We start from the raw sequence: 57,208 nt of genomic DNA, 5'->3' as shown, positions 1-57,208 counted from the left end.
CATCCTTCCATGCGGTATGCATGGAAGGATGACCCATTTAGTTAAATTTTATTCATTTTCTTAACTTGATGGCTATGGTCATACTAATTTCTTTTATTGAAATATCTGGTGTTACAACGATACAAATAGCTAAAATCCCAATAATAATACCTACCGGAATGAATAATAGTTTCATAAAATAGCTGCGTGATACTCCGCCCGTATGCTCATACACTTGCACCGAGTTTTTTAAGTTTAAAAAGTTAATCCCTATTATCCCGCACATAAATATCATTAATAAATCCGAAACACTTTCATATCCTGCATCTTGCAAAACGTAGCGATAAAAAACAATACCTAGTATGAAAATATTTTGTAAGATGAAAACTAATCTAATATGTTTTAACCCCTCAATCATTAAACGTTCATCTTTCACAATTTTCATCCGATCACTCCTTTTCCTCCCAAAACAAATCATTCAAAGTTTTATCTACTGCATAACAAATTTTCAAACATAAATCTAAAGACGGATTATATTTGCCCTTCTCAATTAAACTAATCGTTTGCCTTGTAACGCCTACTTTTTCTGCTAATTGTTGCTGTGTTAAATCTAACTGAACACGCGCGACTTTTATTTTACTTACAGCCATTCATGTTCCCCCTCCATCCATATTGTAACATATATATATTCCATTAAGTAATTTATATTTTGCGTGACTGATTATAGTTTCACTTTATTATACACAAAAAAGGGGCCTCTCATAAGAAGCCCCCTCTCCTATTTCTATATTATAAGAATAAATGACATCCAAATAAAATTGTAAATAAGTATAGTAATGGATGTACTTCCATCCCTTTCCCTTTCACAATTTTTAAGACTGGATACACTAAAAACCCAATTGCAATTCCATTCGCAATACTAGACGTTAACGGAATACCAACGAAAATTAAAAATGCTGGTAATGCATCTTCAAATTCATTCCAATTAATATCACGAATACTTTGTGCCATTAAACTACCTACAATAATTAATGAAGGAGCTGTAATAGCGGCTACACTTGATAAAGAAGCAATAACAGGGCTAAAGAATGCTGTTATAATCGTTAGGCCGACTACTACAATACCTGTTAATCCTGTTTTACCACCTGCAGCAATACCAGCTGACGATTCAATCGTCGCTGCTGTTGGGCTTGTCCCAAAGATAGAGCCTGTAGTACCGCCAATTGCATCCGCAATAAATGCTTTACCAAAACGTTTCTCTGTATTATCTGTAATTAAACCTGCTTGTTTAATTAAACCGAGTAATGCTCCTGTTGTATCAAATAACAGTACAAGTAAAAATGAAAATACAACGCCATATAATCCGTATTCAATTACATCTGAAAAGGCGTTGATTGGATTTGAAACGATAATCCCCTCTGGTAAATGAGGCATCGCAACAATTTTATCCGTAAACTTCAGCTGCCCTGTAAAGAAGGCGATAATTCCTGTCACAATCATACTAATAAATAATGCACCGCTCACACGCAATGTCATTAATACCGCCGCTAAAATCAAACCAATTAAAGTTAAAATAACGGCTGGAGAATGGAAATCACCAATCGTAACTAAATTAGATGGATGATCAACGATAATTCCAGATAGACGTAATCCAATAAAAGCAATAAATAACCCAATTCCACCTGCAATTGCATGTTTTAAACTGTCAGGAATTGCGACAATTAGCTTTTGCCTAAATGAAGTGAAAGATAATAAAAGAAAAATGATACCTGTTACAAATACTGCTGAAAACGCAATGACATATGTAATCCCCTCTGCCTGTTGAACAACAGAATAAGCAAAATACGCATTCATTCCCATAGCTGGAGCAATAACAATTGGATAGTTAGCTAAAAACGACATACATAACGTCCCTACAACAGTCGCAATAATAGTTGCCGTAAAAGCTTGATCAAATGGTACACCTGCATCAGATAATATTTTCGGATTGATGACAAGAATATACGCAAATGTAAAAAAAGTTGTGATGCCAGCTAAAAGCTCTTGCTTCACAGAAGTGTTATATTTTTGTAATTGAAACATGGTTATGTACCCTTCCTACATCTGAATTATTATCACATATTCTTTTCTTACTAGTATGTGAGAAAATATAATACTTAATCTTAACAATCAATAAAAAGAAGAGTCAATATATTCAATAATAGTTCGAATTTTAAGTTTAAGTCTGACAAGCACAGATGTAGTACAGTTAATAATGATTATTTTTGTAGCATAACAGATAGAAATGTTTTATAATTTGAAATAGTTAAATATTTAGTAAACGCATTCAAATATCGTTCACTCTACAAGGGGGATTCTTCTTATGCAGCACACAAACAAATCTGGAACTTTAAACCGAGGTTTAAAAGAAAGACATATTACTTTAATGTCACTCGGTTCAGCTATTGGCGTTGGACTATTTTTAGGATCTGCTTCTGCTATTAAACTAGCTGGTCCTTCTATTTTACTAGGCTATATGATTGCTGGACTCGTTATTTTTTTCATTATGCGAGCACTCGGAGAAATGGCAATTGAACAACCTGTTGCTGGCTCTTTTAGTAAATATGCATATGATTATCTTGGACCACTAGCTGGCTATATTACCGGTTGGAACTACTGGTTCTTATGGGTTGTTACTTGCATGGCTGAAATTACGGCTGCTGGCATTTACATGCAATACTGGTTCCCAGATATTCCGCGCTGGACTTGGGCTTTACTCGCTCTATTATTAATGAGTGCTTTCAACTTTTTATCTGTAAAAGTATTTGGAGAACTTGAATTTTGGTTTGCTCTCATTAAAATTGTCACAATTATCTGTATGATAGTAGTTGGGGCTGGTATTATTTTATTCGGATTCGGAAACGGTGGTATCGCTACTGGCATTTCAAACCTTTGGTCACATGGTGGCTGGTTTCCAAATGGATTTTCTGGGTTACTACTCTCCATGCAAATGGTATTATTCGCTTATTTAGGCGTTGAATTAATCGGTGTTACAGCTGGTGAAGCGCAAAACCCGAAAAAAACACTCGCAAAAGCAATCGATAACGTATTTTGGAGAATCTTACTGTTCTACGTTGGGGCTCTATTCGTTATGATGGCAATTTATCCATGGAACGAACTTGGTGAGAAAGGAAGTCCATTTGTATTAACATTCCAGCAAATCGGTATCGCAAAAGCAGCAGGAATTATTAACTTTGTCGTATTAACAGCAGCTCTTTCTTCTTGTAATGGTGGTTTATTTAGTACAGGCCGTATGCTGTATACATTAGCTCAACAGAAAAAAGCTCCGGAAAGATTCGGTCGTTTAAATAAAAATGGCATTCCAAGTCAAGGAATTGTAGCAACAGCAATCGTTTTACTCGTTGGTGTTATATTAAACTATCTTGTGCCCGCAAAAGTATTTACATGGCTCACTAGTATTTCAACTTTCGGGGCAATTTGGACTTGGGGTATTATATTAGTCGCTCAAATTAAGTTCCGTAAAAGTTTGCCGACGCAAAACAAACAAAAGTTATCGTATAAAATGCCTTTATACCCATTAAGTTCATATTTCTCACTTGCTTTCCTTGCACTCGTATTATGTATAATGGCGTATTCAGAAGATACACGGATTGCATTAATTGTTGGACCAATTTGGCTTATCGGTTTAGCTGTCGTGTATTACATGAAAGGTTTTCATAAAATTGATGAAACACCTAATTCAAAAATTAGTTAAGCAAAACATCCCTTCCTTATTACTTGGAAGGGATATTTTTATGCCTATATAAATATTTCTCAACAAATTTCACGGTATTTTTACAAATTTTTAATATTTTTTATGTTTTCCGTCTTTATTTTTACAGAAAAATAAATTACATTATTAAAGCACATATATTTATTATTAGGGGGATTCTTCTATGAAGAATAAAAAGTGGATTACATTTTCTTTAGCAACAGCAATTACACTAAGTATGGGAGCTTCGTTCATACCGTCTACTTATGCCGAAAGCTCTGTAGACCCAGCTCCTGAAATTGCTGCAAAAGTTGTAAATCAAAACAATGGGAAAAAAGTATTATTCGATAATACACACGGTCAAACTGCCGGGACTGCTGACTGGGTTATCGATGGTGGCTTTTCTGATTTCGGAAACGGCATTGCCCAAAACGGCTATCATGTAAAAGAACTACGTAAATCAACACCGCTTACATACGAAGATTTAAAAGACTACAATGTATTTATCGTTCCAGAAGCAAATATTCCTTACAAAAAATCTGAACAAGATGCTATGTTACAATACGTGAAAAATGGCGGTAGTATCTTCTTCATTGCCGATCATTATAATGCAGATCGTAATAAAAATCGTTGGGACTCTTCTGAAGTATTTAACGGATATAGACGCGGTGCTTGGGATAATCCAGCAAAAGGAATGTCTAACGAAGAAGCCAATTCACAAGCTATGCAAGGAGTAGAAAGCTCTGATTGGCTATCTGACAACTTCGGTATTCGCTTCCGCTATAATGCAATCGGTGATGTTTCCGCTAAAAATATTGTATCACCTGAACAATCATTCGGAATTACAGAAGGGGTTTCATCTGTAGCAATGCATGCTGGTTCTACTTTAGCAATTACAAATCCAAAACTAGCAAAAGGACTTGTTTATCTTCCAGAAAACCCAGCAAAATGGAATAACGCTGTTGATAGCGGTGTGTATAACGGCGGTTGTGTTGCAGAAGGTCCTTATGCTGCTATCGCAAAAGTAGGACTTGGAAAAGCTGCCTTTATTGGAGACTCTTCTCCTGTTGAAGATGCTACGCCAAAATACGTTCGTGAAGACTCTGGCCAAACAAAGAAAACTTACGATGGATATAAAGAAGAAAGCGATGCGATTTTACTAGAAAATATCGTAAATTGGCTATCGAATAAAGAAACATTTACAAGTTTAGACCAAGTAAATGGTTTACAACTTGATTTACCTACCACTTTACAAACATTTGAACAACCAAGCTTATCAACTGAGCCACAACCTGAACCTTGGAGTGCGCCAAATGCAGGTTATCAATGGTTTAATACAAATACTTTTAAACCTGGTTCATATGGCTATAACGGTGCAGTAACAGCAAATGACTACGTAGTTACACACCCTAGCACTCTACCAAACAATGAAGTGTTCCAAATCAAAATTCAAGTAAATAACTTATTACCAAACACAACATACAATAATTATTCTTTAGGTATCTTCACTACTGGCGGTACACAAGTAGCAAAAGTTCAAAATACAAACGGCACTTGGCTATCTACTTTCGGATATAGCAGTGCTTTTTCTTTCACAACAAACAGCTTAGGTTCTGCTGAAAAAATTGTGAACGTACAAATCGATCCAAATACGACTGGACAAGCAACACTTCGTCTACGTCAAAATACAACAGCGAAATATAGTGAGACTGTAATGATTAATAAGAAATGAGAAGAAGGCAATCCGGATATGGATTGCCTTCTTCTCATTTCTCTTCTTTTGAGAAAAACATTCTTGAAATAACGATGCCTATACTTCCTACGATTAAGAATAAAACCGCCCTAATCATCATTGAAACTTCTGGTAAGTCTAGAAGGAATAGCTTTCCTATCGTTACGACTAACACGACTAAGCCGGCATATAATATTTCATTCATATTTTTATTCCGGCCAAGCCAAACTGCAAATAATGCATACACCATCCATAATAACGATACAGATATGCTTATTATGCTTCCATCTGTGGACAAAACTTCACCGATTCTAGTAATTGTAATAAATACAATCACCATAAACCAATAGAGTGCTATAGAATACACATACTTGCCAAAGCTCGCTAATACATCTTTCGCTTGTCTCATGCAATAATAGAGCGTGCCAATTAAAATAAGATGAGCAACAAAGCCTGCCGAAATAAATTGATCAAACGGGCTAAAAATAGTCTGTATCATTCCAATTGCGTAAACCGTCGCACTAACATACAATTTTATCTGTTGTTTTACTTTAATAGAAGTCACCATACCGAGGAAGCCTTGTAATAATAGTACAATCGCTGCATTCACTAAACTATACTCATATAAAATCGCTAAACTAAAGGCCCCCATTGCGAAACCAAATAAAAGGTTTGTAAATGTAGAATGTCTATTCTTCCTATATTCAAACACGAACATAATAGCGTGCACGAGTGCACTTATCATTAATCCCCATGTTGTAAATTCATGTATTTTTGAAATGGCTAATATAAAGAAGACTGCATTCGCACTAAATATCGCCAAGCGTGGCTCTACTATAAAACTTCTCTCCGTAAACATATGCCAAAATAATAGTAAGTGAATTAAACCATAAACTACTGTTAACTGGACTTGCAAATCCTCTACTAACATTGACATAACAGCAAAGAAGACAAAAAGAACAATAGCTACAACAACATAAGAAATCATATATAAATACTGATAATGATTTTTCAACGCATACCATAATAAGCTGAGCGTTAGTATCGTCTCATATCCAAAGAAAATATACGGATTAGGAGTCGTACTATTTAATAAGAACGGCACGAAGAAAGCTCCTACCGCTACAAAGATAGTAAGATATTCCGATTGATACCTCTTCGCTATATAAATACCTAAAATGACCCATGCGATATTACATAGAAACGCGACACTCGCTGGAATAAATCCATATAAATAATGTGCCGCAAATGTCGTTAAAACTATACCCGTAATACTTCCTCCTGCTAATACTAACCCTAACGCTTGCCGCTCGCGTTTAATTTGAATATCCCCTATATAATAAAAACCGATTGATAGGACAATACCAAACACAATTCGTATTGCTGGTGTTAATAATCCCGCATCTACCCCTGCTTTAAATAACCAAATTACTCCAAGCAACATAATACCGACAAATATGCGCGGTAACCACGTTTGGCAAAACTTAATAATATTAAATGGTTCTCGTTTAAACGCAGCTATATCTACTTGTTTTACCCCACGTTCTTGCACAGGCTCTTTTATTGTAACTACTTCTTCTTTTTGTTTTTCCTCCATCACCGTTTCAATATATTCTTTCTTTTCCGTCCTAACATGTTGCTTAGCATTTTCTGCTTCTATTTCTCTTTGTTTGGCTTTCAATTCAAAAAGTGCTTCTTGAATCGTTTCAATTGCCGTTTCGAGTGCTTCTATTTTCTTATTCAAATCCTCCTTCATACGCTCCCCCCTTATCCGTTCAAAACCTATATATTACCAATTACCTTTATCATACTCTTAGTCTATTCATTTTCAATACTATTTTTCCAAAAAAGAAAGGTGTTTTCCGAAATCGGAAAACACCTTTTACTTATTTATTCTTATTTATAACAATACTCACGATAACACCAATACAAGCACCTATAATAGCTGGAACAATCCACCCAACACCTTCCATATAAAACGGAATGTATTTCAATACTGATGTCCACTGATTCATCATCACATTTTTATTGAAAATATCAACTGCACTAAACACCGCTACAATTCCAACAGTTACTGTATATACGTATGCATACTTCTCAATATACTTATGGAATAGCCCTAAAATAATAAGCGTTAATGCAACTGGATAAATAAATCCAAGAATCGGTACTGATACTTTTAAAATTTGTGTTAATCCTAAATTAGCTAAAATCATACTAACCAAACTTAACATAAATGCCCAAACTTTATAAGCTACTTTCGGAAATGCACTTGCGAAAAATTGACTACAAGATGTAACAAGTCCGATTGACACACATAAACACGCGATCGTAAAAATAAGACCTAATAAAACGACCCCGCCTTGCCCAAATAATGTAGTCATCACTTGCGCTAACACTTGCGCGCCATTATCAAATGTCCCCAATGAACCACTCATTGAACCGACATATCCAAGTATGACATAAATAATAGATAATAATAGTCCTGCACCAATTCCAGCAATACTCATATATTTCGCTAAACCTTTATCATCTTCAATACCTTTTGCACGAAGAGCATTTGCAATCACAATCCCAAAAATTAAAGCTGCTAATGCATCCATCGTTAAATATCCATCTAAAAACCCTTGGAACATAGGCGCTTGTCCATAATTTCCAGCAGCCTCTTTCACACTACCTACTGATGTAAACATGCTTTTTATAAAGATAAGAGCAATCATACCTAATAATAACGGTGTTAAAACTTTTCCGAACAACCCCATTAATTTAGACGGTGATAAACTTAACCAGTACACAATACTAAAGAAAATAACTGTGTAACATAATAAGACTACGCTACCCGCTTCCGGAAATAGCTGACCCGGTCCCATTTCAAAAGCTAGACTTCCTGCACGCGGAATACCAAGGCCTGGTCCAATAAATACATACACGATACACGGAAAAATAATGGCGAATGAAGAATGAACTCTACCCGCTAGCGTTTGAAAACTTCCTGCTTTTGCAATCGCAATAACTCCCAATATCGGAAGACCTGTTGCTGATATAATAAACCCTACTAATGAAATCCACACATGTTCTCCTGCTTCATACCCAAGAAAAGGTGGAAATATAAGATTCCCCGCTCCAAAGAACATCGAGAATAACATAAGACTAATAAGTAAAATTTCTTTTTTCTGTAACAATTTCATTTCTTTCTCCTTCTTTAATTTCATCTTTTATGAAATCAATTTCACATATAAAAAAGTGCAATAAACCGCTTCTTTACAAAGAAAACATAGTCCATAGTCTAACATAAAAGAAACACTCATTCTATAGCTATATCCCTTTTCCAATTTCTTCTGAAAAATCAACCTTTATTGACTTATAATAGTTAATAAAGTAAAATATTAAATGTACAAAATTATTAACTTTGTTTTTGTTTGTGTCAGGAGGAAAATAACATGGAATCAGCGATACAACTAGAAAGAGAACAACAAAGAAAAAAGAAACATCCTCCAGGTTTATACTTACTCTTCTTTACAGAAATGTGGGAAAGATTTAGTTACTATGGATTACGAGGATTATTAACATTATATTTAACGACAGCTTTAGTAAGCGGTGGTCTTGGGTTTAGTCCTGGATGGGCACTCTCTATTTACGGATTTTACACTGGAGCCTGTTATTTCACACCGATGATTGGTGGATACTTAACAGACCGTTTTCTAGGTAGACGAAAAGCGATCACAATTGGTGGTATAACAATGGCAATCGGTAACCTTACACTATTTGCCTTACAAAACCAAGTCGGCCTATACCTCGGATTAGCGCTTATTATTATCGGTAATGGATTCTTCAAACCGAACATCTCTACACTGGTTGGGGAATTATACGAAGAGAACGATCCAAAACGTGATAGTGCATTTACCATTTTCTATATGGGTATTAATGTCGGATCATTTTTAGCTCCACTCGTTTGCGGATTTTTATCAGAAAATTTATTCAAAACAACGGTTGATGGCGTTGTACATTACGGATTCCGTTACGGATTCTTAGCCGCTTCAATCGGAATGATCATTGGACAAATTTTATTTACAACACTATCCAATCGCTTCCTTGGTGATATCGGTAAAAAACCAACTCGCGATTTACAAACAACAGATGGACAACCATCAGTAGGAGATACACCTTTAACAAAAAAAGAAAAACAACGTACTGCAGTTATCGTCATTTTAACATGCTTCGTTGTCTTCTTCTGGGCTGGCTTTGAACAAGCTGGTAGTTCATTAACATTATATACAAACAAATTTGTAGACCGCTCTATGTTCGGATGGGAAGTTCCAACATCTTGGTTCCAATCGGTCAATCCATTATTTATTATTTTACTTGCTCCAGTTATTTCGGCATTATGGGCAAAACTTGCAACTCGCAAGCGTGGAGATTTAAAAATCCCAACTAAAATGGGACTTGGTATGATCTTGCTCGGTATCGGTTATATCATTCTCGTTATTGCTACATTAAAAACAGGTAGTGATGAACATAACATTACAGAAAAAGCAAACTTACTATTTATCGTCTTTACGTATCTTTTCCATACGTTAGGTGAGCTATTCTTATCACCTGTTGGACTATCAATGGTTAGTGCGCTTGCCCCAGTAAAACTTGCTTCTTTATTAATGGGAGTATGGTTAGCAAGCTCAGGAATCGCTAACATTTTAGGTGGACAACTCGCAAGCTTCACAACTTCACTTGGATATGCTGAAGTATTTACAGTAATTGGCGCTGTAGCAATTGTATTAGGCTGCGTTTTATTACTAATTTCTAAGAAGTTAGTGAAATGGATGGATTAAAAAAGATGAGGGGAAATCCCTCATCTTTTTTATGCATTCTTACCTTTTTCTATCGCTTGTTCGTACAGATTTTTATGTTCTTTATATTCACTTGGCACAAAATTCTTATAGAAGAATGCAAGCCAACTGTCTCCTTTTTTATATCCTTCTTCTCTAATTTCTGCTGCTTTTTTATTTGATTTAAATCCTTCAATAAACCATTTCTTTAACGATTCATTTTTTTCATATTTAGCAGGAACTTTCAAATCATAGTTTTCAAATGCATACTTATAGCCAGCCTTTTCTACTGCTTTTTTTGTAGATTTATAACCCTTTTCATAAGCTGTTTCATACGCCTTCACGTACACATCTTTCTCTCTATTTCCGGGGTTCTTTCCGGCTAATTCCTTACCTGCCTTTTCCCCTAGTTCAGCTTGCTCTTTTTCAATTTTTTCTGTTCTTTCTTTATTCCCTACTTGGAAACCTTCTGCAAAATTCGGCTTAAACTCTGGAGCAATTTGACTATCTTCCATCGTCTCTTGTGCTAAACCTTGCTCTTTTCCTTTTTCAAAATGCGTTTTCTTCTGCTCTTCTAAAGACCAAGATGCAGCATAAGCAGTTTTGAATGCTTCTTTATATGTATCTGATTTTCCAGCTAAATGTGATTCTGCATCATTTTTCCCTGCTTTAAAATCAATCTCTCCATTTTTTTGTCCCTCAAGCTGTCCTTTTTCCATATCAGCTTGACGTTGTGCTTCCTCTCGCTTACGTGCTTCTTCCGCTTTTCTTTGTTCTTCAGCTACACGTTGTCTCTCTGCCTCTGCTTTTCTTTGTTCCTCCGCTACACGTTGTCTCTCTTCTTCAGCTTTACGCTGCGCCTCTGCGGCACGTTGTTTTTCAGCCTCAGCATTGCGCTGTGCTTCTGCTTGTCTTTCAGCTTCTACAGCACCATTATTATTTTGACTAGGAGCTGGACTTGTTGCACCACTACTAGAAGCTGGCTTATTGTGATAATGATATTCCCCGTACTGCAATCCCCATTTTTCACAATTTGTACGACACGTATGTCCCCCATTAGCATCTGTACGTCCTGGATGCGCATAGGCTGAAATTGGAGCTACCAATAACGCTACACTTGTTGTTAAAAGAAGTTTCTTCACCTGTTGTTTCACTCTTGTTCCTCCCAAAATCTTGAATTCTAACTTTATTATACATAAATAGAAAAATACTTAAATACCAACTAAAATATTCTATTATTTCTCAACATTAGTAAAAAAGAAGGTCAACTCTTTAGAGAGTTGACCTTCTTTTTTATTTCTTCGCCTTCGTTCCTACTAAATCACCAGCAACAACATAACGTTTAGAATTATCTTTTACAGATACACATGTAATAAGTGTTATCTCATCTTTCCCATGATCTTCAACAACCTCCCATTTATCAGGAGTTACTTCAGATACACCAGTAACCGCATATTCATATTCGTTTTCATTATCATACAAATAAATTTTATCGCCTTTTTTTAGAGACGCTATATCACTAAATAAAACACCTTTTTTAGACATGTTATGTCCTGCTAATGCATAATTCCCTTTTCCCATTACTTGATTTTCTTTTACTGTTGCTGCACCTGATAATAGGTTTTTCTCAGTAGAAGACTTTAAAACAGGAAGTTCTAATGAAACACTCGGAATCGAAATACGACCAATTACTTGTTTCTTATCTAAAGATGCGTTCGCTACTTCTGCCAAGTCTGGTTGATTAATTTTCGAAGCATCTACAAATTCTGTCTCATGTTTTTCATAATCCATTTTTTGAACAGCCTGTACATTTTCAGTCTGTTTCTTTTCAGCTTGATATCCATCATAAAATGGTTTGCCGATTAATACACCACCTACAACAAATAGGAGGATTGCTACTATACTATAAATTCTTTGCTTATTCATATACAATTCCTTTCCGTTACAAAATCTTACTCTATTTAAAATGATAAGATAATATTGCTATATGTACAAGTGTAAGCTGAAAAGAAACCTTCTTGCTGATGCAAGAAGGTTTCTTTTTAAGCGATTTTATTTCGATATAAAGATACGTGGAAAATTGTCATTTGAATAAAGAAAATACTAAATGCAATATATATTGGATATGCAGGAACATATAGATTAGCAATTGGAGAAAGCGTTAAAAAACCAACCGCACAAGGCAACACGTACCATAGTGACATAAATGTAGTACGACAAGCCTTTTCTGTAATCGCCTTTTCCCGCTCGTCTTCTTGAGGAAATAACAGTGGAAACATCCAATATGATAGCTCTTTATATTTTTTCTTTTGAATTTTATAAAGAACAGTCGATACAATACCAAATATTAAAAGCAATCCTATTGGCATTAAACTCACCGAAACTTCAAATGGTACCCTCTTCGTTTGAATAAAATTAGCAACTTCGATAGTAAAATAATACAACTCAATAAATGCCCAACCTGCTAATACCATTAAAAGTACATTCAACATATAGGAAAATACAAGTCTATTCATCCTCTTCCCCCTCCTTATTTAAAACAAACACATCTTCCATCTTGAGCTCGAACACATCGCAAATCGTAAGCGCTAATAACAATGACGGAACATAATCCCCTTTTTCAATTGCCGCGATTGTTTGTCTCGTCACTCCAACCTTTTCTGCTAATACACTTTGCGAAAAATTAAACCGAGCTCTTAATTCCTTCACTCTATTTAAAATGGTCAAATTTACCACCTCTCACCACCATTGTATGCTATCCTTAACAAAATGTAAACTCAACTTAACATTATTTTTACAAAAAAATCCAACATTACATATTGTAAAGTTGGATTACGTGTTAGTTTAAAATTGTAACTTTAACGATTTTTCTTCCCCATTGACTAGAAGACCCTTTATCAGGCATTAACACATCAATTCTGTTACCTTTAATCGCTCCACCAGTATCTGCTGCAATTGCGACTCCATAACCTTCAACATTTACAGTTTTACCTAATGGAATAACATTTGGATCTACAGCAATTAATTTCATTCCTGGGTTTGCAGTTAGATTATAACCTTTACCACCTGGTCCCCATGCAGAGAATACTTGTTGACCTGGTGCATAACCATTTTCCCCTGGATCAGCTGTATAAGCTGTAGCTTCTACATAAATTTCTTTCCCACCAGCAGTTGGCTTAGGAGATGGTTCAGGTTGTGGAGGTTCTACCTTCGAATTATTATTAGTAACTGGTTCAGCTGGTTTACTAGCTTTTGCTTGCTTTTGCTTTTCAGCAATTTCCGCTTGCGCTTTCGCTAAAGCTTCTTGCTCAGCCTTTGCAGCTGCCTCCGCTTTTGCACGCTCTTCTGCTGCAATTCTTGCTGCTTCTTGCTCACGAGCAATCGTTTCTTGTACTGCCTTCATGTTTGATTCGATTTTAGCCTTTTCTTCTGCAGCTAAATTAAGTTGGCTTGCAACCTGATTATATTTAGCTTGAACTGTTTGTAAGTTAGCTTGACGCTTTTTCAAGTTATCTTGCAAATCAGCTTGTGCTTTTGCTAATTTTTGTTTGTCTACCACTAAAGATGCTTCTTTTTCGTCAATTGTTTTCTTGTCTGCTTCAATTTGACGAAGATCTTGTTCCTGTAGACGTAAAATTTCTTTATCAGCTTCTAAAATAGTAGAAACTGCGTTCATACGTTGTAAGAAATCTGCAAAGTTTTTTGACTCTACTACAACTTCTACTACTAAACTTGTATTTGAACTGTTTTGAACAGAAACCATACGTTTTCTCATAATATCTTTACGAGCAAGGACTTTATCCTCTAAAACGACAATTTCTTCCTTTTTTTGCTCAATCTGCTTATGTGTTTCATCAATTTTACGTTGAATAGCAGCTTGATCCTCTTTATTTTTTGCAATTGTATTATTTAAATTATGTAGTTCGTTTTCGATACCTTGAATTTCTTTACTAACAGCTTGCTTCTCTTGCTCTTTCTTTTGCATTTCTGCATCGTTTTGCTGCAATTGCTGTTGCATGTTGTTAAGTTTCTCGTCGTTTGACTCTGCTTTAACAGCGACTGTACTAGAAAGACTTATAATTCCTGCTAATACTAGACTACTGATTCGCTTAAAATAGTTCATAATCCGACTCCCTTCTTATACAGTTATACATGATTTATTTTACAGTTTGTTTACAATACCATTAAATACAGTTTATTTTTCATGACGAAAAAAAGGGAATTATGCATAAAATGTAATAGATTCTTAAATATTTAACAATTCCTATATTTAAAAATTATAAAAGATGCTAAAATCCAAATATAGAGAAAATATAACTTCTAAAGGCGGTTGAAATAAATATATGTTTACTCAAAAGAAATCACTCCAACATAAAATTGATCAATTAGAAAGTCGTATACAAGAACTAGAAGCAGAATTAAAACAAAAGGATATCGAACAACAAGAGACTATTTCTTCTATCCACGATCGTGTACAAAGCGTTGTTCAAGAGCATCAACTTGTAAATAACCAGCACAATACACTTCAAAATTTAGTTCAACAATTAAGCTCATGTTTCGAAAATGTTTCAACACGCACTACACATTCCAATGAATTAAATAATGAAATGTTACAAAAAGAACAAAGCTTAATTCAATCTATTGAAGAAATCATTGACTGCTCTAATGAAGGAAAAGAATCTGTTCACCGTTTACTTATTGTAATTAACAAATTAGGCGAACAATCTCAACGTACGTCTAATAGTATGAATCATTTAAGTGAACGCTCAAAAGAAATCGAGCAAATTGTAGAAGTCATTCAAAACATTGCAGCACAAACAAATTTACTTGCTTTAAATGCAAGCATTGAAGCTGCACGTGCTGGTGAACACGGTAAAGGATTCGCTGTCGTTGCCAATGAAGTAAGAAAATTAGCTGAAAGTACAGCTGAAAGTACAAAAAACATTGGCAACTTAACGAAAAAAATTCAAGAAGAAATTGAAAAAGCATACGATAATACAAAAGATAATTTGCATTTAGTCGATGAAGGTGTAGAAATGAGTGCCGATACAAACGCTAGAATTGAAAATATTTTAATTATGATTCAAACGTTACAAAACGGTGCTACTAATGTTATTAAAGCTATTGAAAACCAAAAGTCTTGTAATGATGATATATTACGAGAATTCGCTACTACACAACAAATGTTCCAAAAGTTAAATACTACTATTATGAATCACATTCATGATGCTGAGAAAGTCGATGTTCAATTAACGAAAAGTCTTGAAGAAACAGCAGTTTCTCATTAATAATAAAAATCCCTTATACTGCTATAAGGGATTTTTATTATATTTCGAATATTTATTTCTTCTCAATATTCATCCGTATCTTTGTTATAATGGACAAGTTGTTTCTTTCGACTATTAAACAAGGAGGTTATTATGGAACAATTTTACTACATTTTAAAATATTTAATTCTTGGTCTGTTCCAAGGACTAACAGAACCGATTCCGATTTCTTCAAGTGGTCACCTCGTTTTAGCACAGCATTTGCTAGGACTAAAAATCGAAGGGTTTAGCTTTGAACTACTTGTTAATTCAGCTTCATTATTAGCTGTATTACTTATTTATAGAAATGATTTAATTCGTCTAACAAAGAATGGTCTATCTTATATATTTACAAGAGCAGAAGATGCAAAATCAGATTTCTTCTTTATTATTTACCTTGTTATTGCGACCATTCCAGCAGGTGTTATTGGTGTTTTATTTAAAGATTACATCGATCAGTACTTAAAAGGTGTGAAAATGGTTGGGATTTCCCTTCTTATTACCGCTGTCGGACTTTGGATTATTAGAAACTTGCGTGGACGTAAAAATGATGGCGATCTTTCTATGAAAGACGCAATTATCGTCGGATTAGCACAAGCTTGCGCACTAATTCCTGGAATAAGCCGATCAGGTGCAACAATCGTAGCAGCGATGTTACTTGGTATGAAGCAAGAAACGGCTCTTCGTTTCTCATTCTTACTATATATCCCTGTTAGCTTAGGTGGTTTATTACTAAGTATTACAGACATTGCAAAAGATCCAAATCTAGATACACTATTCGTACCATATATCGTTGCATTTATCGCAACATTTATCATGACGTATATTTCATTAAAATGGTTTATGAACATTATGGCAAAAGGAAATTTAAAATATTTCTCTTTCTATTGCATTATCGTAGGTGTACTTACTCTTATTTTCTTATAAGGTAAAACTTACAAATCAAAAAGCGAGTCATTCTATTACACTAGAACGACTCGTTTTTTTATGCATATACTTTCTTTTCTTGACAATACAAACGAATAACATGTTTATTTTGTTGAAATACATCATGCGTTAGGCGGATAATAATAAAATTTCGTTTTATTTGATCATCATGAACAAAAATCTGTTCTCCCTCTTGAAAACGCCACGCACTTTCAAAAGTTGTAATATGATCCCCACTTACAGAAAAAAGCTCATATCGCATATTTTGTACCCTCTCTCAACTTATAATAATCATAATATCATTATATTAAATTTAGTATAACTTAATTCCGTTGAAATTTGTAATTTTTTCTATTTCGAAATATTTTAATTTTGTTTTACGCTTCTTTTAACGTTATAATGATAAACGAATTTTCATTGAAAGGAGCTTCATTTTGACTGCATATATATTTCCAATAAAAACAGCATTTATTTTATTTCCTATTTTAGCAATGTTCCTCTTAATACCTTTTTTAATATTTAACTACCGAAAGTACGGTTATTTAAATAAATGGCGTTCATTTATTTTGTACTCATTATTACTTTACTTATTAAATGCCTATTTTCTTGTGATTTTGCCGTTACCACAAACATATGATACTTGTAGCCTACAACCGGCTAATACACAACACATGCAACTATCACCATTTTATTTCATACAAGAAATTAGTAATCATACTTCGGCAATTTTAACGAAACCAGCTACTTATTTCTACCTATTAAAAGAATCTGCGTTTTTACAAGTAGCATTTAACGTTCTATTAACCGTTCCATTCGGTATTTACTTACGGTATTATTTCCGACGTAGTTTCTTACAAACAATTTGTATTTCTTTTTGTCTTTCACTCTTTTTCGAGCTGACACAAGTGACTGGACTATACGGTATATACAATTGTGCGTACCGCTTATTTGATATAGATGATCTGTTTTTAAATACATTAGGCGGCGTAATCGGCTTTATCATTGCACCAATTTTTACGTACTTCCTTCCGAAAGCAAGCGAATTAGATAGTCATATTGATTTGGAAACGAAACCAGTCGGATTCGTTCGTCGCTTTATCGCGATGCAAATTGATTGGATTTTCTTATCCATCGTTGTACCTGTCATTAAAAACAAAGGAAATTCTTTCTTTGTTTCTAATATTCAATCTTACACGAACATATACGAACTCATTTTCATAACGTGTTCGATCTTTATTTACTTTATTATCATTCCATACTTTACGAATGGAAAGACAATCGGTAAAGCATTGCTTCGTATTTACGTGAAAGGACAATCAGATCGTATTACGTTGAAGGAACTATTCATCCGTTATGGTATATTCTATTTCGTTTTAGGTGGAATCAATTATATTCTTTCTAGTAGCTCTATCTTAAATCTTAAAGAGCCTTTAGTATTAGTAGTTATATTATTATTCCAACTCGTAATTAACGGTCTATTTATTATTCATGTTTTATTACATGTATTTAGTCGTGATAAGTTACTATTTTACGAGCGAATTAGTCAAACAAGAAATGCGATTGTACTAAAAAAAGCTGACAAGTAATACTTTGTCAGCTTTTTTTCATAATCGTAAATAACTTTTCTGTGTAAGGATTTGAAAACATTTCTGCTTCATCTAATAATTTCCTCACCTTTAGAAACGAATGCAATTCTGGATATATATTTTGTAATTTTTCGTACGTTAACGTATGCATTTTTCCCCAATGCGGGCGTCCTTCATACTTTAGAAAAATTTTCTCCACCTCACCAAAATAAGCAGCATACTTCATACCTTTATACATATGAACAGCTATATACGCAGAATCTCTTCCATACGCTGGACTGAGCCATATATCATCCCTTTTCACATAACGGCATTCAATTGGGAAGTGCACTTTATACTTTTTCTTTTCAATAAGGTTTGAAATTTCTTCTACAACGGCCTGCATATAATTTGAAGGAACACTATACTCCATTTCATAAAATGGAACCGCACGCGATGTAGCAAATACTTCATAACTCGGACCAATTATTTTTGTATTCGGTACAGCTTTAGCTGATAATCGACTTACTCCTTTACTTATAGAAGGAAACCATTTACATCCTTTAGATAACAAAGAGAACATCTTATTTTCAAGTAACTCTACCTTTAGTTTATGCCATTTCAAATCACTTTTTTTCCCCGTTGTTTCGTTTGTAATTTTCACTTGCACTTCATCTGAATAAGGAAAAACAAAAAATTCAAAATGGCGATTCTTCTTATATTCTTCTAGCTTGTTCATTACAGTAGATAATGACTGTTTTTCACTTTTATAAACGAGTGAATAGGCTGGAATAACCTTCAGTTTTATTTTTACAATGATACCTAACATTCCAAGCGACAACTGAAAAGCTCTCCAATATTGTACATTCTCCGTTTCCGAACAAACTATACTCTCACCTGTAGATAAAACTGCGGTAATCTCTATAACTTGTGTTGATAAACTTCCAAAGGTAATACCCGTTCCGTGCGTCCCCGTACTAATTGCTCCTGCGATAGATTGCGAATCAATATCCCCTAAATTTTCTTGCGCATAACCTTTTTCCTCAAGTAACTTCCCTAGCTCATGTAACTTTGTTCCTGCCCATACTTCGGCAACCATTTCTTCCGTATCAATATTCACAATTCCCTTCAATTCATCTAAAGAAACTAAAATTTCTTCCGTTTGCACAAGAGGTGTAAACGAGTGTCCTGAACCGACAACACGAATTTTCTTCCCTTTCTTTCGTGCAAGCTCTACAACTTCTACTACATCTTGTATACTTTCTGGATACATCGTATAATGCGGTGTTCCTTCTACATTCCCTGTCCAATTTCTCCATTTTTGTCCCTTTATAGAAAGCATTGGCCATCCCCCCGATATGTTGAATACTTCCCAATAATCTCTCCTTCTTTCACACGATATAAAAACGGAAACCGCTCACATAACTCTCCAGCTTTACTATGGCGAAACAAGATACAATCTCCTATTTCTACTCGTTCCTCACCGTTATAGAAAATCGGTGTTTGCACTTCACCAGCACCTTCTAAAGCTAATAGTTTGGCACCATCTGGCCTCCAAATCTCAGGTTCTTTATCTTTTCCGATTGCTCCTGAGGCCATATATCCACCACCTAAACAAGTGTAAATTGTTGGTGCTGGTTTACGCACAACTGGTAAAGCAAATCCGACAGCTGGATGAAATTGCACCTCTTTATAATAATCAAACAGCTTCGGGGCATAAAAAGCCGAACCTATTGTAATCTCTGAAACTGAATGATCTTGCTCAGTTGTTTTTATACTTCCTGTGCCTCCCCCATTTACAAACCTTAGTTCAATACCTAGATTTTGTATTTCTTTTACGATATGTCCTCTTCTTTCTTTAACTTCTAACACTGATTTCTTCTTTAAATATGAAATCACTTTACTTTTCGCTCGTTGATTCGGTATGTGATCTCCTACCCCAGCAATTTGGGCTTCATATCCCATTACACCATCTAGTATTAAAAATGATGATTCTTTCAACCTTTTTACTATTTTCAAAGCACCTTGCACATCTTTTACCGGTGATCTTTTGACCCCAAAATGGAACTTAAAAAAAAGACTACTCATATCAATATCTAAGCAAACACGAAAACATCCTTTAGACTTCTCAGCAATTTTTTCTAAATAAACAATATGATCTTCACAATCCACCATACAAGTTATAATGAGCCCTTGCTTTGTTAGCAAACTTATTTCATGTAACGCTCTTTCATCATAAGCAGGATATCCGAGCAATAAATCATTGAATCCTTGTTCAATTAAAAATAAAGCTTCCCTAGGTGAAAAACACATAATACCTTGAAATCGTTCATTTGCAGCTAAAATCTTTTGCATAACCGGAACAGAACGTAACGATTTACTCGCTATACGAATCTTCTTATTGCCACTTAATTCTATAATCAATTGAATATTTCTATCTAAAGCTACTTCATCCAAAAATGCACACGGTAATGGAACTTCTTTAAAAATTCCTCGATCCACATTTTTTCTCTCCTCTTCTCTATATGTCTTATACATATTGGAAAGAAAGTTGGAATCTCCTCTACAAAATAAAAAAGTTTCTTCCTATTTAAGAAGAAACTTTTTTAGGACTACTTCATAGAAATAGTTGCTGCTACTGGATAATGATCAGAATAATCATCATACGTATATTTTTTGAGCCATGATGTAACAGTCCACTGTGGAGATTTCGGTTGTAACACTTTATTCTCTACAAATGACGGGTTCGCATGGTCTTTACTTGCAATAATATAATCTAAATACTCGGCAGGGCTATCAGGGAAATTATATTTTGCAATACTGTTTGTCGTCGCATCCCAAGTTGCTGTATGTCCCGTATAAGATGGAATAGAAGCGTGCAATGTTTTGAACATTGATGCGTATTCTGAGTCACTATTGTTCTCAGCATTTATTTTATTCACATTCATATCACCACCAAATAGGACGTACTCGTCATTTGGTATATTTTTATTTTTAATAAAATCTTGAATTTCTTTTAACTGGTTTGTACGTACAGATGCAGGTGAAGTTTTTCCGCACATACTATCTTCTGCCTGCAAATGCGTCCCAATTACATGAACGAAACGATCATTTTTCTTAATCTTCGCGTATACAAATCCTTTATTCGATAAATTATCCGGCCCGCATCCATTTGCAAATACATATTGAACCTTTTCAACGATCGGCCATTTGCTCACGATTGCAACGCCTCCATCTTCAGGCGTTGAAGATGAATAACTACCTAACGTTTTATCCCATTCATTTCCGTTACTACGACCTAATACAGCTGTTTGATTTGGGTATTCTTTCTTCAAATTTCCTAAAAGGCGATCTGAAGCACTATTATCAAACACTTCATTTAATATAACAACGTCTTGATTTTTAATATAATCTGCCGCCCCAATTAAATCAGCACGCTGACTTTGTCCCCAATTCGGATATAAGTTAGTTGATAGCATGTACACGTTATGCGTCATCACTTTCAAAATGTTGTTTTGATCTGTAGACGTATCTGCTTGAGCTGAAGATCCTCCGTATAAAACTCCTAAACCAATCCCAAGGCTAAGTACACCTTTTAGCAATTTACCTTTCACGTTCCATCCCTCCATGTGTATAGTAATAAAAAGGTCAAATACTCTATTGTGAGATTTGACCTTTTTTAAATACTTAACGATCTCCGTACGTATCAAACCAAAGCTGAATGTATCCAGCAGTAACACGTTGTGCATCCATTAATCGCTTACCTGTCATTGGCGTAACTTCAGCGCGCCATTTATCTGCATATTCTTGTGACACAGCTGCTTTTACGAACCAATCTTTCGTATTATCATTTACAATTCCAGAGTAATCTTGTTTCGCTACTACTGCCGCTCCATGAATCCACTCTTCTGGATTTGTACCTTTCCAGTTCCAATATCCATTTCCATCCGTCACTTTATAATTATCTTTTATCGTATCTACAAAGTTTTCATATTTAGAATGGAATCCTTGTGGATACGAAAGATTTGTAAAGTTTGCTGCATGCATCGGTTGGTTTACATCTCCTAAATAATGAAGAGATAATCCTAAATAGAAGAATGCTTGTTTCATATCTTTATTTTTATATGATTCACCAGCTAATTTAAAATATTTAGCGCCAGTTTCTTTTGCCTGCTTTTCAAATGGAATATATGTTTTTCCATTGTCTGGATCATAGAAATGTGAAGCAAATGTGCTATTATCATAATAAGGATTTTCATAGTCAGCAGCATAAATACCGTTCTCTAACTCCGTACGCCATTCATTTAATTGTGCAACTCGATCTTGTTTTACAAGTGTTGTATTGCGAGACATAATATCAATCGCACGGTTTACAATCCATAAATGAGAATTTACGCCTTCTTTATGTTTATCTTCAGCAGACCAGCGGTGAACTATTTTTATTTTACTTCCCCCATCGTTTTCATGAGCAAATGCAACGCTTTGTAAAGGAGCTACTACTGTAATAGCTGCTGCTAAAGCAAATACTTTCTTTTTCATCTGAAATCCTCCATTTTATAATCGAATTATTGTAAACTTTTTGTTAGGATCCTATGATGTCGTCCGGTTAACCTATGACTAGAATATCCCACCTTTCACGAAATTTCTATCACTAAATTAAAATATTCAGATTTTCATATCATTATAACTTTATACACAGTGAATATAATGAATGAATACATTTTCATTCTAATAAACTATTATTAAGGCTTATCTAAACTAATGTAAAAAAAGAGTAAAGCATCCACATGCTTTACTCTTTTTTTCTATTCGATAATATACTCGGCAGTTGTACATTAACTGCCAACTTATGAATAAATCCAAATACTAATCCAATCCCAATAAATATGTATAAGATTGTAAATATCTTTCCAAAATCAGTTTGCGGGCTAAAATTAGCATCACCGACAGTCGTCAACGTGACCACACTAAAATATAAAGCGTCAAGAGGACGTAATCCTTCAACTGTACTATAAAAAATCGTACCGGATGTTAATGTTAAAAATGTTAATACGAATAATACTTGAAATTCTTTATCTTTCCACGCTCGTAAACAAGCTTTTAGCATCCGTTTCAATGTCAACATAAATGAAAGCATTAGACTTCCCCTTCCAAACAAAATACCTGTAGTTACAGGAAAGTCTATCACCTTTCTGTATAGAAAAAAAGTAGCCCTCTTCTATTTCTAGAAAAGAGCTACTTTTTACTATTCTATATTATTTAGGTGAAACAAGAATTTTCACTTGTGTTTTATCTTTTACAAGTGCTTCAAATCCTTCTTCAACAACTTGATCTACTGTGATTTTTTTCGTAATTAATTTCTCTGCCTGAATTTGGCCAGAGCTAATTAATTTAATAACAGCTGGGAAGATATGACGGTATCCTAAAATACCAACCACTTCTTTTTCTTTTAGTACAAGATTATTTGGAGTAATTGTTGCGTCTTTTTCCCATACACTAACAATTACAGTTTGTCCTTCAAAGCTTGTGCTTTCAATTGCTTGACGAAGTACTACTTCAACACCAGTTACTTCAAAGCTTACATTTACACCTAAACCATTTGTTAAGTTGCGAATTTCAGCTAATACATCTTGAGTCGCTGGATTCAATACGTAATCCGCACCTGCTAATTTTGCTAACTCTTGACGTTCTTTAGAAAGCTCGACTGCAATAACAGGAGTTGCTCCTGCTGCTTTAGCTGCTTGGATAACAAGAAGTCCAATTGGACCACAACCAAATACTGCTACAGCTTCCCCTTCTTTTAATTTACTTTGACGTACTGCATGAACTGCTACAGCTGCTGGTTCTACAAGTGCACCTTGTTCATATGTCATTTCATCTGGAATATGGTGAACCATATCTTCTGGTACTACTGTATATTCAGAGAAACCGCCGCCTTCTCCGCCAAGACCGTGGAAAACAAGTTGTTCACAAACATTGTAATGTCCATGTTTACAAGCTTCACATTTACCACAAGAATAAATTGGTTCTACAACGACGCGGTCTCCCACTTTATGAGATGTAACGCCTTCACCGATTTCAACTACCTCACCGCTAAACTCATGACCTAAAATAACCGGTGCTTTTACATGTGTTAATGGATGCTCTTCTGTGGGAATAAAAATAGGTCCTGCTAAATATTCATGCAGGTCTGTCCCGCAGATACCACACCATTTCACTTTAATCTTAACTGCTCCTGGTTTTACAGTTGGTTCTGGTACTTCTTCTACTCTTACATCACGTTGATTATGCCAAAGTAATGCTTTCATTTTATACATCCCTCTCTATGTATATAATTAACCTGGTGAAGTTTACAAATCTATTATAATACTTCTATCCATATATTTCAAAAAAACAATCTCGTTCCCACTAAATTTTAACAAATAACGTTCAATATTTTGTCACTTTGTACTTTTTTCCACATCTGTTAATTCAATTTCATTGCGGTTGAAATTAGCATTATGCCATAATAGCATAGGAGAGGTGAATATCGCTTGAAATATTTTATTTACTTTATTGTTATCGTAGCGTTTCTAGATACATTTTCACAATTACCTATTATGAGTACGTTCGCTCAAAGTCTTGGGGGATCCCCTCTTATTATTGGGCTAGTTGTCGGCATGTACTCATTTGCTAATATGATTGGTAATATTATTGCTGGCGCTGCTGTCGATAAATTTGGTGCAAAAAAAATACTTTATATAAGCATGGGACTTACGAGTTTCATAGTCTTGTTATACACTGTTGTTCAAAGTGGTGAACAACTATTAGTTGTGCGCTTTATGCATGGCTTTAGTGACGGATTTTTAATTCCTGCTGCCTTTACGTTTTTATCAAAACAAACAACTGCAGCAAGGCAAGGTAAGGCAATGGCTCTATCTGGGGCTGCTGTTGGAACAGCGGCAATTGTAGGACCTTCTTTTAGCGGAATTATGAAAGCAACTGCCGGTATAGAGTGGGTGTTCATTACCATTTCTATTTTAATGGTTCTTGGTACAATCGTATCTCTCTTCTTCTTACCAAATAACGTATCAAGAAAAGATACTTCAAGAACACAAATGATGAACAAAGAAGATATGTTTGAACTATTGAAATCAGAACCGTTATTACAGGCATATATTGGTGCTTTCACACTCATGTTTTCACAAGGAATTGTCACTTATATGTTACCAGTAAAGGTTGAAGCATTAGCCCTTAAAGCATCTACAACAGGCATGATGTTAAGTGTATTCGGCATTACCGCTATCCTCTTCTTCTTACTGCCAACAAATCGTATTTACGATCGATTTAATCGTTCAAAACTAATGTTAATTGGTATTGCAGTAATGGCATTAGCATTATCTTTACTTGGATTATTCGCAACAAAAGGCATGCTCTTTATCGTTATGATGATTTATGGCATTGGGTTCGCTATCCTTTTCCCATCGATAAACGCATTACTTGTTGAAAATACAACAGATGATAAACGCGGAAAAGCATTCGGATTGTTTTATGCTTTCTTCTCATTAGGAGTTGTTGCTGGATCCTTTACAGTTGGAGCAATCGGGGCATCCCCTAGCGTTAGCTTCGTTATCGGAACTGCATTCTTATTAACATTTGCCGGAATGATTTATGTCAGAAGCAAAATAAAAAACAAAGGCAAAGTAAAAAAGACAATGATGGGTTAATTCCATCGTTGTCTTTTTTTTGCCGAATATATTACTTTTGTGTGTAGCTAAGTAACAATGTAAATAAATTGAATGGTAAAGGCAATACTACATTTCTTCTTTTACAAAAAAGTGTATCAATACCAACGATACTTCGACAATTTCCTCGGAAATATTTCCTTTCCCTACATAATTTGATACACTATAGATAAACAGACACTTGTATTACATAAGCTAAAATAATAACTTACTGTACAAATTCAAAAGCACATTCTTCATATGAAGAATGTGCTTTTCTGTTATTAACGTTTAATCCAAACAGCGCCTGCTGATTTATCCTCTGCCTGTCCAACAACTTGGAATTTAAGTCCAAGATTCGGAACTTTTCTTCCTGCGTCTGCAATTTGGTTGTTACTATATACTTTTGAATCATCAAAAGTTGTAACGCCTTGTAATCCAGAATAGTTAAACTGTCCACGTGTTAATGAATTTACACTCCATGCTGGTGTTTGATCAAATGAAAATGCTGCGTCTGCAATTTGCATACCTGTATTACCGTAAGTTGGTTTTCCGTTTAAATTGCCAACAAGTGCCTCTGGATGCGAATCTACAACACCAAGGAATCCTTCACCTGGATGCACCCCAACCCAGTTATCTTTGAAACTATCATCTGCATACCAAACGACAAGACCTGTATTATACACTGGACCTTTTCCTGCTTTTAAACCATTATCTGATCCCGCATAGTTTCTCCACTCTAAGTAGTAATAATGAGCTTTCTTCTCTGTCCCATCAGAAACAACAAAACCATTTACATTCATTTTAGACTGTCCTTCTGCATCATCAGAAAATACAACTTGTCCATCAACAGTTACATTTACATTGTCCATCGCAAAACCTTTATATGTTACAGCTGGATCTGTAATATAATCGAATTGTAGTTTCACTTTTTTGCCTTTAAATTGACTTAAATCATATGATTTATCAATCCATTTTCCATCTGTTGTATCTTTATCTCCTTGGACTACTTTTTCTCCAAGTCTATCAATTAATGTTTTCGTTCCATCTTCTGTTACTGCATGCACTTCAACAAAATCGCACTCTGCTTCTAACTCATAATTTGCTTTATAATCAAACTTTGCATTTGTTCCTTTTGTTAAATCAAAGAACGGTGTTTCTAATGTTGTATGCATATCATCGCCTCTTGTACTATAATATGCATGCTTTCCAAACTCCGGTTTAATTGTTTCAACACTTTTGCCTGGTAAGTTAACACGTACAACACCTGGACGATTTGATTTCGTAACACTTTGATCAATATATGTAGGAACTCCTGCACCACGCTTAATTTTATCGTAATCTACTTCTAAAATTTTTGCCCAGTTGCCACCCATATTCTTTTGTAAGAAATCTTTATTTTGTGGTGAAAAACTAGTTGGCTCTGTTCCTGCAATTTTCCCTGTCCAACTACCTCCACTCATTAATGACCAAGCTTCGACAGGTGAACCAGTTCCAGTATATTTCGTATCATATTCATCTGGTAATCCAAGATCATGTCCAAATTCATGCGCAAACACACCTACTGCTCCATCTTCTGGTTCAATTGTGTAATCATGTGCTGCTACTTTTCCACCAAAGTAATCTACTTTTGATTTTGTACCTTCAATCGCTACTGGATCTACTGCTAATTTTGAACGATGTGACCAGATCGCATCATCACCTAATTTACCACCACCTGCTTCTTGACCAACACCAGCATGGATTACCATTAAATGATCAATTACACCGTCAGGTTCATTTTGATTCCCATCCCCGTTTGTATCATATCTATCAAACTGATCAAACTGAGATAAATCTAACCCTTTCTCAGCAGCTGCATGTAAAGCTTCTTTCACTAAATCACGTGCGCCTTTTGGACCTTTGTTATCGTGACCACCGCTACCATCAGCTCCATAATCAGATGCTTTTCCTGGAACTGTTAGCCACTCCGTTACATATCCATCTGTCGTATAACTACCGCCAGACTGCTCTTCGTAATATTGTTTAAATGTTTTTACTTTCGAACCATCAAATAACGTATATGGTTCATTACCAAATAACATCTTTTGATAATGCTCTCTACTAAAGTCATTCGAATACATATACCCTGGTGTTTGATCAATATTATTATGTTTATAATCACTAAATTCAACAAGTAACACTAATACCTTATCCGTTCGAACAGATCCCTTATACGGCGCTTGCTTTGCTTTAGATGTTGGAACTTGCCCATTCAATTGTTTTTTATTTGGTTCAGGCTTTTGCTCAGGGCTAACGTTTTTTTCAGGTTTCTTTACCTTTTCCTTTTCTTCCATTTTTTTCTCTTTTATTTTTTTCACGAAATCAGATGCCTCTTTAGCAGTATCAGCTGGAAGAATTTCTTTATTTGCCTGGTCCCCTTGTTTCTTTTCAATATATTTCTCTACAGCCTTTTTCGTCTCTTCTTTAGAAGATGCTGGATTAATTTCTCCTCTTTCTTTCAGCGCTTCCGCTAGACGATCTTCTTGAATTAAATTGTAATCAATTGGTGTTGTAGACACATTTTCTTTCTCTTTTGCTGGCGTTTCTGCGTACGCTAATGGAGCACTCATTACAGATGTGCATCCGATAATTGCCGCAATTGCTAATGACGATAACACTTTAAATGGCGCTTTTCTTCTCATTTCATTTCTCTCCTTTTATAAAACTTAAAATTCAGATAAATCGGGATAAATAAGTGCATTTAAATCAAAAGCTCTACTTTCTGCCCTCCCTATATAAAAAGGCATAATTCTATAAACATTAAGCTTTCTGTTATAGAATCATGCCCTCCAGTTTTCTGGTCAGACTCTCTATCTGTCTATATCAAAATATGAAAAATAAAGAGTGATTTGTATATATTAAATAGTTTATATAACAAATTTAAAAGACAATATGCAAAATTGCATGAAAATTCTTTTAAATAAAAAAAAGAATCCTAGTCACTTAAACTAGGATTCTTGATTTTCTATTATTTCTCTTGTGTTTTTTCCCAATCAGCTAAGAATTTCTCAATTCCTTGATCTGTTAGTGGATGCTTCACTAATGAAGCAATTACGTTTGCTGGGATTGTTGCAATATGTGCACCATTTAATGCTGCGTCAGTTACGTGAACACTGTGACGTACAGATGCTGCGATGATTTCTGTTTCGATGCCGTGAATTGCAAAGATTTCTGCGATTTGACGAATTAAGTCCATACCGTTATGACCGATATCATCTAAGCGACCTAAGAATGGTGAAACGTATGTTGCACCAGCACGAGCTGCAAGTAATGCTTGAACTGCTGAGAACACTAATGTAACGTTTGTACGAATTCCTAAGTCAGAGAACGCTTTTACTGCTTTTAAACCTTCTGTTGTCATTGGAACTTTTACAACAACGTTTGGAGCAATTTTCGCTAACTCTTTTCCTTCTTCGATCATTTTATCTGCTTCTAAGCTAATTACTTCTGCACTTACAGGTCCTTCTACAACGTTGCAAATTTCACGAATGCGCTCGTGGAAGTCTACACCTTCTTTTGCTACAAGTGATGGATTTGTCGTTACTCCAGCTAATACGCCTAATGCATTTGCCTCTTTAATTTCGTTAATGTTTGCTGTATCAATAAAGAATTTCATTTGTTATTCTTCCTTCCTAATTTTCATTTTATATTTATTTATTTTTCTTAATAAGCTCTAATTCAATCGGAATAGATTTGTCCACTTTTTTACCTTGCGTGATCTCTTTCGCTGTTTGCATCGCCTTCTCTCCGATTAATTCCGGTTTTTGAGCGACTGTTGCAGCCATACGCCCATCGTTAACCGCTTTCACAGCATCTTCTGTTGCATCAAATCCAACAACGACTACATCCGTTTTTCCAGCAGACTTCAATGCTTCAAGTGCCCCTAATGCCATTTCGTCGTTGTGCGCAAACACGGCTTTAATGTCGCTATTCGCTTGCAAAATGTTTTCCATAACAGATAATCCTTTTGCTCTATCAAAATCAGCCGCTTGTTTAGCAACTACTTTTAAAGATTTATCCGCTACGTTATGGAATCCTTTCCCGCGCTCACGAGCAGCAGAAGATCCAGGGATTCCTTCTAATTCAGCAACGTTTGCTCCTTCGCCAACTAATTCACGAACGTAATCACTAGCCCTTTGACCACCTTCAATGTTATTAGAGGCAATGTGAGAAACAACTTTACCTGAATTTGCAACGCGGTCTACTGTAATAACAGGAACATTCGCTGCATTTGCTGCACTTACTGCTGAAGCAACAGCATCTGAATCAGTTGGATTAATAACAACTACATCGACACCTTTTTGAATTAAATCTTCAACATCATTTGTTTGCTTTGCTGCATCATTTTGTGCATCAACAGCAATCAATTCGATGCCACTATCTTTCGCTTTCTTTTCTGCACCTTTTTTCAAAGTTACAAAGAAGGGATTATTTAAAGTTGAAACAGAGAATCCAACTTTAATAGTTTTATTTCGACCTTTATCGCTAGAATCCTTTGCCCATTCTGGTGGTTCCATTGAACAACCAGCAGTAATGACCATAATACATGCAACGAATATAAGTAACCATTTCTTCATGAACTGTCCCTCCATTACGCTTCTTTTCGGCGATCAATTAATACAGCTAGTAAGATTACAAGTCCTTTTACAACTTGTTGGAAGAAAGAAGATACACCTAATAAATTTAAACCGTTATTTAGTACACCGATAATAAGTACACCGATGAATGTACCAACAATCCATCCTCTTCCCCCAGAAAGACTAGTTCCATCTAATACAACTGCTGCAATTGCATCTAATTCGTAAGAAGTACCTGCAGTCGGCTGTGCAGAATCTAGTCGTGATGTTAAGACAATACCTGCAAGCGCTGCCAAAATTCCGGAAAGACCGTAAATCATTACTTTAATTCTCGTAACATTAATACCTGATAATGCTGCTGCTTCTTCATTTCCACCAATTGCAAATGTACGGCGACCAAATGTCGTTTTCTTCAAAATGAAGTACAGTACTGCGAAAGCGATCATCATTGTAACAGCGGGTACCGGAATACCAAGAAAATAACCTCGGCCAAACATTTGGAACATTAAATGATCACCAAGACCAGTGATCGGACGTCCGTCCATATAAACAAGCGTCAACCCGCGAAAAATAGTCATTGTTGCTAAAGTCGCAATAAATGGAGCTACTTTTCCCTTCGCTATGATGATACCGTTTACAATTCCCATTACAAGACCAGCTAATAATCCAACTGTCATCGCAAGGAACGGGTCCATGCCACTTGCCATCATTCCAGCAACAAGTGCACTTGATAATGCTAAAATAGAACCTACCGATAAGTCAATACCCCCTGTTAAAATTACAAAGGTCATTCCGAATGCAATAAGCGCATTAATCGATACTTGACGCAGTATATTAAATAAATTTGGAATTTCAATAAACGCTGGATTTAAAGCCGTAATTACTACAATAATTAGCGCTAGTCCAATTAAAGACCCAAGTTGTTGTAATACATTCCCCTTCTTAGCCATCCTTACTCTCCCCCTGTAGCTAGTGCCATAATAGACTCTTGTGATGCCTCATCTTTCTCTAAAATGCCGCCGACTTTTCCTTCATGAATAACAAGAACGCGATCACTCATCCCTAAAACTTCTGGAAGCTCAGATGATACCATAATAACGGCATCTCCTTCTTCGGTAAGCTTATTCATAATAGAGTAAATTTCTTTTTTTGCTCCAACATCAACACCCCTTGTTGGCTCATCTAAAATGAGTAACTGCGGGTGGATACCTAGCCATTTTGCAATTACAACCTTTTGCTGATTTCCACCAGAAAGAGATTTTACCGCTTGCTCTCCACTAGATGCTTTCACATTAAGAAGCTTCATCATGTCCGCCGTAAACTGTTGTTCTAGTTCGTTACTTACGACACTCCCCTTTGAAAGACTTTCTAAATTCGTTAAAGCCAAATTTTCCCGAATTGAGAAATCTAGCACTAACCCTTCAGATTTTCTATCCTCTGTAATGAAAGCGATTCTTTGTCTAATCGCATCTATCGGACTATCAATCTTTACTTCTTGTCCATTTATAAAAATTTGGCCAGAATCTAAAGGTTCGTATCCAAATATCGCTTTCATAATATCTGTACGGCCAGCTCCCATCAAACCAGCAACACCAAGGATTTCACCTTTTCTCACCTGAAATGATACATTTTCAAACTTCCCTTTTTTCGTTCCATTACGCATTTCAAAAATAACATCGCCAATTTGACTATTTCGTTCTGGGTAACGTTCACCAATGCTGCGCCCCACCATCATACTCACTACCTCATCAAACGATGTTTCCGGAATGGATCTCTTTCCGACGTATTCCCCATCACGTAAAATCGTAATGGCATCGCATATTGAAAAAATTTCTTCCATTCGGTGTGAGATATAAACGAATGAAACGCCTTCTTTACGTAATTTATTAATGACGGTAAACAACGTTTCAATTTCACGATCTGTTAATGCAGCCGTAGGTTCATCCATAATAATAACGCTCGCGTTCGTCATTAGTGCTTTCGCAATTTCGATAATTTGCTGTTGGCCAACCGATAACTCTCCTGCCAACATAGCGCCTTTTACATGTAATCCTAACTCCGCTAGTTGCTGCTGCGCAATCGCGTTCATTTGACGCGTACGTAAAATACCTGTCTTCCCATACATTAACTCTTTACCGAGAAACATATTTTCAGCTACTGTTAAATTCGATAATATGTTCAATTCTTGATGTATAAATGCAATACCGTACTCTTCAGCTTCTTTCGCATTTTTAAAAGTTCGTTCTTGTCCATCAATCGTAATCGTTCCACCATCTCTTGTGTATACACCTGTTAAAATCTTCATGAGCGTTGATTTACCCGCTCCATTTTCCCCCATCAATGCATGGACTTCTCCTGTTTCAATCATAAATTGTGCATTCTTCAAAACAGGATTTCCATTGAACGCCTTTGAAATATTTTTCATTTCAATACGCATTCCCATCACTTCCCTTTATTAAAAAATCACGCCTGCATGTAAAATTACATTGGCATAAGGCGTAGCCTCGCCTGTACGAATAATGGCCTTCGCTTTCTTTGTATGCTCTTTAAATTGTTCATGAGATACATATTCAAACGCTGGTTCTATTAATTTTAGTTCGATTTCTTTATTTACTTCCGCATTGTTGTTAATGACTTCTTCTGCTAACGTCACTTTTTCAATTGCCATATCATCCGCTACCACTTGCAATACATCTAAAAAGCTAGGTTTTCCTATTTCAACAGCTAGATCAATTCTCTTTACTCCGTCAGGAATTGGTAAACCGCAATCAGCGATTACAATCGTATCCGTATGTCCAAGTGAAGCAAGCACTGCTGCAATCTCACTGTTTAATACGCCGTGCTTTTTCATCCGACAATCACCTGCACTTCACGTACTCTATCTCTCGTTGGCATACCGCCTTGTGCTCCAAGCTTCGTTACAGAAAGACCACCAGCAATATTCGCAAAACGAATTGCTTTTTGAAGTGTTTCTCCTTCAGAAAGCGCAACTGCTAATGCACCATTAAATGTATCACCAGCTCCAGTCGTATCTACTACATCAACAGCAATGCTAGGAACATGTACAATCTCCGTACCATTATGGAAACGTACACCGTTAGAACCTTCTGTCATCAATAGTTTGTTTGGATATTTAGCCAGTAACTCTTCAATTGGTGATGTGAAATCATCTAATACGATGCGACACTCATGTTCATTTGGCGTAATATAAGTTGCCTTTTCTAAAATATCTTCTGATAACACTTGTGCTGGCGCTGGGTTTAACATAACCGGGATTTTGTGTTCCTCACAAATAGCTAATACATATTTTACTGTTTCAAGCGGAATCTCTAGTTGAAGCACAACCATATCAGCTTTTATAAGAAGATCTTTTGAACGATTTACAACCGACTCATTGACAAGAGCATTCGCTCCTTGCACGACAACAATACTGTTATCCTCTTCTGCTAAAACGATATGAGCAATTCCTGTCGCCGCATCTGTAACCGGTACCACATAGTCGATAAAAACGCGTTCGTTCTCTAAATTTTTTCTAACTACAGTTCCATAATTATCGTCTCCTACCGCTCCAACCATCGCTACATTTGCGCCTAATCTAGCTGCAGCAACCGCCTGGTTAGCTCCTTTCCCTCCTGGAATTGTATGAAATGCTTCACCAATTACTGTTTCCCCTGCTTTCGGACGTTTTTTTGAAACGGCCACTAAGTCCATTGAAATACTACCTACTACTGCAATATTTGGCATCTATTTCATCTCCTTATTTCGTTGTATTTCGTTCTATAATTTCAATCGGTAAACGATAGTGTTTCTCTTCTAATACGTTTCCTTCCATCTGCTCTAACAACAGTTCTGTTGCAACTTTCCCCATTTCATAAATTGGCTGTGCAACAGTTGTAATAGATGGATACATCATCTCTGTTAAAGAAATTCCATCGAATCCGATAATTTGTAAATCATCCGGAATAGAAATCCCCTTTTGAAGCGCAGCCTTTACGATACCTATTGCAATTAAATCATTCCCAGCAACAATTCCATCAATATGCGGGTATTCTTCTAATAGTTCCACCGCTACACGCTCACTATTAGCTGGATCAAATGTACTCTCTGCAATCATATAAGAAAGATTATTTTGCGTAATAACGTCTACAAAGCCTTCAAAACGTTCATTAGCTGTACTTACGTCACGCGGTCCACGAATATGCGCAATATGTTTACAGCCTTTATCTATTAATAACTTTGTCGCTGCCTGACTTCCCGCATAGTTATCTGCATACACAGCAGGTATACGCTCATTAAACATACGGTCAATTGCAACGACTGGTACTGACAAGTTCATGTAATTCACACTATTTTGTGGATTTGTCGCTACAATAAATCCATCTACATTATTTTGCCTAAGTACATCAATATATCGCTTTTCTTTCTCTAAACTTTCATCAGAGTTACAAAGTACAACTGTATACCCTTGCTTATGCGCTACATCTTCTACGGCACGTGCAACTTCTGGAAAGAATGGATTCACGATATTTGGAACAACTAAGCCAATTAAACGAGATTTTTTATTATACAGTGAACGCGCTACTGTACTAGGCTTATAGTCTAGCATCTCAATCGCTCGTTCTACTTTCTTTAACGTATCTTCATGAACATATCCATTTTTATTTAACACTCTGGAAACGGTCGCAACAGATACTCCCGCTAATTTTGCAACGTCTTTAATCGTACTCATTTTCTTTCCTCTCCATTTCATGTAACCGTTTACAGAAGATAATATAACGTATTTCTAGAAATACGTCAATCATTTCTCACGAAAAAGCTTTTAAGGTTATACTCAAAAAAGCACCGCCATAAGGCGATGCTTTTTCATTACGAATAGGATACAGTTTGTTCTTTTTCCTCTGTAGCTGGCTCTTCAGCATCTTTTTTACGATCTGACAGTTTAATCTTCTGTAAGAAAATCGTAAAGATAGCGCCTACTACGATAAATACTAATCCTGTTAAGAATACAGTATGAAGTGAGTCTACTAAAGAGTTTTTCAAAATTGGTACAATGCTATTAGCGAATGCTTCTGGCATTTGTTTTAATGCCTCTGGACTAAATAACATTGAATATAAGCCTTGCGGATCTGTATGAATCATATCTTTAAATTTCGTTACCATTTGTCCCGCTTCTTTCGGGAATGTATCTAATACAGGTACTAAATTTTTTGTTAACGTTGTACCTGAAGTGTTATTCATGATTGATCCTAAAATTGTAATACCAAATGTTCCGCCGATTTGACGGAAGAACTGACTTGATGATGTTACGACACCAAGATCTTTTTTCGGGAAGCTTTCTTGTAACGCTAATGTTAATGTCGGCATTACAAGACCCATTCCTAAACCGATAACCATCATATAAGAAGTAGCAGTCAATTTAGTTGTGTGCATATCCATCGTTGTTAATAACCAGAACCCTCCAGCCATTATAAGCATTCCTGTAATAATTTGTGGTTTTACACCAACTTTTAATACAAGTTGCCCGCCAATAATACTCATCACAATCATTGTAATCATCATTGGCGTCATAATTGTTCCTGATTCAGCAGCACTTACTCCTACAATTCCTTGCATGAAGAATGGTACGAACATAATCGCACCGAACATTCCAATACTCATAAAGAATCCAATCGCATTTAGTAATGTAAATGTACGATTTTTAAAGAAATGCATCGGTAAAATTGGTTCTTCCGCTTTCGTTTCAACGATAACAAAGCTAACGATACCAATTAAAGCTAATGCAAATAACCCGATAATTTGCCAAGAATCCCATGCGTAATCTTTCCCGCCAAACGTTAATGCAAGTAATAAACTTACAACACCGAGAATCATCGTAAAGATCCCAGCGATATCAATTTTAATTGGTCCTGTTTGTTTATGTGATTTTAATCCCATTGCAATAAAGATTGTTGCTAAAATACCAACTGGCAAGTTAATGTAGAATACCCATCTCCAGTTCACTGCATCTACAATCCAACCACCCACTTGTGGTCCAATTACAGAAGCAAGACCGTATAACGCACCAAAAATACCTTGCCATTTCGCACGTTCTTTCCCCGTGAACATATCTCCAATAATAATCATAGCCATCGGCATCATAATACCGCCGCCAAGACCTTGAATACCACGGAAAATAATTAATTCTGTCATACCATTTGCCATACCACATAATGCTGAGCCAACCATAAAGATAACTAGCCCTGTTATATATACGTTACGACGGCCAAGTAAATCCGCTAATTTACCTGCGATTGGTACAACTGTCGTTGATGTTAACATATAAGCTGTTGTTAACCACGTCATTAAGCTTAATCCGCCTAGTTCACCAACGATACGTGGCATTGCTGTACCAACGATCGTTCCATCTAAGGCAGCAAATAGCATCGCAATGATTAAACCGATTAACAACAACTTTCTATTTATATTTTCTTGTTGCTCCATGTAATCTCCTCAATTCCTCTTAGTTATTCTCTTTTTTCTCTTGTGTCCCGCAAATAATTGTTTCTAACTTCTCAAAGAGGCGTAACAAATCTTCTCTTTCTTGTAATTCTAAATGCGAGAAATATTTTGCAATGTGCTCATTACGAGCGGTCATTGCCTCTTCTACTCTAGCTTTCCCCTTTTTGGTTAACTCAATGACGACAACACGACGGTCCTCTTTGTCGTGATAACGCTCTACAAGCTCTTGGTCAATTAAGCGATCGATCATCACTGTAATTGCACTAGGCTTTACATACATCTTTTTTGCTAATTTTGTCGCCCTTGAAGCTCCATAATGATCTAAAATCTTTAAAATATAAAACTGCGGTGGTGTAAGTCCTGTTGCTTGCATTTGTTCTAATAACTCTGTCTGCATTTTCTTTCCAATCGAAAAGGCAAGAGCTTGAATTTTATCGATATGCGTCATATCATTTGGCATGTTATCCACCTCTTATTTAAACAATAAAATATTTAACGTATTTAAATATTAATCCGACGAACAAAATCCGTCAACACTTTTTATCTATAAAAACGTTTACATTTTTGTCACAAAGTTGTATAATTTTCGACGAAGTTAATATTGACAGTCACGGAGAATCGGAGTACACGGCTATGAATCATAAAAAAGGAAACTTTTTTATATTTCATGGCCTTTTTATATTCTCTCTGACTTACGACACTTCGAATTAATTTGGGGAGGATTTTCATTTTATGTTTTTCACACAATTCTTTAAACCTGCGCCCCACGCGGAACGCTTACCAGCTGATCGCGTTGATAGTGAATACCGTAAATTACGTTTACAAGTATTCTTAGGTATTTTCATCGGCTATGCAGGCTACTACTTTGTTCGAAAAAACTTTTCACTAGCAATGCCATACTTAATTGAACAAGGCTTTAGTAAAGGGGAGCTTGGGGTTATCCTTTCAGCAGTTTCTATCGCTTACGGATTAAGTAAATTTCTTATGGGTATCGTATCCGATCGTTGTAATCCTCGCTACTTTTTAGCAGCTGGGCTATTTTTATCAGGTATCATTAATATTATTTTCGGCTCATTTTCTTTCATTACAACGAGCATTATACTTATGTTTGTACTTCAGTTTTTAAATGGATGGGTACAAGGGATGGGATGGCCTCCTTGTGGTCGTACAATGGTTCACTGGTTCTCTATTAGTGAACGTGGTACAAAAATGTCTATTTGGAACGTCGCTCATAATGTCGGTGGCGCACTTATGCCTTCCCTTGTAACATTAGGGTTATATTTCTTTGCAAATGACTGGAAAAGTATTTTTTACTTCCCAGGTATTCTTTCAATTTTAGTTGGTATTTATGTATTAATTACGATGAGAGATACACCTCAATCTTGCGGATTACCTTCTATTGAAGAACATACTGGAGAATATCCACCAGATGAAAAAGTACAAGATCGCGAACGCGAACTTTCAGTAAAGGAAATTTTATTTACATACGTACTAAACAATAAATTTTTATGGTACATCGCTATTGCGAACGTTTTCGTATATTTCGTACGTTACGGTGTTGTAGACTGGGCTCCTACTTATTTAGTAGAAGAAAAAAGCTTTACTCATAGTAGCTCACGTACAGCTTATGCTCTATATGAATGGGCTGGTATTCCAGGTACACTTCTTTGCGGCTGGATGAGTGATAAACTATTTAAAGGACGCCGCGCACCTGCTGGTATTTTATTTATGGTTGGTGTATTTATCGCCGTTCTTGTATACTGGCTAAACCCTCCTGGTAATCCAATGGTTGATAGTATCGCACTTGTTGCAATTGGATTTTTAATTTACGGACCTGTTATGTTAATTGGTCTACACGCTCTTGACTTAGCACCAAAGAAAGCGGCTGGAACTGCAGCTGGATTAACTGGCTTCTTCGGTTACTTAGGCGGAGCAGCTTTCGCTAGTGCCGCTATGGGCTTTATCGTCGATGCATTCGGATGGGATGGCGGATTCATCTTATTACTTGTATCTTGTGTACTTGCAATGTTCTTCCTTGCTCTTACTTTAAAGACAGGATCTCCAAAACAAAAGCAAGCTTAAGCACTAATATTATTCTTATCAAAAAAAGAGAGACTGTTCTTTCCAGAACGTCTCTCTTTTTTCTACATATAATACTTTTTTCTTACAAAAGATTTATTTCCCTCTCTTATACATGTTAGCGTTTTCAAAGCGCTTCAACTACTTATATACATGCATCCAATCTCTATATAAAAAGATTTTTGAATATTTTCTCAACTTATGCTTGTCAAACATCGTCAATTTATATTAAAATAACAACAACATACAAAATATTTAGTCTTTTCAGAAAGATGGAGGGATAGCCATGAAGAATCCACTTCTTCGCATTGAAAACTTACAGACTTCCTTTCGCATACAAGATCAATATCATGCCGCAGTTGATGATGTTTCGTTAACTGTCCATGAAAATGAAATTGTCGCGATAGTTGGTGAATCAGGTTGCGGAAAAAGTGCACTTGCCCTTTCCATTATGCGACTGCATAATGAAGCAAATACAAAATTACAAGGGCAGCTTAACTATAGAGATAAGGATTTACTAACGATGTCAGCCGCAGAGATGAATAAAGTACGCGGATCAAACATCGGTATGATTTTCCAAGAACCTCTTACAGCACTCGATCCTCTTATGACAGTTGGAAAACAAATCGAAGAAAATTTAGACTACCACACAAGCCTTTCAAAAGTTGAAAAGAAAGAACGCACCTTAGAACTACTTCATCAAGTTGGTATTCCAAAACCAGAACTTACATATAAACAATACCCACACGAATTATCTGGCGGAATGAGACAAAGAATTGTTATCGCAATTGCAATTGCTTGTAACCCAGCACTCGTTATTGCGGATGAACCGACAACGGCTCTTGATGTAACCATCCAAGCACAAATTTTAGACTTACTAAAATCTATTCAAGAACAAACGAAAATGGGCATCATTTTAATTACTCATGATTTAAGTGTTGTCGCAGAAACAGCCGATCGTATCGTCGTTATGTACGCTGGACAAGTTGTAGAAACAGGAAAAGTTGAAGAGATTTTTAACAACCCTCTTCACCCATATACTCGTTCTCTATTAAACTCCATTCCATCTGCGTATGCTGAAAAGGAAAAATTACATGTTATTCAAGGTGTTGTGCCGACATTAGCTAAGTTACCTCGCACAGGTTGTCGATTCCAAGCACGAATTCCGTGGATTAGACCTGATCAACATGAAGAAAATCCCGTTTTACATGAAGTAAAACCAGACCATTGGGTACGTTGCACTTGCTACAAACATTTTAACTTCCAAGATAAGAAAGGAGATGACGTAACTCATGGCACTGCTTAAAGTAGAAGATTTAAAAGTACACTTTCCAATTAAAGGTGGTATTTTCGGTCGTACATTAGATTACGTTCGTGCTGTTGATGGCGTAAGCTTCGAACTACAACCTGGCGAAACGTACGGAATCGTTGGGGAATCTGGGAGCGGCAAATCAACAACTGGAAAAGCAATTATGCACTTAACAAAAGCAACAGGCGGTAGCATTCATTTTAATAATAGAGATTTAACAAAATTAAGTCGCTCAGAACTAAGAGAACAGCGAAAAGATATTCAGATGATTTTTCAAGATCCTTATTCATCCTTAAACCCGAAGAAACGTGTTATGGATATTATCGCTGAACCACTTCGGAATTTTGAGAAACTCTCACCTGATGAAGAGCGTAGAGCTGTTCAAGATTATCTTGATAAAGTTGGCTTAAATCCAGAGTCTATTTATAAATACCCACATGAATTTTCCGGTGGCCAAAGACAGCGGATTGGTATTGCACGCGCACTTACACTAAAGCCGAAGCTTATTATCGCAGATGAACCTGTATCTGCACTTGATGTGTCAGTACAAGCGCAAGTTTTAAACTTCTTACAAGATTTACAATCTGAACTCGGACTAACATACTTATTTATTAGTCATGATTTAGGTGTAATTCGCCATATGTGTGACCGTATCGGTGTTATGTATCGCGGACGCATTGTGGAAGAAGCAACTAGTGCTGAAATTTATAATAACCCACAGCACATCTATACGAAGCGCCTAATATCAGCTATTCCTGATATTCGTCCTGAAAACCGCGAACAGCAACGGAAATTACGTCGTGAAGTAAGTGCTGAGTATGAGAACTCATATGAAAATTATTTCAACGAAAATGGCCGTGCTTACGATTTAAAACCAATCTCGCCAACGCATCGGGTGGCATTACCATAAGGGAGTGATAAAACATGTGGAAGTTTATATTACGGAGATTTTTAGTGATGATCCCGCAATTATTCGTGTTAAGTGTACTAGTCTTTTTACTAGCTAAAGCGATGCCCGGCGATGCATTAACAGGCAGAGCAATGAATCCGAAAGCGGATCCAAAAGTGATTGAAGAACAACGTGAAAAGCTTGGATTAAATGACCCAGTTACAACACAATATGTTCGCTGGATTAAAAATGCAGTGCAAGGTGACTTCGGTATTTCCTATGCACATAAAATGAAAGTAACTGATTTAATTGGAGAACGACTTGGAAATACAGTATCTTTAGCACTTGTTATTCTTATTCTTACTTATTTAATTGCCATACCACTGGGAGTTATAAGTGGGCGTTGGAACGATACATGGGCTGATCGACTCATTACCATTTACAACTATCTAGGTTTTGCTACACCACTATTTATATTTGCATTAATTATGCTCTTCCTATTCGGATTTAAGTTTGCAATATTCCCAACCGGTGGTAGCGTAGATCCTCAAGTTGCAACAGGTACATTCGCTTACTATTTAAGCAAATTAAATCACATGCTACTACCAGCTTTATCTGGCGCACTTATTGCAACAGTTGGTACTGTTCAATATTTACGAAGCGAAATTATTGATACGAAATATAAAGATTTTGTACGTACAGTACGAGCAAAAGGTGTTCCAGAATCAAAAATCTATTCTAGACATATTTTACGAAATTCATTCTTACCAATTGCAGCCTTCTTAGGTTATGAAATTACAGGATTGGTTGGCGGTGCCATCTTCTTAGAAAGTATTTTTAGCTATCCAGGAATTGGACAACTATTTATACAATCTATCTCTCAACGCGATTTTAGTGTAATAACTGCACTCGTTATGTTTACTGGATTTGCAACGTTACTTGGAACTCTCCTTTCAGATATTATTCTAAGCATCGTCGATCCACGTATTCGTATTGATTAAAGAAAGGAGCAGACGTTATGTTAGCAAACCCTGAAAAACAAACTGAAGTTGTTCATTACGAAAAAAGCCCTTCTGGTTTCTCTATTATGTGGCGAGAACTTCGTAAAGATAAATTAGCAATGTTTTCACTTGTTTTCCTAGCAATCTTATTACTAGCGGTCTATGCAACATCTTTTATTATGAAACAAGAAGATATTGTACGAGTTGATTTATTCGCTATTTATGCTCCTCCCTCTGCTGAACATTGGTTAGGAACAGATTATGGAGGACGCGATATTTTCGGCCAACTTATTATTGGTACACGTAACTCTTTTACAATTGGATTAGCAATTACTATTCTTTCTTGTTTAATTGGCCTTTCAATTGGATTAATTGCCGGTTATTTTGGAGGAGCAATTGATAATATGATTATGCGCGTTATCGACTTCGTTATGGTTTTACCATTTTTAATGCTTGTAATTGTATTTATTACACTTGTTCCTACATTCAATATCTTTACTTTCATTTTAATTATGAGCGTGTTCTTATGGACAGGAAAAGCAAGATTAATTCGCTCAAAAGTATTAACTGAAAAAGAACTCGATTATGTCTCTGCATCAAAAACATTAGGAACACCAAACTGGAAGATCATTCTTTTCCAAGTACTACCTAACTTAAGTTCCATTATCATTGTTAGCGTTACATTAAACCTTGCTGGAAACATCGGTATTGAATCTGGGCTAACTTTCTTAGGATTTGGTCTACCAGAAAGTACCCCAAGCCTTGGCACACTTGTTAGTTATGCTAGAAATCCAGATGTATTACAAGAGAAATGGTGGATTTGGTTACCCGCATCAGTCATGATTTTAACATTGATGCTGTGTATAAATTTTATTGGTCAAGCGCTACGCCGTTCGGCCGACGCAAGACAAAGAAAAGGATAAGGGGTGGAAGAAATGACAAATAAGCCAAAGTTTTTCAAAGTATTAAGTACACTTGCAGTTTCAACATTACTACTTTCAGCATGTGGGGGCAGTGGTGGTAGTGAAAAAACGAGCAGCACAAAAAAAGTAGATACAAATAAATTTAGTACAAATGTTAAAAATGATAAAAAGGAAGTTAAAGATGGTTCATTAACATATGGTCTTGTTTCTAACACACCATTTGAAGGACTTTTGAACTTTGCTGTATATGAAGGAGATCCTGATAACCAAGTCATTACCATTTTCGATGAATCTTTATTATCAAATGACGAAAACTGGGAATATACGAATGATGGCGCTGCTACATATGAAATTTCTAAAGATAAAAAGACAATTACATTAAAAATTAAAGATAATGTAAAATGGCATGATGGAAACCCTGTTACCGCTGAGGATTTAGAATACTCTTATCTGGTGATTGGTAGCAAACAATATGCTGGTTCTCGCTATGATTCTCAAATGCAAATGATTGAAGGTATGGAAGATTATCATAATGGAAAAGCCGAAAAAATTTCAGGTATAAAAGTAACGGATCCAAAAACAATTTCGATTACGTTTAAAGAACCAAATCCTTCAGTGAAAACTGGGCTTTGGACATACCCTCTTCATAAGAAATACTTAGGAGATGTACCAATCGATAAATTAGCAGAATCTGATAAAATTCGTAAAAATCCAATTGGTTTCGGACCTTTTAAAGTGAAGAAAATTACTCCTGGAGAATCCGTTGAATTCGAACGTTTTGATGACTATTATGGCGGAAAACCAAAACTGAAAAGCATGGTTTTAAAAGTTGTTAACCCTTCTGTTGTTAACGCGTCCTTAAAAAATGGTGATATTGACATTGCTGAAGTAAGTGCAGATCAATATCCAAATGTAAGTAAATTAAAAAATGCACAATTAGTCGGTAAAACCGATTTATACTATAGTTATATCGGCTTTAAATTAGGCCATATGGATAAAGAAAAAGAAGAAGTAGTAATGGATAAGGATAAATTTAAAGATGTTCGTGTACGTCAAGCGATGGCGTATGCTATTGATCGAAAAGAAATTGGTGAAAAATTATATCATGGCCTACGTTATCCAGCTAACTCACCAATTCCACCATCTCTACCAAAATATCATAACAATAAAATTGGTGCCTATGATAAAGATGTAGAGAAAGCTAAAAAGTTATTAGATGAAGCTGGCTATAAAGATACGAACGGAGATGGATTCCGTGAAGATCCAAATGGTAAAGAATTTAAAGCTAATTTCTTATCAATGAGTGGTAGCGATGTAAGTGAACCACTTGCAAAATTCTTTATTCAATCTTGGAAAGACATCGGCCTAAAAGTAGAACTTCTTGATGGTCGCTTACACGAATTCAACTCATTCTACGATATGATTAAAAAAGATGATCCAAAGGTTGACCTTTTCGCTGCCGCTTGGGGAACTGCATCTGATCCAGACCCTTCTGGTATTTGGGCTAAAAACGCACCGTTCAATTACACACGTTGGGCTACTGACAAAAACACAGAATTATTAAAACAGGGTATTTCTAAAGAAGCTGCTGATGAAAAATACCGTAAAGATGTCTACGATAAATGGCAAAAATTAGTTCACGATGAAGTACCATTAATTCCACTTCATTATAAATTTGACTTAAAAGGTGTAAATAATCGCGTAAAAGATTATAAATACACACCAGAAGATCAATACAAGTGGGGTAAAGTTAGCGTAACAAGCGATAAAGCAGAAACAGAGAAATAAGAAAATAGCTCCTGGCATCTACATACATGCTAGGAGCTATTTTTTCTTTACCATCCTTCTCTTACTATTAATAACAACCAATTCCTTCCCTACTCTAAGATTAAAAGATTTGATGAATTATCTTTATTACAACAGCTAACGTAACAGATGCAGCAAATCCCCCTAAACAAATAAGACCGACACCTTGGCTATATGATAAATTTTGAAGTGCTTTCATCTTTTCCATCCTCCCTATCTCCCCTTCGTTATTTTTATTTTACCAATGGAATAAATTTCATAACATCGATTTTTCTGACAAAAAACTTACAAATTTGTAAGTTAATATTTTCTAAAACTTATGTATCTATTATGTCCACACTCGCCCCTTTTATACGTCAAAAAAGACCTCGAATTATATCAAGGTCTTGCTTACACTACAAAATATTTCACTCAATTTATTTAATAATCATCACCGGACATTTCACACGCTTTGCTATTTTATGACTCACACTACCAAGCACCATTTCTTGCAATGTATTTAACCCTCTACTCCCAGCAATAACAAGATCTATATCTCCTGTATTTACATATTGAACAATCGTATCTCCTGGATCGCCATGTAATATCGTAATTGTATAAGAAATGTTCTCTTTCTTTAATAACCCTTCAATCTCTTTTAATTTATCTTTTCGACTAGCCGTTATTGTTTCTAAATCTGTTTGACCTTGTATAATATCTGATTTTGCTGTTCTATTATCTACTACGTACACAACTTCAACATTTGCTTCTTCGCTACATTTCGCAATATATGTTGCATGTTCCGCTGCTCGAAGTGCATGTTCAGAACCGTCACATGCTAATATAATTTGTTTATACATATGCTGAATCCCCTTTTCGTTATCCTACTCGTATTATATAATAAAGCCCCCTAAAAAGGAGGCTTCTAACTAGCAATTCTTTTATTATAAGTAGCTAAATTAGTAACAAGTTTTGCACTACGTTCATTTAATCCCGTTATACTTACTTTCACGCCACTTTGTTCATACTTCATGATAACTTTATCAATTGATGCCACTGCTGAATCATCCCATATGTGTGCGTGAGAAAAATTTAACTCAATTTCTTTTACATCTTCCTCAAATGAAAAATTATTTATAAAATCTGCCGTAGATACAAAGAAAAGTTGACCATGAATTTCGTATATTTTCTTATTTTCAATATATAAATGTTTCACGTGAATCTTTGCCATATTGAATGCAAATAAAACCACACTAATTACTGTTCCGATAATTACACCTAATGCTAAATTATGTGTAATTAAGACCACCACAACTGTTACAATCATAACAAATGCATTTCCTTTTGGTACTTTATGAATCGTTGTTACAGAGTTCCAATCAAATGTTCCAATTGAAACCATAATCATAACTGCAACTAAAGCTGCCATCGGAATATGAACGACATAATCACCTAAAACAAATAGTAATATGATTAAAAATCCGCCCGCTACAAACGTCGATAATCGCCCGCGTCCACCTGATTTAATATTAATAACAGATTGTCCAATCATTGCACATCCTGCCATTCCTCCGAAGAAACCAGCAACAATGTTTGCAATCCCTTGTCCACGTGCTTCCTTATGCTTATTACTTTCCGTATGCGTCATATCATCTAAAACTGAAGCTGTTAATAATGACTCTAGTAAACCAATAATTGCAAGCATAACTGCGTACGGTAAAATAATCCCTAATGTCTCAAGTGTAAAAGGCACGTCAGGCATGCTAAAGAACGGTAATTCTTTCGGCAGACTTCCCATATCCCCTACTGTTTTCAACTGTAATCCACTCATAATTGCAATACTTGTTACAACAATAATGGAAATAAGTGTAGACGGAACAGCCGTCGTAATACGTGGAAATACATATATAATGACAAGTCCTAATGCGACAAGTGCATACATTTGCCAAGTTGCGTTTTTAAAATGCGGCAATTGTGCTGTAAAAACTAAAATTCCAAGTGAATTTAAAAAACCACTCATAACAGATTTAGGTACAAACTTCATAAATGAGCTCAGTTTGAACACACCAAAAATAATTTGGACAATCCCCGTTAATATTGTTGTAGCAAATAAGTATTGCAAACCATGATCTTTAACAAGCGTTACCATTAACAATGCCATTGCACCTATTGCAGCTGAAATCATTCCAGTTCGTCCACCAACAAATGAAATGGTAACGGCAATACAAAAGGCTGCGTACAACCCAACGGTCGGATCCACGCCTGCAATAACAGAGAAAGCAATTGCTTCAGGGATTAACGCTAAAGCAACAACTATTCCTGATAGCACATCCCCTTTCACGTTGGAGAACCAATCATTTTTTATCGTCTGAAACAAAATACCACTCCTCTACTCTTTTATCCCACTATTTTCCGGGCAAGTAAGACCCCCACCTCAAACTTCAGCGACAACAAAGAAGTGAGGTGGGGATCAACTGCCCATAAAAGCTCGATTGGTGAAGGCTAATAATCATTGGGAGATGAACAACCACTGATTAAAGTTTCACTTTATCATTTGATTTTCTCCATAAGAAAATCTAGCCGACTGCACGAAGGCTATTATATAACGAGTAGAGGATTTTGCGCTATGTAAAAGTTTCCTAAAGAAAAAGACGCTACCTTAGCAGCGTCTTCTCTCATTTCATTAATGTCCACCGTGCCCTTGACCACTTTCTTGCACAATCTCTAACCTCTCATCTAATATTCCTTGTGTTTCAAATGAAATATCACTCGTACTTCCTAATAAGAAGCCGTGGTTATACGGTCCAAGCGTTGGGTCATCTTTAAACTTCGGTTGAATACTTGCAAGGAAATCATACACTGGTTGTGAAGCTTTTCCTTCCTCTAATAAGATAACGGGGGCATGTTTACCCATATGTGAAAATGGTGCTCCTGCAACTGCTAAGTCTGGTGTTTTGCTTGAAACAAATGATACACCGTGACCTGGTTTTGTGAACCCCCATCCAAATTTTGTTTTTTCATCTTTAAACTTTGCAAATGCAATAGAATTTTCTACTGGAGTCTCTCCACTAATACGCGTTACTTTCCCGTATTTGCTTAACTCTTTTTCTACTTCTTTTGAAATGATTTTTTCTGGTCCTAGTACATATATATTTGCTTTATCTTTTCGCATCTTTAATGCCTCTATCGTCGCTTTTGGCACTTTATTCTTTTCTGTATAAAGTAGTGGTTCTGGCATATGAGAAATCCAGTTTACAGCTGGTGTTGTATATAAACGCCCTTCCTCTTCAGATGAGCCGATAATAACACTATTCGGATAACTACCTGTTATATCGGCATATTCTTTATCCACATCTTTAGCAAATGTAGCTGGGTCCGTTTCTTTTATTTGCTTTACTTTATACTCTTTTAATTGCTCAAGGATAGATGCATCGACATCCCCCATCACCATAATTTGTGTTCCATCTTTCGTTCCGAGCGGATTTAATCGTTTTATTTCTTTTAATGTCATTTCGGGTACCTTTTCTTTTTCTATAAATAGAATCGGTCCGTTATTCGGATGATGAATAAGGTCTGCACTTGCAATACCTAATTGCCAGTCTTTTACTGGTACTAAAATAACAGCGCCTGGCTGATTCTCTTTATGCGTTGCTGGCCATATCGTCTGCGAAGTTAATACTGCCATTTGAAGAGGATCATTTGTGTTTAATCTCGTTACATTTTTTAAACTTGTCGTTAATAAATCATTTGCTGCACCTTGATTCATTTCTTTCGGCGCAGTTACCTGCTGATTCATTTTCATTTCCTTCTTCTCTGTTTTCTTCGCTTCTTTAGATTCATGATTTTTATGATCTGCATTTGTTTGTCCACACGCCGCAAGACCAACTGCTGTAATTATTGTTATCCCAAAAACTCGGGTCATTTTTTTCACTATACCGCCTCCGTATAAATCATTTTCGAGCCAATATGATTACCTAAAATGGAATTTCAACTTTACAATAACAAGCAATTCTGAAGAAATTATGCAGACGCATTACAATCTGCACCATTTCTTCATGATTTTGCATTACAATTTAAGTAAAGATTACATATGGAGGGCTCTCTATGATTGATATACTGCTCGTAGACGATGAACCGAGAATGCTTGAATTATTAACGCTTTATCTTACTCCAATTGGATATAACTGCATATGTGCACGATCCGGAGAAGAAGCGATTTCACATATAGAAAATCAAAACTTTAAATTTATTTTACTGGATATTATGATGCCAAAGATGGACGGATGGGAAACGTGTAAAAAAATCCGCTCATTTAGTAACGTTCCTATCATTATGGTAACAGCTCGTGATCAAACGGTAGATGTCGTCCAAGGATTAAAAATCGGAGCAGATGATTACGTAACGAAACCTTTCCATGAAGAAGAGCTTTTCGCGAGAATTGAAGCTGTTTTAAGGCGAACGAATCAACGGACGCAAATCCAATATCACGGCATTTTATGGGATGAGGCAAAGCATTTCGTTTCTGTCTATAACGAAGAACTTCTTCTTACACCAATTGAATTCTCTTTACTCGGATTATTTTTACGTCATGTGAACTATGTATTGAACCGTGATCAGCTCATTGAACGAATTTGGGGATTAAATACAAATACAGAAGATAGAACTGTCGATTCACATATTCGTAATTTGCGTGATAAATTACGAAAAGTGAATTTCCCTATTGATGATCATTTAAAAACTGTGTACGGAGTTGGCTATCGATGGGTTGATACTCTAGATTAAGGAGCAAAGCAATGAAGCGAATTTCTATTCAGCTCGGATTTTATTTTTTGATTGTTACACTTTTAATCGAAAGTGTTCTATTTGTCTCGCTTTATTATAGTCTTGTCAACAATAGAGTAAATGAAGAAATGACAGCTTTATTAAAACGCGGAAATAGTCACAGAGATGTCCTTGAAAAGTATTTTGATAAGCAAACAATCTCTCATGTTGCACTAATGGAATCCGAAGCCGAAACCACTGTTGTTATTACAAATGCAAATAAGGAAGTACTAGCTAAATCCAATGAAATAAATACTACTATAAAAAAGCATATTGAAAAGATGCAAACACGGACAGATCATGATGGAGCGATTATAGAGAATCACTGGAAAACATCTAATTATATATGTACGGTTAGTCCCATCATAGTAGCTGGAAAACATGAGGGGTATGTGTATATGTTTCTTGGGACAGAATCTATTGAAAAGTTGGTGAATGGATTAACAAAACAATTCATTATCGCAGGTGCCATCACGTTTCTACTCACAGTCATTACCATTTTTCTTTTATCTCGGTTATTAACAAAACCATTGTTACACATGAAACATGCCACTGAAAAAATGAGTAAAGGAGATTTATCAGTTTCATTAACGACTACTCGAAATGATGAAATTGGTGAAATTGGTGAACTAGCATCATCTATTCAAACACTCGCAAATGATTTACATTATATGAAAACAGAGCGAAGTGAATTTCTAGCAAGTGTTGCTCATGAATTACGAACACCTTTGACATACGTAAGAGGTTACGCTGACATTGCTTTAAAAGAAACCACATCTCCCAAGCAACGTTTACGATATTTATCTATTATAAAAGATGAGTCTGATTACATCACAAACTTAGTTCAAGATTTGTTCTCCCTTGCACAAATGGAACAACATAACTTTTCTATTCAAGTAAAGGAAGTGCATTTACACACCTTCCTTACGCGTATATGTGAAAAAGTAAACGCCATGTATAAAGAAAGGTACATTACAGTTTCTTTCTCTTGTCCTCCTACACTGCTAGTAAACTTAGATGAACAACGATTCGAACAAGTTGTGGTGAATATTTTAAATAACGCTTATAGACATTCAAAAAAGCATTCTCATATAAACATTTCTGTTACAGAAGAACATAAAAGTATTTCCATTGCAATTGAAGATGAAGGCGAAGGTATTCCGCTTGAAGACCTCCCTCACATTTTCGACCGCTTTTATCGAGTTGATAAAGCGAGATCACGAGCTACAGGCGGAACTGGTTTAGGATTATCTATCGTGAAAGAAATTGTAGAGCTGCACGGTGGGAATATTACTGTAACGAGCGAAGTTGATCACGGATCTTGCTTTATTATTTCATTGCCATCTATACAAAAACACGACTACCATCAGTAGTCGTGTTTCTTTATCATTTTACTTTATAATATAAGTTTACAAATTGCCCAAAACGTTTCGTATCCGTTAAAGTTAAATGAATTTCTGGGTTCTTGTCTTGAAATAACGGAACTCCAGAACCTAATATATGCGGTGTAATCGTAACAACATATTCATCAATTAAATTATTCTTAAAGAACTCTCTCAGTAGACTCCCTCCACCGACCATCCATATTTTAGATCCTTCTTGCTCTTTCAACCTTTTCGTAAACTCCACTACATCTTCATTTACAAACTCCACATGTTCGTTTGAACCTTTTTCTGAGTTAGAGAAAACATAACATTTTTTATCTACATACGGGAATGTGTCCATATGCTCTACTACATAATCGTACGCTCTTTTCCCCATAATTATTGTATCAATCGTTTCATACATTTCTGTATAACCGTTATCTCCCTCTCCTTCCGTTTCCATTAACCACTCTAAATCATCATTTTCTTTCGCAATATATCCATCTAAGCTCGCCGCAATAAATAAAACGATTTCACGTGACATATCTTTTCCTCCTTGCATCTCATCTTGATAATCATCTTGATAACATATGATGTAAACAATATACTAACAATAAAACATGACAATTTATGTCATGTTAAAAAGAAAAAAGGTGATACATTTGTCAAAAGCTAAACGCTTATTAGATATTCTTATATTTGCTTCTGCCAAAAAGACATTTACAGCGCAAGAAATAGCTGATGAATTTAATATCTCCGTTCGTACTGTCCATAGATACATTTTAGATTTAAGCGATATGGGGTTGCCCATTTACGCAGAACAAGGTCGTAACGGCGGCTATAAAGTATTAACGAATAGAGTCATTCCACCTATCTTATTTACGGAAGAAGAAGCAGTCTCCATCTTTTTTGCTTTTCAATCTTTAAGTTACTATCGCGATTTGCCTTTTAACACAGAAATCAATTCCGTTACACATAAACTGTATAGCTCCCTACAACATGATGCGAAAGTGAAAGTTGATAAAATACGTTCTTACATCGCCTTTTGGAATCCGAAGCGTACAATTGATACACCTCTTTTAAACGAAGTACTAACTGCGGCTATTGAAAATAAAAATTTACAATTTCAATATGAATCTAAATCAGGGATCAAAACAAAACACGTTCATCCTATTGGTGTATATGCGCATGACGGGCTATGGTACTTACCATCCTATGACTTCAGTAGAAAAAAAGTATTACTGTATCGCGTTGATCGTATTCTTTCTATATTATCAACGGAAGAAAATGAAGATACATTCATGAATTTAGAAGAGTGGTTTGCCTCTAACTCTAACGTAATACATAGTCCTACTCAGTTACATGTTTTACTAACAACAGAAGGTGTACGCCAATGTAAAAGCGTGCCTTACCTTGAAGAATTCGTTGTAGTAAACGAGGACGGGACAGGATATATACATTCAACAATTGATAAAGGTGAAATAAACTTTATTATCCCTTTATTTTATAGACTTGGAAAAGATGCAAAAGTGTTAGAACCGAAAGAATTAATAGATGGTTTACGTATACGTGCGAAGGAAATTTTACATATGTATGAAGACGAAAAAAGCTGCTAGATGTAAGCAGCTTTTTAGTCTCTTTGTTACTATTGACGAATATCAATCCACCAACGATGTTTCGCATTCATATTTTCAGTGTCGCCAGTCCCTCTGTAATTGAAAGCATCCAAAAAGATTGAATCTAGTTTATCCTCATCTACAAAATAACCTAAGTTAACCTTCACCGTTTCTCCTGGTCGGATACTACCAATATTGTAGAAGCTTTTTCCATCTCCATGAGGCTCTAAATAATCAACTTCGCCTGTCATAATATTTTTTTCTGCGATTCCATCTTCTTTAGCGTAGTTCCATGCATTCCCTTCAAATTTAAGCTGTTTTATAGATGGATGCATATAGATTTCTTCTGTCGACTTTTTACCAATATTTTTTACTGTTGTTTTTAAGTAAACAAACTTAGGATTAACTAATTTTGTTTCTACTAATTTATGAATTGAATCTTTACCATTTCCAAGTTTATATACATCGCGTCTATATGGTATCAATTGTCCCTCTTGATCCAAAGCTTGATTCTTGCTTAATATCTCTAGGCCAAGTTCATTAAAGTTCTCTTGTTTAAAATCTTTGATTGAATCAAAGACTTCAACTTTTTCTATCACATATTCAATTTGGCTGTTATCCATAGATATCGTTACTGGAACCTTTTGCCCTATATGAAATAGTCTTTTGCTATCCTTCTTCAAAGGAATTACCTTAGTTGTTTTACTTTCTTGGCTAAAATACTTTTTATCATAATCGCTTATATATGATGACTTTTCTTTTGACGTGGGCTCAAGTGAAATGCTCCCTAGCACATCTATCATTTGTTCTTCGTTTATATCATTTCCAATATAACTTTGTAACATAATTCCTTCTTCCTCAAAATAGAGAAAAATTACTCTATTAAACATTAAATCTTTATTACCATTTTCTCTATGAACAATTACTGCCTTCTTACCATTTATCTCTTTTTCTTCATAACTTTTCGAGTACAGAGTTGGAAAATCTGAATTCCCTCCTACTCTCCAAAGAACGAATGAAAATCCCCCCATTGCGTAGTTATCTTTAAATGAATATTTCATAGCACTATCATCAATTGCTTCCATATTTTCTGGCAATTTACCTATTTTCAACTTATACCACTTATCACTCTTTTTTGAGTCCTTGTTTGATACCGAAACATTTACTTCGTAATTTTGTTTTTGGACAATCATATTATAGACTTTCACTGCACCAAAAACGGTTGTCGGCATACCAATCAATAAGCAAGCAGCAGCGATTAACATACGATGTTTTTTACGCTTTTTCTGTGGCTTCTCGTCTTTCAGCTTCATTTCCTCCATAAACAATTTCTTTTTGCGCGTATATGTATGTGAAAATTCATGTTGTTCTTCGAGTTTATCAAAATCATCTAAAGCAATCTTTTCAGCAAGTTCATATATTTCTTTGGAGTTCTTTGAATTCGTCATGTTGTATACCTCCTATCATATTTTGGACTCTTTTTCGAGCACGCTCAAACTGCTTGCGGACATTGACTTCCGTTATCCCCATAACACTTGAAATTTCTTGATACGTTAAGTTATAGAAGACTTTATACTTAAACACCTGTCTATTAGACTCATTTAACCCTTTTAGTAATGCATCAATTTGAACCTCAGACATTTTACGTTTTTCCCACTCTTCAATATTTTCATCTACTGCTTCTATCGATTCTCTTTCATATTCTTCTAAAAATGTTTCATGTCGTTTATTTTTCCGGTAACTATCAATCGCCTTGTTTTTCGCGATCCTCAAAATGTAGCGTTTAAGTTCTTCAGTACTCAAGCTATGGAGCTTTTCCAAGTTCTTATAAAGAGTAATAAACGTCTCTTGAACTGCATCTTCTGCCTGCTGAATATTATTTAAAATAGAATAAGCTACATAATAAACCTTTTGTTCGTACAACTCGTATAGCTCTTCCATCTTTTCATAATCGTTGTTTGTAACTTTCATATAATTCCTCCTCTCACTCTATATAACGAATGAGCACCATACTTTGTGACACTGCAAAATCTTTTTATAGATAAAATTTAATAATAGAATAAACAAAAGCCCAATTTCTCTATTTTAACTGAGAAATTGGGCTTTTGTTTATTAGAATTTTCCTAAAAACTTCTTTAAAACATCCCTCTTACACTTTTTCATTAAGCAGTATTTGCTCTATCGCCCCTTTTAATAAGCGCTTAGTCTCTTCAAAATTATGATTCTGCTTTTCTCCCGATTGTACCGTATAAAATTCAGCAAACGAGCGCTCTTTATATCTTGGTACGACATGCATATGGTAATGTGTTAACTCGTTAAATACTCCACCATTTTGACAAACTGTAACTCCATCTGGTTTATATAATGCCTTAATCGCTTTTGCAATAAGCTTAGAAGCATCCATAATGGATTTTGCTACAACATCATCTAATTCATCTACTTCTACAACATGCTGTTTTGGCACAATTAAAGTATGTCCTGGATAGAAAGGTGCATGATCTAAAAAACATGTTACATACTCATCTTCGTATACTCTATAAATTTTTTCCTCTTCGTTTGCTAATTTACATCCTAAACATTCCATCATACTTTCCCCCCTCTCTAAAACAGAAAAACGTGAGAGCCGTATTCTCACGTTTTTCTGTTTTACTTTATTAGCTCAATTGTTTCCGTAACTTTTATACTATCCTTTACAGATTGAACAATTGTGCAATTTTTCACTGCAAGCTGCAACGCCTTGTCCAACTGCTCTTCTGTAATGTTTTGTGCTTTAATTTTATAGTGCAAATGAACACTTTCAACTGGTTTTGATAAAGCATCACTTCTACCAATTTCCGTTTCAATTGTAAACGTATCATATGTAATACGTTTCTTTTCTAAAATTGTTCGAAAGACAATTGCACTGCATCCTGCGATAGAAGAAACGAGTAATTGTAACGGTGAATACCCGTTTTCTTTTCCAATCGCTAATTGACCATACGATAAATCTGCCTCAATATCATCTTGTTTGATGGTTAGTTTCATTTGTTGTCTCCACCTTCATCGGTTTCTGCCGTTTCTTATTTATATAATAATATATGTAGCAGAAAATGATAAATGGAATACCACAATATAACGCCATTCTTTGTTCTGGAATAAACGCTAAACTAATAACGACGATACTATTTGTAATTAAAGCTAAAATAGGAACAATTGGATATAACGGTGTTCTATATTTTAAGTCCTCTAACTTTCCTCCGCCTTTTATATACTGACTTCTAAAGCGCAATTGCGACAGGGCAATAATGATCCACCTTGAAACAGCTGATAAACCAGCTATAGATAATAAGTACATGTATACTGTATCTTCTGCAAGGAAACTTGTTAATAAAGATAAAGCAGCTACAGCAATTGTTACGACTAGCGCTGTAATTGGAATACCACGCTTATTTACTTTCTGGAAAGACTTTGGTGCCATTCCTTCATTTGCAAGTGACCATAGTATACGAGTTTCCGCATATAATCCTGAATTCGCTACAGATAGTAACGCTGTAATAATAACGAAGTTCATAATATCAGCTGCGTATGGAATACCGATTTTATCAAATACAACTACGAACGGACTTTCAATTACGCCAGCTTCTTTCCAAGAAATTAATCCTACTAAAATCGTCATTGTTAAAATGAAGAATAACATAATGCGCCATACTGTATTACGGATTGCACGTGGAATTGTTTTTTCTGGATTTTCACTTTCTCCCGCTGCAATCCCGATTAACTCTGTTCCTTGGAACGAGAAGTTAACTGTAATCATTGTAAGTAATACGGCAGCTAGTCCATTCGGGAATAACCCGCCTTCGCTTACAAAGTTAGAGAAAAGAGGTGCTGCTTCTTTTCCGTCATATGATATAAATCCTAATAATGCACTACCACCAAGAACAACAAAGGCAAGAATGGTAACTACTTTAATACTAGAGAACCAAAATTCTAATTCAGCATAACTTTTCGCCGAAATTGCGTTTGAAGCATATAAAATAACACCGAATACGAGACACCATACCCAAACATCAACATTCGGAAACCATCTTTTCATCATTAAACCGATTGACGTTAATTCTAATCCTACTGTTACTGCCCAGCCAAGCCAATATAGCCAGCCGATCATAAAGCCCGTTCCTGGTCCAATAAACTTCGTCGCATACTTTTGGAAAGAACCTGAAACTGGCATCGCTACCGTTAACTCTCCAAGACAAAGCATTGTTAAATACATAATAAATCCGCCTACTAAATATGAAAGGATGGCTCCCCCTGGTCCAGCCTGATTAATGGTGTAACCTGAACCTAAGAAAAAACCAGTTCCGATTACACCACCTAGTGCGATCATAAATAAATGTCTACTCTTCATCGTACGATGTAATTTCTCATTCGTTGGTTGCTGCATCTAAATCCTCCCCCTACCAATACCCCATGCCCATCAACTTAAGAATTTTCACTACCCCCAAGTGACAAAAAACGTTATTCTTTCTAAAAAGCTAGCTA

General features: G+C 35.7%; 51 protein-coding genes and 2 pseudogenes. 16 read left to right on the top strand and 37 right to left on the bottom strand.

Features of this window, described 5'->3' with window-relative positions:
- Positions 1-76 precede the first annotated feature (76 nt).
- The 3 genes and pseudogenes from PDQ33_RS12770 to PDQ33_RS12760 form a co-directional block, all read right to left on the bottom strand.
- Positions 77-424: pseudogene (locus PDQ33_RS12770) on the bottom strand (hypothetical protein); the annotation flags it as partial.
- Between the two features lie 4 nt (positions 425-428).
- A complete protein-coding gene (locus PDQ33_RS12765) occupies positions 429-629 on the bottom strand; it encodes a helix-turn-helix transcriptional regulator (RefSeq protein ID WP_000301182.1) in 201 nt (66 codons plus the stop codon).
- Between the two features lie 139 nt (positions 630-768).
- The gene (locus PDQ33_RS12760) at positions 769-2,061 is read right to left on the bottom strand and encodes an NCS2 family permease (RefSeq protein WP_000487212.1); all 1,293 of its coding nucleotides are present in this window, start codon (positions 2,059-2,061) and stop codon (positions 769-771) included.
- 280 nt (positions 2,062-2,341) lie between these two features.
- Here PDQ33_RS12760 and PDQ33_RS12755 point away from each other — a divergent pair, with 280 nt between their 5' ends.
- Together PDQ33_RS12755 and PDQ33_RS12750 are read left to right on the top strand one after the other, a co-directional pair.
- Positions 2,342-3,733 (top strand): amino acid permease, encoded by a 1,392-nt coding sequence (locus PDQ33_RS12755; protein WP_001164906.1) that lies wholly within the window; start codon positions 2,342-2,344, stop codon positions 3,731-3,733.
- Positions 3,734-3,914: 181 nt separating this feature from the next.
- The gene (locus tag PDQ33_RS12750) at positions 3,915-5,462 is read left to right on the top strand and encodes a DNA-binding protein (RefSeq protein ID WP_270755823.1); all 1,548 of its coding nucleotides are present in this window, start codon (positions 3,915-3,917) and stop codon (positions 5,460-5,462) included.
- A gap of 34 nt (positions 5,463-5,496) precedes the next feature.
- Here PDQ33_RS12750 and PDQ33_RS12745 read toward each other — a convergent pair whose 3' ends face one another.
- Together PDQ33_RS12745 and brnQ1 are read right to left on the bottom strand one after the other, a co-directional pair.
- Complete coding sequence (locus tag PDQ33_RS12745) at positions 5,497-7,218, bottom strand: DUF2339 domain-containing protein (protein ID WP_270755824.1); 1,722 nt, start codon at positions 7,216-7,218, stop codon at positions 5,497-5,499.
- A gap of 130 nt (positions 7,219-7,348) precedes the next feature.
- Entirely contained in the window at positions 7,349-8,650 is a 1,302-nt protein-coding gene (gene brnQ1, locus PDQ33_RS12740) for a branched-chain amino acid transport system II carrier protein BrnQ1 (RefSeq protein WP_000771682.1), read from the bottom strand.
- 252 nt (positions 8,651-8,902) lie between these two features.
- Between brnQ1 and PDQ33_RS12735 the strand changes: the two genes are divergently transcribed.
- Entirely contained in the window at positions 8,903-10,288 is a 1,386-nt protein-coding gene (locus tag PDQ33_RS12735) for a peptide MFS transporter (RefSeq protein ID WP_270755825.1), read from the top strand.
- A 29-nt stretch (positions 10,289-10,317) separates the two neighbouring features.
- Here PDQ33_RS12735 and PDQ33_RS12730 read toward each other — a convergent pair whose 3' ends face one another.
- The 5 genes from PDQ33_RS12730 to PDQ33_RS12710 form a co-directional block, all read right to left on the bottom strand.
- Positions 10,318-11,439 (bottom strand): YHYH domain-containing protein, encoded by a 1,122-nt coding sequence (locus tag PDQ33_RS12730; RefSeq protein ID WP_000813416.1) that lies wholly within the window; start codon positions 11,437-11,439, stop codon positions 10,318-10,320.
- A gap of 139 nt (positions 11,440-11,578) precedes the next feature.
- Positions 11,579-12,211 (bottom strand): class A sortase, encoded by a 633-nt coding sequence (locus PDQ33_RS12725; protein ID WP_001041721.1) that lies wholly within the window; start codon positions 12,209-12,211, stop codon positions 11,579-11,581.
- Between the two features lie 116 nt (positions 12,212-12,327).
- A complete protein-coding gene (locus tag PDQ33_RS12720; protein ID WP_001081111.1) occupies positions 12,328-12,801 on the bottom strand; it encodes a hypothetical protein in 474 nt (157 codons plus the stop codon).
- Complete coding sequence (locus PDQ33_RS12715) at positions 12,794-13,012, bottom strand: helix-turn-helix transcriptional regulator (RefSeq protein ID WP_000154009.1); 219 nt, start codon at positions 13,010-13,012, stop codon at positions 12,794-12,796. The genes PDQ33_RS12720 and PDQ33_RS12715 overlap by 8 nt, the downstream gene beginning before the upstream one ends.
- A gap of 112 nt (positions 13,013-13,124) precedes the next feature.
- Positions 13,125-14,408 carry a 3D domain-containing protein gene (locus PDQ33_RS12710; protein ID WP_001105825.1) on the bottom strand — a complete coding sequence of 428 codons (1,284 nt, stop codon included), beginning with the start codon at positions 14,406-14,408 and terminating at the stop codon, positions 13,125-13,127.
- A gap of 631 nt (positions 14,409-15,039) precedes the next feature.
- Here PDQ33_RS12710 and PDQ33_RS29175 point away from each other — a divergent pair.
- Positions 15,040-15,573 (top strand): annotated as a pseudogene (locus PDQ33_RS29175) (methyl-accepting chemotaxis protein); the annotation flags it as partial.
- A 132-nt stretch (positions 15,574-15,705) separates the two neighbouring features.
- Positions 15,706-16,518: an undecaprenyl-diphosphate phosphatase gene (locus PDQ33_RS12700; RefSeq protein WP_000434782.1), complete on the top strand. Its 813-nt coding sequence runs from the start codon at positions 15,706-15,708 to the stop codon at positions 16,516-16,518.
- Positions 16,519-16,576: 58 nt separating this feature from the next.
- On the opposite strand, the gene PDQ33_RS12695 is transcribed toward PDQ33_RS12700, so the two are convergent.
- Positions 16,577-16,780 (bottom strand): hypothetical protein, encoded by a 204-nt coding sequence (locus PDQ33_RS12695; protein ID WP_001268330.1) that lies wholly within the window; start codon positions 16,778-16,780, stop codon positions 16,577-16,579.
- A 172-nt stretch (positions 16,781-16,952) separates the two neighbouring features.
- On the opposite strand from PDQ33_RS12695, the gene PDQ33_RS12690 reads away from it, so the two are divergent.
- On the top strand, positions 16,953-18,104 hold the full coding sequence (locus PDQ33_RS12690; RefSeq protein WP_000127970.1) for a VanZ family protein: 1,152 nt from the start codon (positions 16,953-16,955) through the stop codon (positions 18,102-18,104).
- Between the two features lie 7 nt (positions 18,105-18,111).
- Here PDQ33_RS12690 and PDQ33_RS12685 read toward each other — a convergent pair whose 3' ends face one another.
- The 6 genes from PDQ33_RS12685 to bdhA all read right to left on the bottom strand — a co-directional run bounded on the left by PDQ33_RS12685 (position 18,112) and on the right by bdhA (position 24,391).
- A complete protein-coding gene (locus PDQ33_RS12685) occupies positions 18,112-19,425 on the bottom strand; it encodes a D-arabinono-1,4-lactone oxidase (protein ID WP_076872097.1) in 1,314 nt (437 codons plus the stop codon).
- Positions 19,413-20,585: an amino acid deaminase/aldolase gene (locus PDQ33_RS12680; protein WP_000373739.1), complete on the bottom strand. Its 1,173-nt coding sequence runs from the start codon at positions 20,583-20,585 to the stop codon at positions 19,413-19,415. The genes PDQ33_RS12685 and PDQ33_RS12680 overlap by 13 nt, the downstream gene beginning before the upstream one ends.
- A 110-nt stretch (positions 20,586-20,695) precedes the next feature.
- Entirely contained in the window at positions 20,696-21,712 is a 1,017-nt protein-coding gene (sph, locus tag PDQ33_RS12675; RefSeq protein ID WP_002027006.1) for a sphingomyelinase C, read from the bottom strand.
- A gap of 58 nt (positions 21,713-21,770) precedes the next feature.
- Entirely contained in the window at positions 21,771-22,622 is an 852-nt protein-coding gene (gene cerA / locus PDQ33_RS12670) for a phospholipase CerA (protein WP_270755826.1), read from the bottom strand.
- 253 nt (positions 22,623-22,875) lie between these two features.
- Entirely contained in the window at positions 22,876-23,220 is a 345-nt protein-coding gene (locus PDQ33_RS12665; RefSeq protein WP_000948234.1) for a potassium channel family protein, read from the bottom strand.
- A 118-nt stretch (positions 23,221-23,338) separates the two neighbouring features.
- The gene (gene bdhA / locus PDQ33_RS12660) at positions 23,339-24,391 is read right to left on the bottom strand and encodes a (R,R)-butanediol dehydrogenase (RefSeq protein ID WP_000645822.1); all 1,053 of its coding nucleotides are present in this window, start codon (positions 24,389-24,391) and stop codon (positions 23,339-23,341) included.
- A gap of 225 nt (positions 24,392-24,616) precedes the next feature.
- Here bdhA and PDQ33_RS12655 point away from each other — a divergent pair, with 225 nt between their 5' ends.
- Positions 24,617-25,789, top strand: coding sequence for an MFS transporter (locus PDQ33_RS12655; RefSeq protein WP_000873255.1), 1,173 nt, complete (start codon positions 24,617-24,619; stop codon positions 25,787-25,789).
- A 281-nt stretch (positions 25,790-26,070) separates the two neighbouring features.
- On the opposite strand, the gene inhA2 is transcribed toward PDQ33_RS12655, so the two are convergent.
- The 10 genes from inhA2 to PDQ33_RS12605 form a co-directional block, all read right to left on the bottom strand.
- Positions 26,071-28,470 carry a M6 family metalloprotease immune inhibitor InhA2 gene (gene inhA2, locus PDQ33_RS12650; protein ID WP_270393580.1) on the bottom strand — a complete coding sequence of 800 codons (2,400 nt, stop codon included), beginning with the start codon at positions 28,468-28,470 and terminating at the stop codon, positions 26,071-26,073.
- 326 nt (positions 28,471-28,796) lie between these two features.
- Positions 28,797-29,444, bottom strand: coding sequence for a fructose-6-phosphate aldolase (gene fsa / locus PDQ33_RS12645; RefSeq protein WP_000667661.1), 648 nt, complete (start codon positions 29,442-29,444; stop codon positions 28,797-28,799).
- A 34-nt stretch (positions 29,445-29,478) separates the two neighbouring features.
- Positions 29,479-30,405 carry a ribose ABC transporter substrate-binding protein RbsB gene (gene rbsB / locus PDQ33_RS12640; protein ID WP_076872100.1) on the bottom strand — a complete coding sequence of 309 codons (927 nt, stop codon included), beginning with the start codon at positions 30,403-30,405 and terminating at the stop codon, positions 29,479-29,481.
- A 14-nt stretch (positions 30,406-30,419) separates the two neighbouring features.
- A complete protein-coding gene (locus tag PDQ33_RS12635) occupies positions 30,420-31,355 on the bottom strand; it encodes an ABC transporter permease subunit (RefSeq protein WP_270755828.1) in 936 nt (311 codons plus the stop codon).
- Between the two features lie 2 nt (positions 31,356-31,357).
- On the bottom strand, positions 31,358-32,842 hold the full coding sequence (rbsA, locus tag PDQ33_RS12630; protein WP_270755829.1) for a ribose ABC transporter ATP-binding protein RbsA: 1,485 nt from the start codon (positions 32,840-32,842) through the stop codon (positions 31,358-31,360).
- Positions 32,843-32,860: 18 nt separating this feature from the next.
- Positions 32,861-33,256: a D-ribose pyranase gene (gene rbsD / locus PDQ33_RS12625; RefSeq protein ID WP_000716141.1), complete on the bottom strand. Its 396-nt coding sequence runs from the start codon at positions 33,254-33,256 to the stop codon at positions 32,861-32,863.
- Positions 33,253-34,149, bottom strand: a complete 897-nt coding sequence (gene rbsK, locus PDQ33_RS12620; RefSeq protein WP_001132854.1) for a ribokinase — start codon at positions 34,147-34,149, stop codon at positions 33,253-33,255. Before rbsK ends, rbsD begins: the two co-directional genes overlap by 4 nt.
- A 13-nt stretch (positions 34,150-34,162) precedes the next feature.
- Positions 34,163-35,134 carry a ribose operon transcriptional repressor RbsR gene (gene rbsR / locus PDQ33_RS12615; protein WP_270755831.1) on the bottom strand — a complete coding sequence of 324 codons (972 nt, stop codon included), beginning with the start codon at positions 35,132-35,134 and terminating at the stop codon, positions 34,163-34,165.
- Positions 35,135-35,271: 137 nt separating this feature from the next.
- A complete protein-coding gene (locus PDQ33_RS12610) occupies positions 35,272-36,885 on the bottom strand; it encodes an MDR family MFS transporter (RefSeq protein ID WP_000437635.1) in 1,614 nt (537 codons plus the stop codon).
- A gap of 19 nt (positions 36,886-36,904) precedes the next feature.
- On the bottom strand, positions 36,905-37,363 hold the full coding sequence (locus PDQ33_RS12605) for a MarR family winged helix-turn-helix transcriptional regulator (RefSeq protein ID WP_001132364.1): 459 nt from the start codon (positions 37,361-37,363) through the stop codon (positions 36,905-36,907).
- Positions 37,364-37,635: 272 nt separating this feature from the next.
- Here PDQ33_RS12605 and glpT point away from each other — a divergent pair, with 272 nt between their 5' ends.
- The 6 genes from glpT (at position 37,636) to opp4A (ending at position 44,892) form a co-directional block, all read left to right on the top strand.
- Positions 37,636-38,985, top strand: coding sequence for a glycerol-3-phosphate transporter (gene glpT, locus PDQ33_RS12600; RefSeq protein ID WP_000466372.1), 1,350 nt, complete (start codon positions 37,636-37,638; stop codon positions 38,983-38,985).
- A gap of 283 nt (positions 38,986-39,268) precedes the next feature.
- The gene (locus PDQ33_RS12595) at positions 39,269-40,288 is read left to right on the top strand and encodes an ABC transporter ATP-binding protein (protein ID WP_076872101.1); all 1,020 of its coding nucleotides are present in this window, start codon (positions 39,269-39,271) and stop codon (positions 40,286-40,288) included.
- Positions 40,275-41,201: an ABC transporter ATP-binding protein gene (locus tag PDQ33_RS12590; RefSeq protein WP_076872102.1), complete on the top strand. Its 927-nt coding sequence runs from the start codon at positions 40,275-40,277 to the stop codon at positions 41,199-41,201. Before PDQ33_RS12595 ends, PDQ33_RS12590 begins: the two co-directional genes overlap by 14 nt.
- Positions 41,202-41,215: 14 nt before the next feature.
- Positions 41,216-42,181: an oligopeptide ABC transporter permease gene (gene opp4B, locus PDQ33_RS12585; RefSeq protein WP_076872103.1), complete on the top strand. Its 966-nt coding sequence runs from the start codon at positions 41,216-41,218 to the stop codon at positions 42,179-42,181.
- A 17-nt stretch (positions 42,182-42,198) separates the two neighbouring features.
- The gene (locus PDQ33_RS12580; protein WP_000880741.1) at positions 42,199-43,104 is read left to right on the top strand and encodes an ABC transporter permease; all 906 of its coding nucleotides are present in this window, start codon (positions 42,199-42,201) and stop codon (positions 43,102-43,104) included.
- Positions 43,105-43,116: 12 nt separating this feature from the next.
- On the top strand, positions 43,117-44,892 hold the full coding sequence (gene opp4A / locus PDQ33_RS12575; RefSeq protein WP_000182630.1) for an oligopeptide ABC transporter substrate-binding protein: 1,776 nt from the start codon (positions 43,117-43,119) through the stop codon (positions 44,890-44,892).
- A 100-nt stretch (positions 44,893-44,992) separates the two neighbouring features.
- Here opp4A and PDQ33_RS12570 read toward each other — a convergent pair whose 3' ends face one another.
- From PDQ33_RS12570 to PDQ33_RS12555, 4 genes are all read right to left on the bottom strand, one after another.
- Positions 44,993-45,118 (bottom strand): DUF4027 family protein, encoded by a 126-nt coding sequence (locus PDQ33_RS12570; protein ID WP_000413914.1) that lies wholly within the window; start codon positions 45,116-45,118, stop codon positions 44,993-44,995.
- A gap of 208 nt (positions 45,119-45,326) precedes the next feature.
- Entirely contained in the window at positions 45,327-45,749 is a 423-nt protein-coding gene (locus PDQ33_RS12565; protein ID WP_076872104.1) for a universal stress protein, read from the bottom strand.
- 65 nt (positions 45,750-45,814) lie between these two features.
- Entirely contained in the window at positions 45,815-47,266 is a 1,452-nt protein-coding gene (locus PDQ33_RS12560) for a SulP family inorganic anion transporter (RefSeq protein ID WP_270755835.1), read from the bottom strand.
- Between the two features lie 306 nt (positions 47,267-47,572).
- Positions 47,573-48,820, bottom strand: a complete 1,248-nt coding sequence (locus PDQ33_RS12555) for a cell wall-binding repeat-containing protein (protein ID WP_000738890.1) — start codon at positions 48,818-48,820, stop codon at positions 47,573-47,575.
- 173 nt (positions 48,821-48,993) lie between these two features.
- On the opposite strand from PDQ33_RS12555, the gene PDQ33_RS12550 reads away from it, so the two are divergent.
- Both PDQ33_RS12550 and PDQ33_RS12545 read left to right on the top strand, forming a co-directional pair.
- Positions 48,994-49,671: a response regulator transcription factor gene (locus PDQ33_RS12550; protein WP_000565459.1), complete on the top strand. Its 678-nt coding sequence runs from the start codon at positions 48,994-48,996 to the stop codon at positions 49,669-49,671.
- 11 nt (positions 49,672-49,682) lie between these two features.
- On the top strand, positions 49,683-51,083 hold the full coding sequence (locus PDQ33_RS12545; RefSeq protein WP_076872105.1) for a sensor histidine kinase: 1,401 nt from the start codon (positions 49,683-49,685) through the stop codon (positions 51,081-51,083).
- Between the two features lie 13 nt (positions 51,084-51,096).
- Here the strand turns inward: PDQ33_RS12545 and PDQ33_RS12540 are convergent, their stop codons facing one another.
- Positions 51,097-51,618 carry a dihydrofolate reductase family protein gene (locus PDQ33_RS12540; RefSeq protein ID WP_270755838.1) on the bottom strand — a complete coding sequence of 174 codons (522 nt, stop codon included), beginning with the start codon at positions 51,616-51,618 and terminating at the stop codon, positions 51,097-51,099.
- A 76-nt stretch (positions 51,619-51,694) separates the two neighbouring features.
- Between PDQ33_RS12540 and PDQ33_RS12535 the strand changes: the two genes are divergently transcribed.
- Positions 51,695-52,690, top strand: coding sequence for a helix-turn-helix transcriptional regulator (locus tag PDQ33_RS12535; RefSeq protein WP_170930443.1), 996 nt, complete (start codon positions 51,695-51,697; stop codon positions 52,688-52,690).
- A 29-nt stretch (positions 52,691-52,719) separates the two neighbouring features.
- Here the strand turns inward: PDQ33_RS12535 and PDQ33_RS12530 are convergent, their stop codons facing one another.
- The 5 genes from PDQ33_RS12530 to PDQ33_RS12510 all read right to left on the bottom strand — a co-directional run bounded on the left by PDQ33_RS12530 (position 52,720) and on the right by PDQ33_RS12510 (position 57,110).
- Entirely contained in the window at positions 52,720-54,138 is a 1,419-nt protein-coding gene (locus PDQ33_RS12530) for an ECF-type sigma factor negative effector (protein ID WP_000185095.1), read from the bottom strand.
- Positions 54,104-54,661, bottom strand: a complete 558-nt coding sequence (locus tag PDQ33_RS12525; protein ID WP_076872106.1) for an RNA polymerase sigma factor — start codon at positions 54,659-54,661, stop codon at positions 54,104-54,106. Before PDQ33_RS12525 ends, PDQ33_RS12530 begins: the two co-directional genes overlap by 35 nt.
- Positions 54,662-54,839: 178 nt before the next feature.
- Entirely contained in the window at positions 54,840-55,277 is a 438-nt protein-coding gene (locus PDQ33_RS12520; RefSeq protein ID WP_000969618.1) for an HIT family protein, read from the bottom strand.
- Between the two features lie 59 nt (positions 55,278-55,336).
- Positions 55,337-55,714, bottom strand: coding sequence for an OsmC family protein (locus PDQ33_RS12515; protein WP_000778863.1), 378 nt, complete (start codon positions 55,712-55,714; stop codon positions 55,337-55,339).
- Complete coding sequence (locus PDQ33_RS12510) at positions 55,689-57,110, bottom strand: amino acid permease (protein WP_270755841.1); 1,422 nt, start codon at positions 57,108-57,110, stop codon at positions 55,689-55,691. The genes PDQ33_RS12515 and PDQ33_RS12510 overlap by 26 nt, the downstream gene beginning before the upstream one ends.
- Between the last annotated feature and the right edge of the window lie 98 nt (positions 57,111-57,208).

The sequence above is a fragment of the Bacillus cereus group sp. Bc031 genome, assembly GCF_027716265.1.
Taxonomy (GTDB): domain Bacteria; phylum Bacillota; class Bacilli; order Bacillales; family Bacillaceae_G; genus Bacillus_A; species Bacillus_A paranthracis.
This window is presented reverse-complemented; position numbering and strand designations above follow the sequence as displayed.

Bases quoted from the DNA above. Each gene is read 5' to 3' on its own strand.
- PDQ33_RS12540 (WP_270755838.1), bottom strand. From the start codon at position 51,618: ATGTCACGTGAAATCGTTTTATTTATTGCGGCGAGCTTAGATGGATAT.
- rbsK (WP_001132854.1), bottom strand. From the start codon at position 34,149: ATGCCAAATATTGCAGTAGTAGGTAGTATTTCAATGGACTTAGTGGCC.
- PDQ33_RS12735 (WP_270755825.1), top strand. From the start codon at position 8,903: ATGGAATCAGCGATACAACTAGAAAGAGAACAACAAAGAAAAAAGAAA.
- PDQ33_RS12725 (WP_001041721.1), bottom strand. From the start codon at position 12,211: ATGAATAAGCAAAGAATTTATAGTATAGTAGCAATCCTCCTATTTGTT.
- PDQ33_RS12695 (WP_001268330.1), bottom strand. From the start codon at position 16,780: ATGCGATATGAGCTTTTTTCTGTAAGTGGGGATCATATTACAACTTTT.
- PDQ33_RS12760 (WP_000487212.1), bottom strand. From the start codon at position 2,061: ATGTTTCAATTACAAAAATATAACACTTCTGTGAAGCAAGAGCTTTTA.
- PDQ33_RS12550 (WP_000565459.1), top strand. From the start codon at position 48,994: ATGATTGATATACTGCTCGTAGACGATGAACCGAGAATGCTTGAATTA.
- PDQ33_RS12545 (WP_076872105.1), top strand. From the start codon at position 49,683: ATGAAGCGAATTTCTATTCAGCTCGGATTTTATTTTTTGATTGTTACA.
- PDQ33_RS12720 (WP_001081111.1), bottom strand. From the start codon at position 12,801: ATGAATAGACTTGTATTTTCCTATATGTTGAATGTACTTTTAATGGTA.
- inhA2 (WP_270393580.1), bottom strand. From the start codon at position 28,470: ATGAGAAGAAAAGCGCCATTTAAAGTGTTATCGTCATTAGCAATTGCG.
- PDQ33_RS12520 (WP_000969618.1), bottom strand. From the start codon at position 55,277: ATGATGGAATGTTTAGGATGTAAATTAGCAAACGAAGAGGAAAAAATT.
- PDQ33_RS12530 (WP_000185095.1), bottom strand. From the start codon at position 54,138: ATGACGAATTCAAAGAACTCCAAAGAAATATATGAACTTGCTGAAAAG.
- rbsA (WP_270755829.1), bottom strand. From the start codon at position 32,842: ATGCGTATTGAAATGAAAAATATTTCAAAGGCGTTCAATGGAAATCCT.
- PDQ33_RS12710 (WP_001105825.1), bottom strand. From the start codon at position 14,408: ATGAACTATTTTAAGCGAATCAGTAGTCTAGTATTAGCAGGAATTATA.
- PDQ33_RS12610 (WP_000437635.1), bottom strand. From the start codon at position 36,885: ATGGAGCAACAAGAAAATATAAATAGAAAGTTGTTGTTAATCGGTTTA.
- PDQ33_RS12635 (WP_270755828.1), bottom strand. From the start codon at position 31,355: ATGGCTAAGAAGGGGAATGTATTACAACAACTTGGGTCTTTAATTGGA.
- PDQ33_RS12745 (WP_270755824.1), bottom strand. From the start codon at position 7,218: ATGAAGGAGGATTTGAATAAGAAAATAGAAGCACTCGAAACGGCAATT.
- PDQ33_RS12595 (WP_076872101.1), top strand. From the start codon at position 39,269: ATGAAGAATCCACTTCTTCGCATTGAAAACTTACAGACTTCCTTTCGC.
- opp4A (WP_000182630.1), top strand. From the start codon at position 43,117: ATGACAAATAAGCCAAAGTTTTTCAAAGTATTAAGTACACTTGCAGTT.
- PDQ33_RS12535 (WP_170930443.1), top strand. From the start codon at position 51,695: ATGACAATTTATGTCATGTTAAAAAGAAAAAAGGTGATACATTTGTCA.
- PDQ33_RS12665 (WP_000948234.1), bottom strand. From the start codon at position 23,220: ATGCTTTCATTTATGTTGACATTGAAACGGATGCTAAAAGCTTGTTTA.
- PDQ33_RS12685 (WP_076872097.1), bottom strand. From the start codon at position 19,425: ATGCTTTCTATAAAGGGACAAAAATGGAGAAATTGGACAGGGAATGTA.
- glpT (WP_000466372.1), top strand. From the start codon at position 37,636: ATGTTTTTCACACAATTCTTTAAACCTGCGCCCCACGCGGAACGCTTA.
- PDQ33_RS12580 (WP_000880741.1), top strand. From the start codon at position 42,199: ATGTTAGCAAACCCTGAAAAACAAACTGAAGTTGTTCATTACGAAAAA.
- PDQ33_RS12590 (WP_076872102.1), top strand. From the start codon at position 40,275: ATGGCACTGCTTAAAGTAGAAGATTTAAAAGTACACTTTCCAATTAAA.
- PDQ33_RS12700 (WP_000434782.1), top strand. From the start codon at position 15,706: ATGGAACAATTTTACTACATTTTAAAATATTTAATTCTTGGTCTGTTC.
- brnQ1 (WP_000771682.1), bottom strand. From the start codon at position 8,650: ATGAAATTGTTACAGAAAAAAGAAATTTTACTTATTAGTCTTATGTTA.
- opp4B (WP_076872103.1), top strand. From the start codon at position 41,216: ATGTGGAAGTTTATATTACGGAGATTTTTAGTGATGATCCCGCAATTA.
- PDQ33_RS12755 (WP_001164906.1), top strand. From the start codon at position 2,342: ATGCAGCACACAAACAAATCTGGAACTTTAAACCGAGGTTTAAAAGAA.
- PDQ33_RS12510 (WP_270755841.1), bottom strand. From the start codon at position 57,110: ATGCAGCAACCAACGAATGAGAAATTACATCGTACGATGAAGAGTAGA.
- PDQ33_RS12525 (WP_076872106.1), bottom strand. From the start codon at position 54,661: ATGAAAGTTACAAACAACGATTATGAAAAGATGGAAGAGCTATACGAG.
- PDQ33_RS12750 (WP_270755823.1), top strand. From the start codon at position 3,915: ATGAAGAATAAAAAGTGGATTACATTTTCTTTAGCAACAGCAATTACA.
- PDQ33_RS12765 (WP_000301182.1), bottom strand. From the start codon at position 629: ATGGCTGTAAGTAAAATAAAAGTCGCGCGTGTTCAGTTAGATTTAACA.
- PDQ33_RS12570 (WP_000413914.1), bottom strand. From the start codon at position 45,118: ATGGAAAAGATGAAAGCACTTCAAAATTTATCATATAGCCAAGGTGTC.
- bdhA (WP_000645822.1), bottom strand. From the start codon at position 24,391: ATGAAAGCATTACTTTGGCATAATCAACGTGATGTAAGAGTAGAAGAA.
- rbsB (WP_076872100.1), bottom strand. From the start codon at position 30,405: ATGAAGAAATGGTTACTTATATTCGTTGCATGTATTATGGTCATTACT.
- PDQ33_RS12515 (WP_000778863.1), bottom strand. From the start codon at position 55,714: ATGAAACTAACCATCAAACAAGATGATATTGAGGCAGATTTATCGTAT.
- fsa (WP_000667661.1), bottom strand. From the start codon at position 29,444: ATGAAATTCTTTATTGATACAGCAAACATTAACGAAATTAAAGAGGCA.
- PDQ33_RS12605 (WP_001132364.1), bottom strand. From the start codon at position 37,363: ATGCCAAATGATATGACGCATATCGATAAAATTCAAGCTCTTGCCTTT.
- rbsD (WP_000716141.1), bottom strand. From the start codon at position 33,256: ATGAAAAAGCACGGCGTATTAAACAGTGAGATTGCAGCAGTGCTTGCT.
- sph (WP_002027006.1), bottom strand. From the start codon at position 21,712: ATGGAGGGATGGAACGTGAAAGGTAAATTGCTAAAAGGTGTACTTAGC.
- rbsR (WP_270755831.1), bottom strand. From the start codon at position 35,134: ATGAGTACGATTAAAGACGTTGCAAAATTAGCGGGAGTATCTGTTGCG.
- PDQ33_RS12565 (WP_076872104.1), bottom strand. From the start codon at position 45,749: ATGTATAAACAAATTATATTAGCATGTGACGGTTCTGAACATGCACTT.
- cerA (WP_270755826.1), bottom strand. From the start codon at position 22,622: ATGAAAAAGAAAGTATTTGCTTTAGCAGCAGCTATTACAGTAGTAGCT.